Source organism: Dyella koreensis, assembly GCF_044904565.1.
Classification (GTDB): Bacteria; Pseudomonadota; Gammaproteobacteria; order Xanthomonadales; family Rhodanobacteraceae; genus Dyella_D; species Dyella_D koreensis.
The window spans coordinates 115,344-172,080 of sequence record NZ_JADIKD010000004.1 but is presented as its reverse complement, the minus strand read 5'-3'; the positions used below and the strand labels follow the sequence as shown (position 1 = coordinate 172,080).

The 56,737-nt window shown below is 63.5% G+C and carries 56 protein-coding genes (1 of these 56 running past the window's edge); 23 read left to right on the top strand and 33 right to left on the bottom strand.

What is annotated here, in order from left to right:
- Positions 1-56: 56 nt before the first annotated feature.
- The 7 genes from ISS97_RS00815 to ISS97_RS00785 all read left to right on the top strand — a co-directional run bounded on the left by ISS97_RS00815 (position 57) and on the right by ISS97_RS00785 (position 4,423).
- Positions 57-260: a hypothetical protein gene (locus tag ISS97_RS00815; protein WP_379987269.1), complete on the top strand. Its 204-nt coding sequence runs from the start codon at positions 57-59 to the stop codon at positions 258-260.
- An 11-nt stretch (positions 261-271) separates the two neighbouring features.
- Positions 272-823: a methylated-DNA--[protein]-cysteine S-methyltransferase gene (locus tag ISS97_RS00810; RefSeq protein ID WP_379987270.1), complete on the top strand. Its 552-nt coding sequence runs from the start codon at positions 272-274 to the stop codon at positions 821-823.
- A gap of 2 nt (positions 824-825) precedes the next feature.
- On the top strand, positions 826-1,473 hold the full coding sequence (locus ISS97_RS00805) for a DNA-3-methyladenine glycosylase family protein (RefSeq protein ID WP_379987271.1): 648 nt from the start codon (positions 826-828) through the stop codon (positions 1,471-1,473).
- A 90-nt stretch (positions 1,474-1,563) separates the two neighbouring features.
- Positions 1,564-2,640: a bifunctional DNA-binding transcriptional regulator/O6-methylguanine-DNA methyltransferase Ada gene (ada, locus tag ISS97_RS00800; RefSeq protein ID WP_379987272.1), complete on the top strand. Its 1,077-nt coding sequence runs from the start codon at positions 1,564-1,566 to the stop codon at positions 2,638-2,640.
- A 4-nt stretch (positions 2,641-2,644) separates the two neighbouring features.
- On the top strand, positions 2,645-3,349 hold the full coding sequence (locus ISS97_RS00795) for a 2OG-Fe(II) oxygenase (RefSeq protein ID WP_379987273.1): 705 nt from the start codon (positions 2,645-2,647) through the stop codon (positions 3,347-3,349).
- 10 nt (positions 3,350-3,359) lie between these two features.
- Positions 3,360-3,656 (top strand): Ada metal-binding domain-containing protein, encoded by a 297-nt coding sequence (locus ISS97_RS00790; protein ID WP_379987274.1) that lies wholly within the window; start codon positions 3,360-3,362, stop codon positions 3,654-3,656.
- Entirely contained in the window at positions 3,653-4,423 is a 771-nt protein-coding gene (locus tag ISS97_RS00785; protein ID WP_379987275.1) for a 2OG-Fe(II) oxygenase, read from the top strand. The genes ISS97_RS00790 and ISS97_RS00785 overlap by 4 nt, the downstream gene beginning before the upstream one ends.
- A 176-nt stretch (positions 4,424-4,599) precedes the next feature.
- Here ISS97_RS00785 and ISS97_RS00780 read toward each other — a convergent pair whose 3' ends face one another.
- From ISS97_RS00780 to ISS97_RS00770, 3 genes are all read right to left on the bottom strand, one after another.
- Complete coding sequence (locus tag ISS97_RS00780) at positions 4,600-6,552, bottom strand: tetratricopeptide repeat protein (RefSeq protein ID WP_379987276.1); 1,953 nt, start codon at positions 6,550-6,552, stop codon at positions 4,600-4,602.
- A gap of 123 nt (positions 6,553-6,675) precedes the next feature.
- Positions 6,676-8,085, bottom strand: coding sequence for a type I glutamate--ammonia ligase (gene glnA / locus ISS97_RS00775; RefSeq protein WP_379987277.1), 1,410 nt, complete (start codon positions 8,083-8,085; stop codon positions 6,676-6,678).
- 297 nt (positions 8,086-8,382) lie between these two features.
- A complete protein-coding gene (locus ISS97_RS00770; protein WP_379987278.1) occupies positions 8,383-9,558 on the bottom strand; it encodes a Vgb family protein in 1,176 nt (391 codons plus the stop codon).
- Positions 9,559-9,758: 200 nt separating this feature from the next.
- On the opposite strand from ISS97_RS00770, the gene ISS97_RS00765 reads away from it, so the two are divergent.
- The gene (locus ISS97_RS00765; RefSeq protein WP_379987417.1) at positions 9,759-10,964 is read left to right on the top strand and encodes a GGDEF domain-containing protein; all 1,206 of its coding nucleotides are present in this window, start codon (positions 9,759-9,761) and stop codon (positions 10,962-10,964) included.
- Here the strand turns inward: ISS97_RS00765 and ISS97_RS00760 are convergent.
- Entirely contained in the window at positions 10,942-11,679 is a 738-nt protein-coding gene (locus tag ISS97_RS00760) for a hypothetical protein (protein ID WP_379987279.1), read from the bottom strand. The genes ISS97_RS00765 and ISS97_RS00760 overlap by 23 nt on opposite strands.
- 380 nt (positions 11,680-12,059) lie before the next feature.
- On the opposite strand from ISS97_RS00760, the gene ISS97_RS00755 reads away from it, so the two are divergent.
- Together ISS97_RS00755 and ISS97_RS00750 are read left to right on the top strand one after the other, a co-directional pair.
- A complete protein-coding gene (locus ISS97_RS00755) occupies positions 12,060-12,857 on the top strand; it encodes an undecaprenyl-diphosphate phosphatase (protein WP_379987280.1) in 798 nt (265 codons plus the stop codon).
- Positions 12,858-12,912: 55 nt separating this feature from the next.
- Positions 12,913-14,502, top strand: a complete 1,590-nt coding sequence (locus ISS97_RS00750; protein ID WP_379987281.1) for a winged helix-turn-helix domain-containing protein — start codon at positions 12,913-12,915, stop codon at positions 14,500-14,502.
- 3 nt (positions 14,503-14,505) lie between these two features.
- Here the strand turns inward: ISS97_RS00750 and ISS97_RS00745 are convergent, their stop codons facing one another.
- From ISS97_RS00745 to ISS97_RS00710, 8 genes are all read right to left on the bottom strand, one after another.
- Positions 14,506-15,636 (bottom strand): serine hydrolase domain-containing protein, encoded by a 1,131-nt coding sequence (locus ISS97_RS00745; RefSeq protein ID WP_379987282.1) that lies wholly within the window; start codon positions 15,634-15,636, stop codon positions 14,506-14,508.
- A 153-nt stretch (positions 15,637-15,789) separates the two neighbouring features.
- The gene (locus ISS97_RS00740) at positions 15,790-17,046 is read right to left on the bottom strand and encodes a type II toxin-antitoxin system HipA family toxin (protein ID WP_379987283.1); all 1,257 of its coding nucleotides are present in this window, start codon (positions 17,044-17,046) and stop codon (positions 15,790-15,792) included.
- Positions 17,043-17,393: a helix-turn-helix transcriptional regulator gene (locus tag ISS97_RS00735; RefSeq protein ID WP_379987284.1), complete on the bottom strand. Its 351-nt coding sequence runs from the start codon at positions 17,391-17,393 to the stop codon at positions 17,043-17,045. Before ISS97_RS00735 ends, ISS97_RS00740 begins: the two co-directional genes overlap by 4 nt.
- A gap of 346 nt (positions 17,394-17,739) precedes the next feature.
- Positions 17,740-19,143: an XVIPCD domain-containing protein gene (locus ISS97_RS00730; protein WP_379987285.1), complete on the bottom strand. Its 1,404-nt coding sequence runs from the start codon at positions 19,141-19,143 to the stop codon at positions 17,740-17,742.
- A 46-nt stretch (positions 19,144-19,189) separates the two neighbouring features.
- The gene (locus ISS97_RS00725; RefSeq protein ID WP_379987286.1) at positions 19,190-19,867 is read right to left on the bottom strand and encodes a lysozyme inhibitor LprI family protein; all 678 of its coding nucleotides are present in this window, start codon (positions 19,865-19,867) and stop codon (positions 19,190-19,192) included.
- Between the two features lie 121 nt (positions 19,868-19,988).
- On the bottom strand, positions 19,989-20,765 hold the full coding sequence (locus ISS97_RS00720) for a lysozyme inhibitor LprI family protein (RefSeq protein WP_379987287.1): 777 nt from the start codon (positions 20,763-20,765) through the stop codon (positions 19,989-19,991).
- A gap of 175 nt (positions 20,766-20,940) precedes the next feature.
- Entirely contained in the window at positions 20,941-21,213 is a 273-nt protein-coding gene (locus ISS97_RS00715) for a hypothetical protein (RefSeq protein ID WP_379987288.1), read from the bottom strand.
- Positions 21,214-21,479: 266 nt separating this feature from the next.
- Entirely contained in the window at positions 21,480-22,436 is a 957-nt protein-coding gene (locus ISS97_RS00710) for a LysR family transcriptional regulator (protein ID WP_379987289.1), read from the bottom strand.
- 142 nt (positions 22,437-22,578) lie between these two features.
- On the opposite strand from ISS97_RS00710, the gene ISS97_RS00705 reads away from it, so the two are divergent.
- The 4 genes from ISS97_RS00705 to ISS97_RS00690 all read left to right on the top strand — a co-directional run bounded on the left by ISS97_RS00705 (position 22,579) and on the right by ISS97_RS00690 (position 29,463).
- Positions 22,579-23,775: an efflux RND transporter periplasmic adaptor subunit gene (locus ISS97_RS00705; protein ID WP_379987290.1), complete on the top strand. Its 1,197-nt coding sequence runs from the start codon at positions 22,579-22,581 to the stop codon at positions 23,773-23,775.
- 211 nt (positions 23,776-23,986) lie between these two features.
- Complete coding sequence (locus tag ISS97_RS00700) at positions 23,987-27,184, top strand: efflux RND transporter permease subunit (protein ID WP_379987291.1); 3,198 nt, start codon at positions 23,987-23,989, stop codon at positions 27,182-27,184.
- Positions 27,185-27,281: 97 nt separating this feature from the next.
- Positions 27,282-28,688 (top strand): efflux transporter outer membrane subunit, encoded by a 1,407-nt coding sequence (locus ISS97_RS00695; protein ID WP_379987418.1) that lies wholly within the window; start codon positions 27,282-27,284, stop codon positions 28,686-28,688.
- Between the two features lie 55 nt (positions 28,689-28,743).
- A complete protein-coding gene (locus ISS97_RS00690) occupies positions 28,744-29,463 on the top strand; it encodes an SDR family oxidoreductase (protein WP_379987292.1) in 720 nt (239 codons plus the stop codon).
- A 182-nt stretch (positions 29,464-29,645) separates the two neighbouring features.
- Here ISS97_RS00690 and ISS97_RS00685 read toward each other — a convergent pair whose 3' ends face one another.
- The 7 genes from ISS97_RS00685 to ISS97_RS00655 all read right to left on the bottom strand — a co-directional run bounded on the left by ISS97_RS00685 (position 29,646) and on the right by ISS97_RS00655 (position 34,178).
- Complete coding sequence (locus tag ISS97_RS00685) at positions 29,646-30,809, bottom strand: AI-2E family transporter (protein ID WP_379987293.1); 1,164 nt, start codon at positions 30,807-30,809, stop codon at positions 29,646-29,648.
- Positions 30,806-31,096, bottom strand: a complete 291-nt coding sequence (locus ISS97_RS00680; protein ID WP_379987294.1) for a hypothetical protein — start codon at positions 31,094-31,096, stop codon at positions 30,806-30,808. Before ISS97_RS00680 ends, ISS97_RS00685 begins: the two co-directional genes overlap by 4 nt.
- Positions 31,093-31,584, bottom strand: a complete 492-nt coding sequence (locus ISS97_RS00675; RefSeq protein ID WP_379987295.1) for an ABC transporter ATP-binding protein — start codon at positions 31,582-31,584, stop codon at positions 31,093-31,095. The genes ISS97_RS00680 and ISS97_RS00675 overlap by 4 nt, the downstream gene beginning before the upstream one ends.
- A gap of 24 nt (positions 31,585-31,608) precedes the next feature.
- Positions 31,609-31,971 carry a DUF883 family protein gene (locus ISS97_RS00670; protein ID WP_379987296.1) on the bottom strand — a complete coding sequence of 121 codons (363 nt, stop codon included), beginning with the start codon at positions 31,969-31,971 and terminating at the stop codon, positions 31,609-31,611.
- A gap of 74 nt (positions 31,972-32,045) precedes the next feature.
- Positions 32,046-32,201, bottom strand: coding sequence for a DUF1328 domain-containing protein (locus tag ISS97_RS00665; protein WP_379987297.1), 156 nt, complete (start codon positions 32,199-32,201; stop codon positions 32,046-32,048).
- A gap of 195 nt (positions 32,202-32,396) precedes the next feature.
- Complete coding sequence (locus tag ISS97_RS00660) at positions 32,397-33,026, bottom strand: YbhB/YbcL family Raf kinase inhibitor-like protein (RefSeq protein WP_379987298.1); 630 nt, start codon at positions 33,024-33,026, stop codon at positions 32,397-32,399.
- 57 nt (positions 33,027-33,083) lie between these two features.
- Positions 33,084-34,178 (bottom strand): PQQ-dependent sugar dehydrogenase, encoded by a 1,095-nt coding sequence (locus tag ISS97_RS00655; protein WP_379987299.1) that lies wholly within the window; start codon positions 34,176-34,178, stop codon positions 33,084-33,086.
- Between the two features lie 119 nt (positions 34,179-34,297).
- Here ISS97_RS00655 and ISS97_RS00650 point away from each other — a divergent pair, with 119 nt between their 5' ends.
- On the top strand, positions 34,298-35,773 hold the full coding sequence (locus tag ISS97_RS00650) for an AAA family ATPase (protein ID WP_379987300.1): 1,476 nt from the start codon (positions 34,298-34,300) through the stop codon (positions 35,771-35,773).
- A gap of 93 nt (positions 35,774-35,866) precedes the next feature.
- Here ISS97_RS00650 and ISS97_RS00645 read toward each other — a convergent pair whose 3' ends face one another.
- The 3 genes from ISS97_RS00645 to ISS97_RS00635 form a co-directional block, all read right to left on the bottom strand.
- A complete protein-coding gene (locus ISS97_RS00645; RefSeq protein ID WP_379987301.1) occupies positions 35,867-36,865 on the bottom strand; it encodes a YheT family hydrolase in 999 nt (332 codons plus the stop codon).
- Entirely contained in the window at positions 36,862-37,662 is an 801-nt protein-coding gene (locus ISS97_RS00640; RefSeq protein ID WP_379987302.1) for a lysophospholipid acyltransferase family protein, read from the bottom strand. The genes ISS97_RS00645 and ISS97_RS00640 overlap by 4 nt, the downstream gene beginning before the upstream one ends.
- A gap of 202 nt (positions 37,663-37,864) precedes the next feature.
- On the bottom strand, positions 37,865-38,464 hold the full coding sequence (locus ISS97_RS00635) for a TetR/AcrR family transcriptional regulator (RefSeq protein ID WP_379987303.1): 600 nt from the start codon (positions 38,462-38,464) through the stop codon (positions 37,865-37,867).
- Between the two features lie 69 nt (positions 38,465-38,533).
- Here ISS97_RS00635 and ISS97_RS00630 point away from each other — a divergent pair, with 69 nt between their 5' ends.
- Positions 38,534-39,826: an MFS transporter gene (locus ISS97_RS00630; protein ID WP_379987304.1), complete on the top strand. Its 1,293-nt coding sequence runs from the start codon at positions 38,534-38,536 to the stop codon at positions 39,824-39,826.
- A gap of 1 nt (position 39,827) precedes the next feature.
- Here ISS97_RS00630 and ISS97_RS00625 read toward each other — a convergent pair whose 3' ends face one another.
- The gene (locus ISS97_RS00625) at positions 39,828-40,304 is read right to left on the bottom strand and encodes an Lrp/AsnC family transcriptional regulator (protein WP_379987305.1); all 477 of its coding nucleotides are present in this window, start codon (positions 40,302-40,304) and stop codon (positions 39,828-39,830) included.
- A 150-nt stretch (positions 40,305-40,454) separates the two neighbouring features.
- On the opposite strand from ISS97_RS00625, the gene phhA reads away from it, so the two are divergent.
- Positions 40,455-41,348, top strand: coding sequence for a phenylalanine 4-monooxygenase (phhA, locus tag ISS97_RS00620; RefSeq protein WP_379987306.1), 894 nt, complete (start codon positions 40,455-40,457; stop codon positions 41,346-41,348).
- A 243-nt stretch (positions 41,349-41,591) separates the two neighbouring features.
- Positions 41,592-42,200: an OmpW/AlkL family protein gene (locus ISS97_RS00615; protein ID WP_379987307.1), complete on the top strand. Its 609-nt coding sequence runs from the start codon at positions 41,592-41,594 to the stop codon at positions 42,198-42,200.
- A gap of 147 nt (positions 42,201-42,347) precedes the next feature.
- Here ISS97_RS00615 and ISS97_RS00610 read toward each other — a convergent pair whose 3' ends face one another.
- From ISS97_RS00610 to ISS97_RS00595, 4 genes are all read right to left on the bottom strand, one after another.
- On the bottom strand, positions 42,348-43,031 hold the full coding sequence (locus ISS97_RS00610; RefSeq protein WP_379987308.1) for an RES family NAD+ phosphorylase: 684 nt from the start codon (positions 43,029-43,031) through the stop codon (positions 42,348-42,350).
- Positions 43,032-43,108: 77 nt separating this feature from the next.
- The gene (locus ISS97_RS00605) at positions 43,109-43,504 is read right to left on the bottom strand and encodes an MbcA/ParS/Xre antitoxin family protein (RefSeq protein ID WP_379987309.1); all 396 of its coding nucleotides are present in this window, start codon (positions 43,502-43,504) and stop codon (positions 43,109-43,111) included.
- Positions 43,505-43,578: 74 nt separating this feature from the next.
- Positions 43,579-45,375, bottom strand: coding sequence for a DUF885 domain-containing protein (locus tag ISS97_RS00600; RefSeq protein ID WP_379987310.1), 1,797 nt, complete (start codon positions 45,373-45,375; stop codon positions 43,579-43,581).
- Entirely contained in the window at positions 45,376-47,028 is a 1,653-nt protein-coding gene (locus ISS97_RS00595; protein ID WP_379987311.1) for a SulP family inorganic anion transporter, read from the bottom strand.
- Positions 47,029-47,264: 236 nt separating this feature from the next.
- Here ISS97_RS00595 and ISS97_RS00590 point away from each other — a divergent pair, with 236 nt between their 5' ends.
- A complete protein-coding gene (locus ISS97_RS00590) occupies positions 47,265-48,458 on the top strand; it encodes a lytic murein transglycosylase (RefSeq protein ID WP_379987312.1) in 1,194 nt (397 codons plus the stop codon).
- Between the two features lie 218 nt (positions 48,459-48,676).
- Here the strand turns inward: ISS97_RS00590 and ISS97_RS00585 are convergent, their stop codons facing one another.
- The 6 genes from ISS97_RS00585 to ISS97_RS00560 all read right to left on the bottom strand — a co-directional run bounded on the left by ISS97_RS00585 (position 48,677) and on the right by ISS97_RS00560 (position 51,968).
- Positions 48,677-49,381 (bottom strand): helix-turn-helix transcriptional regulator, encoded by a 705-nt coding sequence (locus ISS97_RS00585; protein WP_379987313.1) that lies wholly within the window; start codon positions 49,379-49,381, stop codon positions 48,677-48,679.
- Between the two features lie 68 nt (positions 49,382-49,449).
- The gene (locus tag ISS97_RS00580) at positions 49,450-50,088 is read right to left on the bottom strand and encodes a glutathione S-transferase family protein (protein WP_379987314.1); all 639 of its coding nucleotides are present in this window, start codon (positions 50,086-50,088) and stop codon (positions 49,450-49,452) included.
- A 129-nt stretch (positions 50,089-50,217) separates the two neighbouring features.
- Entirely contained in the window at positions 50,218-50,622 is a 405-nt protein-coding gene (locus ISS97_RS00575; protein WP_379987315.1) for a GFA family protein, read from the bottom strand.
- The gene (locus ISS97_RS00570) at positions 50,619-50,858 is read right to left on the bottom strand and encodes a hypothetical protein (protein WP_379987316.1); all 240 of its coding nucleotides are present in this window, start codon (positions 50,856-50,858) and stop codon (positions 50,619-50,621) included. Before ISS97_RS00570 ends, ISS97_RS00575 begins: the two co-directional genes overlap by 4 nt.
- A 10-nt stretch (positions 50,859-50,868) precedes the next feature.
- Positions 50,869-51,480: a DJ-1/PfpI family protein gene (locus ISS97_RS00565; RefSeq protein ID WP_379987317.1), complete on the bottom strand. Its 612-nt coding sequence runs from the start codon at positions 51,478-51,480 to the stop codon at positions 50,869-50,871.
- Positions 51,481-51,593: 113 nt separating this feature from the next.
- Positions 51,594-51,968 (bottom strand): VOC family protein, encoded by a 375-nt coding sequence (locus tag ISS97_RS00560; protein WP_379987318.1) that lies wholly within the window; start codon positions 51,966-51,968, stop codon positions 51,594-51,596.
- A 607-nt stretch (positions 51,969-52,575) separates the two neighbouring features.
- Here ISS97_RS00560 and ISS97_RS00555 point away from each other — a divergent pair.
- The 4 genes from ISS97_RS00555 to ISS97_RS00540 all read left to right on the top strand — a co-directional run.
- Positions 52,576-53,592, top strand: a complete 1,017-nt coding sequence (locus ISS97_RS00555) for a class 1 fructose-bisphosphatase (protein WP_379987319.1) — start codon at positions 52,576-52,578, stop codon at positions 53,590-53,592.
- Between the two features lie 18 nt (positions 53,593-53,610).
- Positions 53,611-54,207, top strand: coding sequence for a 2OG-Fe(II) oxygenase (locus ISS97_RS00550; RefSeq protein ID WP_379987320.1), 597 nt, complete (start codon positions 53,611-53,613; stop codon positions 54,205-54,207).
- A gap of 92 nt (positions 54,208-54,299) precedes the next feature.
- A complete protein-coding gene (locus ISS97_RS00545) occupies positions 54,300-55,223 on the top strand; it encodes a patatin-like phospholipase family protein (RefSeq protein WP_379987321.1) in 924 nt (307 codons plus the stop codon).
- Between the two features lie 77 nt (positions 55,224-55,300).
- Positions 55,301-56,737 carry the 5' portion of a S9 family peptidase gene (locus ISS97_RS00540; RefSeq protein ID WP_379987322.1) on the top strand. 594 nt of this gene lie beyond the right edge of the window, so only the first 1,437 of its 2,031 coding nucleotides appear in the window; its start codon is at positions 55,301-55,303; the stop codon falls past the right edge of the window.

Here is a 56,737-nt window from a genome sequence, read left to right as displayed (position 1 = left end):
CGACGGCAGCACGCACTACCTTGGCCTCATTACCCATGCCGCCGAGATCGCTCTCCGTGTCGATGACCTGGCCACCTGCTCTAGCTCGTGCCGAGGATGACAAGCAGACCGCACGTCGGGAGATCGCGGCTCACTTTCAGGCGTCCGTGGATGCCGGTTTCGCCTATTGGCGAATCGACGATTACGGCCATACCGAGCTGCATTTCCATAGCGGCGAGGTGTTTCTCCTGAACGAGACTGGCGTGACCCGATTACGCTGAGGAATGCTGCCATGAAACTTTGTTTGAGCCATCTGGATGCTCCGCTCGGCCCGATGCTGCTGGTCACCGATGAACAGCGGCGGATTCGCGCCCTGGACTTCGCCGATCATTCGGCCCATCTGCATCGTGGCCTGCGCGAGCACTACGGCAGCTACGAACTGGCTGACGCGCCGGCTCCGATCGCCATCGCCGATGCCCTGACGCGCTACTTTGCCGGCGAGTTTGAAGCGCTCGACGATTTGCCCACCGCCACCGCGGGCACCGATCTGCAACAACGGGTGTGGGCGGCTCTGCGCCGCATCCCGGCCGGCGCCACCGTCAGCTACGGCCAGCTGGCGCGAGAGCTGGGCTTTACCGATCCGCGCGCGGCGATCGATATCGGCGCGGCCAACGGTGCCAATCCGATCGCCATCGTCGTACCGTGTCACCGCGTGATCGCGAGCAACGGCGACCTCAAGGGGTACGCTTGGGGCCTGCATCGCAAACGGTGGCTGCTTGAGCACGAGAAGGCGATACAAGCACGGCCGGCCACTTCACAAACTGCTTCGCTGCCAGGGTTCTGAACTTGCCGACACCCGCGATTGCCGCCGACCTTTCACCCGAAGCCTATCGACGCGCCGCGCGGTTCCTGGCACGGCAGGATGACGACTGGGCCCGACTGATCAAGATCGTCGGCCCTTGCCGCTTCGAAGCCAAGCCCGCGCGCGAGCCTTACGAAGCATTGGTACGCGCCATCGCCTATCAGCAGCTGCACGCCAAAGCAGGCGACGCCATCCTTGGCCGTTTGCTTGCGCTGTATCCCCGCGTGACTTTCCCCACGCCAAAGCAATTGCTGGCAACCGATCCGGAACAGCAACGCGCTTGTGGCTTCTCGGCCACCAAGCTCGCCACCATCCGCGGTATCGCCCAGGCCACGATGGATGGTGTGGTGCCGGCGCGGATCGATGCTCAGCAACTGGATGACGAGGCGCTGATCGAGCGCTTGGTTTCGCTGCGCGGTGTGGGCCGCTGGACCGTCGAGATGTTCCTGATCTACACACTGGAGCGCTCCGACATCCTGCCGGTGGATGACTATGGCGTGCGCGAAGGCTATCGACGCTTCAAGAACCTGGCGCAGGCACCCACGCCGAAGCAGTTGCGCGAACTCGGACAGGCCTGGCGCCCTTACCGCACGGTGGCCGCTTGGTATCTATGGCGCGCACCGGCACATTGACGCTACGGATTCCGGCGCAAGAAACAGAGTTCTTGCGATGGAACTGCCGCCTATGCTGATCACACGATCAGAGATGCCACGATATTTGCCATGAACGCTTCGACCAAGACTCCTTCCCGTTACTCGACCGATGCGCAACGCTGGGCCGCCGTACAGGCCCGCGACGCGGCTGCCGATGGACACTTTGTCTACGCAGTACGCACCACGGGTGTGTATTGCCGGCCCAGCTCCTCTGCCCGCCTGCCCCGGCGCGAGAACGTGGTGTTCTTCGCCACCGCCGAAGCTGCTGAAGCCGCCGGCTATCGCGCCAGCCGCCGCGCTGGCGGCGACCACACCAGCATGGCAACGCAACGCGCCGCACTGGTGGCGCAGGCTTGCCGGCTGATCGAGGCCGCCGAAACACCGCCGAGCCTCGACGAGCTCGCCGCGCAGGCAGGCATGAGCACGTTCCACTTCCATCGCGTGTTCAAGGCGGAGACCGGCCTGACGCCCAAGGCGTACGCCTCCGCGTATCGTGCGCGCCGGCTGCGTGAGGAGCTGGGCGACGGCACTACCTCGGTGACCGATGCGATCTATGGCGCGGGCTTCAACTCCAACAGCCGCTTCTACGAGACCTCCGATCAGCTGCTGGGTATGCGCGCCCGCGACTATCGCGATGGCGGTATTGGCGCGTCGATCCGCTTTGCGGTGGGTCAGTGTTCGCTAGGTGCGATCCTGGTTGCGCAGAGCCAGCGCGGCATTTGCGCGATCCTGCTGGGCGACGATCCCGATACGCTGGTGCGCGATCTGCAGGACCAGTTTCCCAAGGCGCAGCTGATTGGTGGCGACGCCAGCTTCGAGCAACTGGTGGCGCAAGTGGTCGGCTTTATCGAAGCGCCTTCGCTGGGCTTGAACCTGCCATTGGATGTGCGCGGCACGGCCTTCCAGGAACGCGTATGGCAGGCCCTGCGCGAGATCCCGCCGGGCACCACCGTGAGCTACGCGCAGATCGCCGAACGTATCGGCGCCCCCAAGGCGGTGCGCGCGGTGGCGCAGGCCTGCGGCGCCAACCATATTGCCGTGGCGATTCCCTGTCATCGCGTAGTGCGCCGCGACGGCGATATCTCCGGCTACCGCTGGGGGGTTGAGCGCAAGCGCGAACTGCTGCAGCGCGAAGCCAAGGCCTGATCGCATGAGCAAGGCTTCCTTGATCGATCGGCTCGACTGGGCCGACGTCGGTACCCAGCTGGACCAGGAAGGCTATGCCATGCTTCCTGGCCTTCTTGATGCAGCCGAGGCCCGTGCGTTCGCATCATGGGCTGGTGCTGCAAAAGCCGGGCATCACGAAACCCTGGCATCGAGCGATCTTGGCAGTGGCGAACTCTTCTATCTTTCGCAACCACTGCCCGAATCATTGGCGGCATGGCGGGAAGCGCTCTATCGCCACCTTGCTCCCGTCGCCAATCGATGGAACGAGACGCTGGGGATTGGCTATCGCTACCCCGATGCGCTTGATGCGTTTCTTGCGCTCAATCACCAGATGGGTCAACGGCGGCAGCGATCCAACCTGAGCCGACTGCGCGAGCACGACTATCAGGCGCTGCATCAGCAGACGGAAGGTGAGCACATCTTTCCGCTGCAGCTCGTCGTGCTGCTGTCGACGCCTGGCGAGGATTTCAGCGGCGGCGAATTCGTGATGACCGAGCAGCGGCCGCGCATGCAATCGCGCCCGATGGTGTTGCCGTTGAAGCTCGGCGACGCCGCGATCATCACCACCGCCCAGCGCCCCTGCAAAGGCAGCAAAGGCTATTACCGCGTGAGCCTGAAGCACGCCATCAGTCGCGTGCGCAGCGGCGAACGGCTTGGCCTGGAACTCTGGTTCCACGACGCACCGTGAGCGCACACCCATGGCCGGCACGAAAACCTGGACCCTGATCGGCCGCCATGGCGAGCCCTATCGGAGCGACGTACCCGGAACGCTTGGCGGACATCGCGGCAGCAAGCTCTACGGACGCCTCGACTGCCGCGCCGCTCTGCGGGCGCTCGCGCGAGGGGGATATGTGGCACACCGCGTGTTCTTTCCCGACGAGGAAACCGCGCAAGCCGCCGGTTACCGGCCTTGTGCGGTTTGCCTGCCCGAGACCTATGCCATTTGGAAAGGCAATCAGCCGATCAAGTCACCCAGGAAGAAGCATCGAACATGACTCAGCAGGCTCAGCTTTTGCCGGAAGCGGATACGCACTCCGAGCCGGAATCACTCGCCGGCACGATCGAACAACGTATCGCTGCCATCGATTGGCAACGCACCGAAGAGACGCTGACCCGCGATGGTTACGCCGTGCTGCCTGTCCTGTTGTCCCCGGCGCAGAGCGCCGGGATCGCGGCGTACTTCCCCGAGGAGGGGCGCTTCCGCAGCCGTATCGTGATGCAGCGCTACGCGTTCGGGCGTGGCGAATACAAATACTTCCGCTATCCGTTGCCCAATCCCGTCGCTCGTCTGCGCACGGCTTTGTATCCGCATCTGGCACCCATCGCCAATCGCTGGCATGCCGCCATTCGCATCGATGAACGCTTCCCCGCAACGCATACCGAATTCATGGCCATCTGCCATCGCGATGGACAGACGCGCCCAACGCCTTTGCTACTGCGCTACCAAGAGCACGACTACTGCTGCCTACATCAGGATCTGTACGGCGACCACGTTTTCCCTTTGCAGGCGGTGTTTCTTCTCGACGAACCGGGCCGCGATTTCGAAGGTGGCGAGTTGCTGCTTACCGAAAGCGACCCCAAAAAGCCGGGTCGGGCGGAAGTCGTCCCATTGCACCAGGGTCAGGTCGTGGTCTTCGCTGTGAACAGCCGGCCGGCACGCTCAGCGCGCGGCTTCTATCGCACCCAGCTGCGCCACGGCGTCAGCCAGTTGCGCCGCGGCCAGCGTCATACGCTTGGCATCATTTTTCACGATGCCAAGTGACAGCACACTCATTAGTGCGACGACTTCGCGCAGATCAATTGCGCGCCAGCCACCATCACCTTCAGCAGGTGCGGGCGTCACCGCATATCAGTAGTACCTTCTGCAGCGCCCTCGCGTGGCCAAGGCATTGGACAAAGATGTGACGTTGTACAACGCCGCGTCTGAGCCTCGGCGAATTAGAACGACGACTGCACCCTTTCGACCCAGGCCGCGTACTTCGCGTCTTCCCCAACCCGAACGCTTGTGGCTGCGTCGCGGATAGCTCCACTGGCGGGAAAGGTCGCCGTCACCAGCGGCGCAACGCGCGCGGCATAGCTTTGCGCATCGACCAGGCTGCGTAGACGTTCCGCGGCGGGACGCTCGAACTCGTCAACGATGGGCGAGGCGTAGCGGCGCCCTTTCGCCAATGCCGTGAAGTACATGAACTGTGCAGCCTCGTTGTCTGGCATGGAGAGCGCGAGATTTTGCATCCATGTATAGATGTTGCGCTCCCCGAACAGGCGCTCCCCGAACAGGCGCTCCCGCTGCCCGGGACTTTCGAGCAGCGTCAGTACCAGCGTTTGCGCCAGCGCACTCAGATATTCAGTACAGAAGGTACGCGGCGGTGCGTAGTACGTCGTCTTGCCAGGCGATGTGCTGCCGCTGGCGCGCTGAAGCACGTGAAGCATCTCCTCGGCCATCTCCGATACCGCTGGACCAAGCTCACGAGTGGTCACACTGCGCTCCAATCGCAGAAGCACGTTCAGATCGCCCGCGGAGCGCACTCGCCATGTCACGACGAAGCCGTCCTCACGCTCGCCGATGTCGCCTTCCACCACATACTCGTAGCCTTCGACGAAATGCCGCAGTTCGTCCTCGCTCCACGGCTGACCGAACAGAACCAGGCTGTTTTCGTCTGTGGTCGGAATGAGAGCTACCGATTGCAGTTCGCTGCGGAAGATCAGCTGTTCGTGCAGATATAAAGGTAGCGCGCGCGCGAAACGCCCGCGGTCATCTTCACGTCCACTGCGCACCTGGCCGTTGGTCGACTCGCCGTGCGCCGAAAGTGCCATCAGCAGCACCTTGGTTTCACGTCCCTCCATCGAAGGCGCAGCCCATGCCATGTCATGCATGGCCGCCAGCCAGGGCGGCAGATCCAGCTGCCGCATCACGATCTTTGGCATGGCGGCCTCCTGGTGCGGAGGCTGTTTCACCAGCTGATCGAAGGCCTGCGAAAAATGTTGAAGCGTTGACTGCAAGGAAGGTTGTTTCAACGCGTAGAAGCGCTCCAGCAAGGCAAGGCCGGGAGCCGCTTCGCCCGACTGCAGATACACCTGCAGCAGATTGAAGCCAGCGCGCGGGTCGTGCCGCTGCGGATCGAATATCGGCGCAACAAGGTCGATCGCTTCCGCCAGAAATCCCTTCTGGCCCAGCGAGGCGCCGATAACCATGAGAGCGTCCTGGCCCTCCGGCTGAACCGAGAGGACATGGCGAAAATGCTCGACGGCCTGCTCATGGTCGTCACGCTGCAGCAGCGCTTGTCCCAGCAGAAGCTGCGGTCGCCAGCTTCCAGGCAGCTGCGCCAGACGTGCCAGTTCGGCTTCGACACGTGACTCACCGTCACGCTCGCGCAGGATCGCGCACCACCACTCCAGGCCATTGTCCTGGTTCGGATCGAGTAGCAGGCTGCGCTCCAGGGTCCGCAACGAGCCCGCCTCGTCGCCGAGCTGATACAGCGCCTTGGCCTGATTGGTCAGCAGGGTACCGGTTTCGCCGATGGATGCGATCGCAGCCCGCAAGGTGGCATCGGCACCGGCGGCATCCTCCAGTTTCATCAGCACGATGGCGCGTATGACGTGCGAACGCTCCACCAACGGATCGGTGGCGAGCAAGCGCTCGCTCGCCGCCGCAACGTCGGCGGCCATGTCGTCGTTCAGCGCATCGATGATCATCTGATACAGCCGGTCCGGGTCGTTCCAGTACTGCGCCAGATTCGGCTGCAGCACCTTGTCGCGCCATTCGGTACGCGTGATCTGCAGCTCGCGGCCGTAACTGTCGACCACCTTGATCATCTCAACCGCCGATGGCGACGGCTTCTCCGCGGCGCTTTCGGTGGATTTCTTTCCGCGCTTCTTGAACAGTCCGAACATGAGGTGTCATCCCTGGCGTAAAGACGGCATCTTGCATTGAACTGATGACCGTTGACCACCGCTGGCATCAAAACAAAACGGGCGCCCTAGGCGCCCGTCTTGTCCTCCCACGTCTCTAGACGATCAGAGCGCGTAGTACATCTGGAATTCCAGCGGATGCGTGCTGGCGCGGTAGCGGGTGACTTCCTGCATCTTCAGCGCGATGTACGCGTCGATGAAGTCGTCGGTGAACACGCCGCCGGCCTTGAGGAAGTCGCGGTCCTTGTCGAGCGCGACCAGCGCTTCGTCGAGGCTGGCGCAGACCTGCGGGATGTTCTTCTCTTCTTCCGGCGGCAGGTCGTACAGATCCTTGTCGGCCGGCGCACCCGGGTCGATCTTGTTAATGATGCCGTCGAGGCCGGCCATCATCAGCGCGGTGAACACCAGGTAGCCGGAGTTCATCGGATCGGGGAAGCGCACTTCGATGCGACGGCCCTTCGGGCTGGACACGTACGGAATGCGGCAGCTCGCCGAGCGGTTGCGCGCCGAATAGGCCAGCATCACCGGCGCTTCGAAGCCCGGCACCAGGCGCTTGTAGCTGTTGGTGGTGGAGTTGGCGAACGCGTTGATGGCCTTGGCGTGCTTGAAGATGCCGCCGATGTACCACAGCGCGGTCTGGCTCAGGCCGCCGTACAGGTCGCCAGCGAACAGGTTGTTGCCGTCCTTCGCCAGCGACTGATGCACGTGCATGCCGCTGCCGTTGTCGCCCACGATGGGCTTGGGCATGAAGGTCACGGTCTTGCCGTTCTGGTGGGCGACGTTCTTGATGACGTACTTCATCGTCATCAGTTCGTCGGCCTTCTGCACCAGCGTGTTGAACTTCACGCCGATCTCGCACTGGCCGGCATTGGCCACTTCATGGTGATGCACTTCCACCACCTGGCCAAGCGACTCCAGCACCTTGCACATGTCGGCGCGCAGGTCGCCCAGCGAGTCGACCGGGCTGACCGGGAAGTAGCCGCCCTTCACGCCCGGACGGTGGCCGGTGTTGTTGTCTTCGTACTTGTAGCGCGACGACCACGCGGCTTCTTCGGAACCGATTTCGTAGAACACGCGGCCCATGTCGTTCTGCCAGCGCACGGAATCGAAAATGAAGAACTCCGGCTCCGGACCGAAAAAGGCCGTGTCGGCGATGCCGGTGGACTTGAGGTACGCCTCACCGCGCTTGGCGATGGAGCGCGGGTCGCGGCCGTAGGCCTGCATGGTGCTCGGCTCCAGCACGTCGCAATGCAGCACCAGCTGGGTGTGCGCGCTGAACGGATCGAGGTAGGCGGTGTTCGGGTCAGGCAGCAGGATCATGTCCGACTCGTTGATGCCCTTCCAACCGGCGATCGACGAACCATCGAACATCTTGCCGTCCTCGAAGGTCGACTCGTCGATGGCATGCGCCGGGAACGTGACGTGATGGTGCTTGCCGAGCATGTCAGCAAAACGGAAGTCGACGAACTCGACGTCGTGTTCCTGGATCAGGTCGAGCACTTTCTGGGCGGACATGACGAACCTCGATGGGTAGAGATATGGGAAAGCACAACCCCTTTGGCAAACTTTGTGCCAAGGGTTCAATACAATGTAGTTCAATGCCTTACATCGGCCAGCCCTAAATCAGGCCATCCGATTTGCACAAATATCGGGAAAATCCTGTCGGGATATAGCACCAATTTGATGCATCTTGATAACCACGCCCCGCGTATCTCCCCGCACCCGGCATCCTAGCCGCTCAGCCGACACCCGGACATGTGACCAGGCGCTCGATGCCGGACCGGCATCGAGCGCCTGGCGTCCAGCTCAATTTCAGTACCGCGTATCCAGATACCCGATCCTGGTCGTCACGGGCGCGAAGACGCCCGCCTCCGTAAACCAGAGCAGGCCCGTCCGCTTGTCCAGCGCGATGTTGTAGTAACCGCTATTGGCCGAAGGCAACGCGTACTCGGTGAATCGGGCCGCATAGGGATCGAGGCGGCCGAGCAAGCCCACGTCTTCCTCGAACCAGACGCGTCCCTGGCGATCCACGCGCATGTCTTCCGCTTCGGCGTTGGCCGTGGGGATGGGGTATTCGATCCACCCCTGCGTCACCGACGGCTGGACCGTACGGGAGCCCGGCGCGACCTGCGTTTTGGCGCTCGACGTGCGTCCGGCCGCGATGCGCGACACCGATGCCACCTGGCTGCTTGCCTGGCGTTTGTTGGGCACGACCACGTCATCACTGTGAGGCGCGGCGAAAGGATTGAGTAACGCCAGGGCATTGGCGTAGTACTCCGACACCCACACCGTGCCATTGGCATTGGCCACCACGCCGGAAGGCGTGCCGCCCAGCGTTGGCACCAGGTAGGTGCTGATCACGTTCGTCGAGGGATTGAGGCGGCGAACCTTGTTCGTACCCGCTGCACCGGCGCCATCGAAATTGCGTTCGACGAACCAGACGTTGCCCCAGGGATCCAGACTCAACTGCTCCATGTTGTCGTCGGGATGCTCCAGCGTCAGCGCCCACTCGGTAACCACGCCACGCGGCGACAAGCGACCCACGCCCGCGGTCTCGGTAAACCATTTGCTGCCATCCGCAGCGATCTGGATGAAGAACGGCGACGCGCCGGAGGGAATCGCAAACTCCTCGATCTTCCCGGTACCCGGATCCAGATGCCCGATGGCGTGCGTCGCGCTGTCGGTAAACCAGATGCCGTCCTCAGCCGCCTTGAGGATGAAGGGCTGGCCGCCGTTCGGCACGGGGAATTCGGACGAGGTGCGATCCGGATGCAGCACAGCGATTTTCCCCGCGCTGGTTTCGGCGTACCACACGCTGCCATCACTGGCGACGTCGACGCCCTGCGGAGAACTGGAGGGGGATGGGGTGGCGAATTCACCGATCGTGGCGTTGGCGGTGATGCCTTGAACGGCGTCAGCCTGTGCCGGCGTGCCGAAGAGAGCAGCGCTCAGGATAGCCAGCGCGGCCAGATACAGCATGCGTTTCATCACATAGCTCCTTGTGATTGTTTGGATTCGACAATGATGGGGTGTGGGGATGACACCCCGTCGAATTATCACGGGGAGGTATGACGACGTAGGGTGACGAAGCGCAGGAAATGGCTCGGACGTCGCCGCGTACGCGGCGCCTTATACTGGGCAGCCGGCGATCGTTTTGCCGATGTGGCTCGGGGGCCATCGTGGAATGGATGGGAAGGCTGGCCCATGCCGGCACGCTGCTGATCGTCAACGCCCTATTGGCGGCCCTTTCTTCGGCAATCTTCCTGGCCCTGCATGTGACGCAGCGAAAAGTGCACCGCTTCCACGGCGTGCTGCTGTGGGGTATCAGCTATGCCGCGTTTGCCGCGGGTTTCGGGGTGCTCATCCTCCCCGCCTTCCATATCGATTTCGCGCGGCTGGGCCTCGTCGGCAACCTGCTGATCGATAGCGGTGCGGTGCTGGCTTTCCTCGCGGTGCACACCTACCTGGGGCGCCCGAAAAACAAGCTATGGGTGTTGTTTCCGGTAGCCGCGCTGGCGGTTGCAGAAATCACCTGCGTCCTGGTTGCAGGCGAGAACTACCGGATCATGGTGGTACTGGGCGGCTGCCTCAGAGGAATCATCACCGTGGCGACCGGCGTCGCCCTGTGGAGTGGCGTGAATGACTCGCGGCGCATGGCCGCACGCCTCGCTGCCTCGTTCCATTTTCTCTGGGCGCTGATGCTGCTCAACCGGGTGGCCTGGTGGCTGCTCCATCCCATGGCCGACATCAGCCAGGAGCCAACCTCCACATTCGGCCTGTTGTCGCGCCTGATCCTGACCTGGGTGGTGACGCCCAGCTTCCTGTGGATGCTGACCCGCCAGCTCGACGACGAGCTGATCCGCTCCGCGCACCAGGATCCCCTGACGGGTGTCGCCAATCGGCGCGTGATCTGGGAGCAAGGCGAACGCAGGGCGACGGAAACGGATCGCCATAACGCGACGATGGCTGTGTTGATGATCGACGCCGATCATTTCAAAGCGATCAACGACCGGTGGGGACACGACGTGGGCGACCAGGTGCTTGTCGCCATCGCTGGAACCCTGGGTCGTCATCTCCGCAGCGAGGATCTGCTTGCGCGGATCGGCGGTGAGGAGTTCATGGTGTTGATCAAGCATGGCGAAGCGTCGACCGTAAGCGCCCTGGCGGAACGGCTGCGCCTCGCTGTCGAAGACCAGGCCGTCGCATTGCCGTCGGGCGAAACACTGAGCTGCACGGTCAGCATCGGCTATTGCGTAGCGACGCCCGGCCAGGCCCACTGGCGCGACATGGTGATTGCCGCCGATCAGGCGCTCTACACCGCCAAGCGCCATGGGCGGAATCGCGTCGCGGGCGCCAGCGCTTTTGCGCCATTCATTCCCGGGGAAGGTCGGTAGTACCGATGAATTTGCGGCGAGGAAACAGTTTCTTCCCCGTATCGCACAGCTTCTCGATCAACGTCGGTATCGACTCGAGACTCGAAGGAACGGCCTCGCAGACGTTACGGGTGGCCACTTCCCAACGCCCATAGTTCATTTCGCCCAGCACGCTTCTGAATTGCTCCATCGTGATCGGCTTGCCCATGATGCCCGCCCTGGCCACCATCGGGTGGATCACGTCGAACAGCAGATCGTTGCGTATGTTGAGGTGCAGGAGGCAGTCGTCGTAGCGGCGCTGCTCCCGCTCCAGCTCCATCACCAAGCCGGATTCACCAAGCTCCACCAGGAAAACCAGCTCCTCAACCCGCTGACGGATATGGCTGCTCGGCGGATTGGGAAGGGCACGCAAATTGGACATCTGCTCCGACGTGCCGTTGTCTTTGAACAACTCGGTTTTCACCGTCGACAGATAGTTGATCTGGGAAACCAGCACCAGGATGGCCCGGTTAATGGCGCCCGCCCTCAGCTCTTCCCGTTTGACGGCCTCGGCCATGCCCAGGTACTTGAACGCGAGAAAGGCGCCCAGCAGTGTCCCCACGAAAGGAAACGCCCAGGCCGCCAGGTCTGGAGGCGACAGGGCTTGATTGAACAGAGCCTCGGCAAACAGCGTCGCGAGGAACAGCGACGCAAGCAGTGTGAACAGCCATGCCCCCACGCCCTGGGATGCCCTCATGCGATCACCTTGCGGTCATCGGCATGGATCCGGCTGTCCTGAGCAACATACGACGCCCCCCCCACTCGCCATAGAGCGCCCGGCTTCGACAAAGGATGGCATAGCTCACCATCATGTCTCCTCCGCTATGGATCGAGCGATTCTGCCGCAGCCAAAGTGAACGGCCCGCTTTTCGGGTGCGAAGAGCGCCCGCAGAAATTTGCGAACCTCCTGGCACCCCGGCGCACTCCGAAGATGGGGCAAGAACGGCCGGCCACGCCTCGAGCCTCATCCCACGCATCAGCAAACAGCCATCTTTTGTGCACACGCTGCCTTTAAGCTATGGCGCTTTCGCGGCGGCCGTCCGGTCGCTTCCTCCACGCACCGGAGTCAGCTACCTCGTGAGCGATCTGATCAACGTCATCCTGCTTGGCATCATCGAAGGCATTACCGAGTTCCTGCCCATCTCCAGCACGGGCCACCTGCTGATCGCCGAGAAGTTCGGACTCGGTGCGCGCTCGGATCTGTTCAACGTAGGCATCCAGGCCGGTGCGATCCTCGCGGTGACCTTTATCTACTGGAAGCGCATCTGGCAGTTGTTCACGCAATGGCGCGACCCGGCCAATCGCGACTATCTGGCGAAGCTGTTCGTGGCCTTCATGATCACGGCCGTGCTGGGTTTCATCGTGACGCACATGGGCTTCAAGCTGCCGGAAGCGGTGACGCCGATTGCATGGGCGCTGGTCATCGGCGGTATCTGGATGATCGGTGCTGAGCGACTTGCCGCGCGGCAGGTAGATCGCACGACCGTGACGTGGCGGGTGGCGATTCTGGTCGGTATCGCGCAGATCGTGGCCGGTGTGTTCCCTGGCACCTCGCGCTCGGCGGCCACCATCTTCACCGCCATGCTCGCTGGTACCAGCAACCGTGCGGCGGCCACCGAATTCGCCTTCCTGGTGGGCATTCCCACCATGTATGCGGCGACCGGCTACGAGCTGCTGAAGGTGGTCAAGAACGACGGCGTGGCGCATGAGGACTGGACCGCGCTGATCGTCGGTTTCATCGTCTCGGCCATCGTCGCCTTTATCGCGGTGAAGTGGCTGCTCGGCTATATCCGCAGCCATCGCTTCACCCCGTTCGCGATCTACCGCATCGTGCTGGGTATCGCCCTGTTGCTGTTGATGCCGGCCGGCGCCTGAGCAAAGGCCGCCAATCCGTGACATAGTCGCCGAGCTTCCGCCGGCGACTTCACGCATGGACACGCCGCAACACTATCGACTGCTCGATCTACACATCGACCTCACCCGCCAGCGGGTGAGTCGCGACGATGCCCCACTGGACGTGCAGGGGTTGAGTTTCCAGCTGCTGGCCTGCCTGCTGCGCCATGGCAGCGACGTGGTCGATTTCGACACGCTGATCACCGAGATCTGGTCGCCTGCGGTGGTGAACGAGGAAACCGTCACCCAGCGCGTGAAGCTGTTGCGCCAATCATTGGGCGACGATGGCCGGCAGCCGCGCTACATCCGCTCGGTGCGCGGGCGCGGTTATCAGTTGTGCGAGCCGCCGCAGGTTGCAGAGGCGTTGATCCCCGCTGAGCCGGTGGCGCCGGATCGACACCGGGGTGTCTGGATCGTTACGGTAGCCGCGCTCGTCCTCGTATTGATGGCTGCAGGCTGGTGGTGGTGGCATCAGCGCCGTTCCCGCGCCGTTCCCGCCGTACCGACCGCTACGCAGGAACTCCTGCAGCGCGCGAGCTACTACGCCGGCATTGGCCAGCGCGACAACAACGAACGCGCCATCGATCTGTATCAGCAGGTTCTCGCCGTGGCTCCTGCGAATGAGGCCGCCAAAGTCGGCCTGAGTCGCGCCTACAGCGCGCGCGTCTGCCTCTACAACTTTCCCTACGAGTGGACACGTTCGGCGCAGCAGCTTGCCGACACCGTGTTGAAGAGCTCCCCGCGTAGCGCGCCCGCCTGGTCCGCATTGGCCTATGCATACGATTGCCGCGGCGAGATGCAGGCTGCGCTCAAGGCCTATGAACAAGCGGTGGCGCTTGATCCCGCGGATGATGGCAGTCGCGCTTCGGCGGCGTATCTCGATCAGGAACAGGGGCGCCTAGTCGACGCGTTGCATGCCAACCTGGACATGCGTGGCGATGCATCGCGCGTGCGCTTTCGCGATGTGCAGATCGCGCGCGAACTAGATCTGCTGGGTTTTACCGATGCGGCCGAGCAGCGCTTTCGCCGTGGCTTTCAGCTCACACCCGACAATGTGTTCTCGAACCTTGCCTGGCCGCAGCATCTGTTTCTGCAAGGTCGTTTTGCCGAGGCCCAGGCCGCGCTCGATCAGGCGCTGACCCGCAATACCCCGCATGTGGCTCTCTATATCCTGGCCGGCGAACTGGCGCTGGTGCGCGGCGACCGTGCCGGCGCCCACGCCGCGTTCGCCAAGGCCGTCGCGCTGCGGCCGCAGATGAGCCTGCCATCCACACTGGCCACGCTTTATGGCGAGCAGCCGCTTTCGCGCGCATGGCTCGATGCGCGTATCGCGACCATGAAAGACCAGCTCGCTGCCGGCATGGGCTATCCCTCAGACCGGCTGGAACTGGCCATCCTGCAATTGGCACAAGGCAAGCGCGCCGATGCTCTCGCGACCGTCAGCGCCGCGGTGCAGGTCGGCTATAGCGATCGCGCTTACCTGCAAATCTCGCCACTGCTGCGTCCACTGGCCGATGACCCGACCTATGCGACGGCGATCGATACGATCAGCCATCGCATGGCCGAGCAACGCGCTCAGGTACTGGCGGCCGATTGGCGACCCGCCGATTTGCGCGGCACCCCGTAAGCCTTATTGGCCCGGCAGCGCCTTAAGAATGTAGTCGCGGAAAATTTCCTGCGTCTGCGGATGCGCGTAGCGCTGGTTGTAAGCCGTACTGGTCACAACCGCGACCAGGCGCTGTGATGGCATCACAAACACGTAGTTGCCGCCGTTACCCGACATGGCCCATGCGGGCTGGTCGACACCTTTGACGGGAAAGCGGAAGCACCACCACAAGTAACCGTAGTCCGCATCATCGCGCGCCTGCGCGTGCACCGTCAGCATGTGATGCACCCAGTCCGCGGATACGATCTGCCGCCCTTTCCAACGCCCGTCGTCCAGCGCCAGCTCACCCAGCTTGGCGAGATCGCGGCTGCGATAGCGCGTGCCGCCACCGCCCATGCCGATACCGAGCGGCGACGTGTTCCAGTGCGACTGCGTAATGCCCAAGGGCTTTTCCAATACTTCGGCGGCGAACGCCGACAGCGGCTTGTGCGTGGCGCGCTCCACCACCGCGCCCGCCGTGAACGCACCCGCTGTGCAGTAGGAGAACGCGCGGCCGTGCGGGCTATCCGCCGGCTTGGTCATCCACGGCGCAAAGCCCTTGATGGGCAGGTCGAGCGCAAACTGCAACCAGTCTTCGCTCACATACATGCGCTCCTCGTTACCGGAGGAGAACTGATTCTCGTCGTCGCACTCCCACATCGAACTCATGGTCAGCAGGTCTTCCAGCGTGATCGCCTGCTTGCGCGCATCCGGGTGCTGCACCGGCTGCTTATCGGGAAAATAGCTGTACACCTTGGCCTGCACGCTCGGAATCAGGCCGCGGTCGATGGCCGCCCCCACCAGCCAAGACGTCACGCTCTTGCTGGCCGAGCGGATGTCATTCAACTGCTCGGCGCTGCCGCCATTGAAGTAACCCTCGTAGACCAGCTTGCCGTCCTGCACCACCAGGATGCTGGTGATGCCTTTATAGGTCTTGTCGGCCAGCTTGCCTTCCAGCGCGGCGAAGCGGGCGACATCCCAATGCGTTGTCCGCGCATCGGCGACCACCCAGCCATCGTCATGGGATGGCGGCGGAAGGTAATCCGCCGCAGCCAACGGCGAGGACAAGCCAGCCAAGAGGCCGGCCACCAACAAACGCATGGACTTGGATGACACGTGAGCTTCTCCGCGGGGTCAGGTGCGGAGAAGCTCAGCAGGAGGCCGAATGAAGCGCCTGAAATGCGAATGAAGAATTCTGAAGGCGCATAAAAGAACGCGCTTTCATGTCGCTAATCGGGCAACGGCGTCACGCGCCGCCACTGTTCTGACTCAACGGGCGGAATCCATCACACCGCGCATCTTCGCTATCTCCGAAGCGCGGGCGCCGAGCTGCCGTGCCACGATCAGCCAGCCATCGACAGCCTTGCGGACCTCTTCTGCGATGATCTCGGCCTTGGACTTTTTCAGTCGGTAGTAGTCCGCCGTAGCCATGAGCAAATCGGAGTTCGGGGTGGTATCTGCCTCGTTGATACCCAGAACGTGATCGTTCTTGGCCGGATTGGGATTGATGTCGAATGCGGGGGACAGCCGCCAGCCATCCACGTCGCGAAGAAACCCATGGTTACGCAGATGGTCGTCGCGATTACCAACCAGAATGTTGAACAGCACCCGACGAAACAGTTGTTCCAGTTCCCTGGCTATATACGTTGGCGTGCCGACCTCCTCGATCAACGCAACCAGGTCTAGGTAACTGTGGAAATTGGCACTGTTTGTTGCGAGCAGGGTCATGGCCGAGGCATAAGCCCGCCGACTTCCATTCACGCGATCAAAACGCGATACCGCGAAGGTATGACCTCGGTCCGACAGCTTCATCAGTGCCGCGGGCGGCATGTTGATACCTGACTCCAGCGCCAGTTTGTAGGTGATGAACTCCCACAGACCCACATCGTGCTCATCGTCGTTGGACGGAAACTTGGCGATCCATAGGCTGCCGTCTTCCTCGCGCATGCTCGCCTTGGGGCGCGCGCCGCCTAATGATGCGCCTGGTGCGATGAGCTGTTTTACCCACGCAATGCGTTCTGGCGTGTCGGCCTCTTCGTCACGCTCGATCATGCCCGCGATGGCCTCCAGCTCTCGCATGGACGTAACCGGCGGTGCATCCAGGGCAGCGTGGCTTACGTACTCCGCTGACTGCGGGTCGCGTAGACGCATGGCCCCCATGCGTCCTTCATCGGCGACACCGGTCAGGTAGTCCCAGTCATTGAGCGTTCGCGGCAAACGCTTTTCAGCGTGAGCGTCAATGATTTCGCGCCAATCCATAAGCAGCCGCCCCCATCGATCAGGCGAGCCATCCTGGAACACACCCGCGAGCGTCTGGGTTCCCGTATGCGCGTAATGTCGCCCTGCTCCCAGCGGCAAGTCGGGGTCGAGCTGGAAGGTGGCAACAGGTTCGCTCCTGCTTAGCCATGCATCGGCATATTCAAAGCTCAGGATATGGCGCCCCCGGTTGCCAGCTCGATCCAACCGCCCGACCCGGGCGCTGCCGCCCAAGGTGGCATCATCGATCCATACATCGAGCGTATTCATGCTTTGTCGTCCGGCTTGGCGGCCGGCGCGCGCGGCGCAAGCTTTGTCCGGCGCGGCGCGCGCACACGTTTGCTGTCCTGCAACTCGCGCCCCAGTGAGTCCTGTGCCGCGATGGCATCGACATCGGCGCCCAATCCCAAGACGGTCAGCACGCGCAGCATGATGGCCAGGCTTGTGGTCGGGTCGCCGTTCTCCAGCTTGGCCACGGTTGGGGCGGACACGCCGACACGCTCTGCCAGCATTTCCTGGGTCAGGTCACGACGAAGCCGAGCCGCGCGCAAGCGCTCGCCCAAAGCGGCGATCTGGCGTCGCGCCTGCGGATGAGTAGGGGGGACTCGCTTGGCCATGACAGGCTTTAATCCTAAATAAAAGCATGCCTTATCCTAGATAAAGGCCGTTTTATTTGCAATTAGTTCGTGCTTAACAATGTCATTGCCCCCTCCCAGCGAGGATGTCCCGCTAATCAGAACCGAGGGCAAACCCTCAGACGCTGAGCCGTCGCACCGCCGCCATACCCGGCAGCCTCTTCAATACGACCCGGCTCGTGGGCGCGATCGAACAACTCGCGCACCCATGCCATGAAAGCCCGCATACGCAGGCAGGAGATCCATAGTCGGGCGCAACGAGCAGCGGCGAACAGGCACGAAGGCCTGGATAGCGCCTGAAAACGAATGAGCCAGCAGGCTCAGGCGCCTAGCGCATCTGCATGGCCGCGCTGGACTGCTGCACGGTTTGATCTTGTTGCTGCTGTTGCTGCTGTTGTGCCTGCTCGTGATGCTGCTGGAACTGCTGCATCGCCTGTGGCCATTGCGCCCCGCTCTGCTCCATCGGGGTGTTCAGGGCCTGCACCGTATTAACGTTGCAGAACTGGTCAAAGAAGTGATCGCGCACGCCGGGTGGACGTTGCGCGCCCCATAGCGCACTGGCGTCCTCGCTCAGCGCGATCTGATCGATCCGCTGCAAGCCATCGGTGCGCGCCTGGACCGTCAGCGCCGAAGCGAGCTGATCGCTGCGTTGATCTGGCACGCGTCCGTTCTGTTGATCCAGCTGGTGAACCAGGTCGCGCGTCCTGAGATAGAAGGCGTTGTCGGGGTGTGTCGGATCGTCCAGCCGTAACGGGCACTGCCAGGTCTGGGTGCTCGTGTTTGCCTGAGCCCGCGCCTGGATTTGTTCTTCAATCGCTTTCTGCGTTGCCGGGCCCGCGGCGCCATCCGCCGTCAGGCCGTGATCGCGCTGAAAGGCTTCTACGGCGGCCTTGGTCGTCGGACCAAAATGCTTGTCGGCGACGAGAGGGTTTCCGCGGGGATCGGTGTAGCCGAGCTCTCCGAGCCGGGTCTGCAGGTCACCCACCGCATCGCCACGAGCGCCCAGCTTCAGCGAGCCATGGCCTGCCGTGTGACTCTGCGCAACCGTTGAAGGATCGATAAGCTTCAAGTCGGCCAGAGCACCATTCAAACGCTCTTCCCGGCCAGCAACAGCTCGCTCATGGTTCTTCGCATATCCGGTGGCGTTGATGAACTCCTGTAGGTCACTTCGACTAATCGTGTCGCCCAACTGCAACGTGCCGCCTGGCATCTTTACGGATTGCCCTTCGAGATAGGCGAGCATCGAATTGGATGGAGCCTTGCCTCCGATGCCGTCGATATGGAACTGATTGTCGTAATCAGCTATTGCCAACTGCAGTTCATCACTTGAAGCAATGGCATCCGCAACTGCCGGGTTAGTGCTCCGTAAAGAACCAACCAGATCATCAACACGCGCAACAGCCTTACCAAGGTTCTTGTTCGTGAACTCGTTCAGATCTTCCTTTGGAATGGCGCGGAGCTGCGCATCCAAGGGTTCCAGCTCTGCCTGAGTTAGTCCTCCTCCTTGTGTAGAGAGGGCTTTAATCTGTTCGGATGTGAAGCCGTGAGACGTAAGGAATTGTTTTACGTAGCCATGATCTCTTGCAACGTCGAATTGCAGAATCCCAAACGAATAGGAACTGCTTTCATTGCCAGCCCAACTGAACTTAGTGAGCACATCCTCGTTGTTACTATTTTCTGTAGCGAAAAGCACAGTGCGCAGCTGATCAGCTGTAATAGTTGTGTTCGTCATAAACTCATTCCTTTAAGGTAGGCCAGCATTCCTTTGAAAACAAAAACTATCCGCCGAAGCAATGTTCGTTGGTGAAATCGATGAGATTTTGGTCGGTATCCTCGTTCTCTTTGAACGACTGCATTGCGAAGTGGCCGATCATGTCGTCGTCGCAGATCATCACTCGCGAGCGAGTGGAACCATCCAAGATCGTGCAGTAACCGCCAAAACTATCGTTGCTGTTAGCGTAGCCAACAGGAAGATCAATCAGCCTGTCACAACCAATAACTCGGGCGCTTCGCTTATTCGAAGCCAAGGATTTATTGAAGGACGCCACCCGGTAGCCGGGGTCGCGATAGTAGAGCACGCTGCGACATGAGGTCCCGTCGGGAATACTGCATTCAGAGTCGTTAACGATGTACCCCTCCGTCTTCGAGAGAAGGTCGATTCGTGCCAAGTAGGCCTTGCTAAGACAGCTGACATCCGTGCAGATGTCACGCACGTACTTGATCCAGTTTCTTTGCTCTGTGACCAACTTCTGTTTGACAGATGGCTTCACAGCATCTAGCGCAGTTTGATAGCCCTTCTGAAGCTTGTCGTCCAGGGATGACAAGCTGCCATCTGCGCAGATCATCTTCTCTGTGGCCGAAGCTGCCTTCTTGCAATCGAAGCTTGCAGCCATGGATTGATTGGCCAGAAGCGATGCCGTCAGCAGGATGGCTATGTGCAGAATTCGTTTGGTCATCTCGCTGTTGTTCCAATGTAGAGGTTGAATGAGCCGGATATCCGAGCCTGTATTTCCGTATGTACGAGATAGGTGCAACGACTCCGTGTCGACAGTGCATGTTGTCTCCAATGGAGCTTAGTTATCCACCAAAGCATTTCTTATCGGTGAACTCAATCAGGTTCTGATCGGTATCCTCGCCATCCTTGACTGGCAGCATCCCGAAATGACCAAGCATTTCGTCGTTGCATATCTTCACCCGTGAACGGATCGACCCGTCCCTAGTTGTGCAGTAGCCGCCGAAGCTATGGTTGCTGTTAGCGTAGCCGACCGGAAGGTCGATCAACCTGTCACAGCCGATAACCCGAGCGCTTCGCTTGTTCGATGCCAAGGACTCGTTGAACGATGGGATCCGATAACTCGGATCACGGTAGTGAACTACGCTGCGGCATGAACTGCCGAACGGAATGCTGCATACACCTTCGTTGTTGATGATCCCTTTGGATTTGGCGAGAAGGTCGATACGCGCCGTGTATGCCTTGCTAAGACAGTTACTGTCCGTGCAGATGTTCCGGACGTACTTGACCCAGTTTCTCTGTTCCGCAATCAGCTTCGGCTTACTGAAGGGATCAACTGCACTCAACGCCATCCGATAGCCCTTCTGAAGGTCGTCATCGAGTGATGACAAGTTACTGTCTTCGCAGATCAGCTTCTCTGTGGCTGTAGAAACCTTCTTGCAGTCGAAGCTCGCGGCCATAGCTTGATTCGTCACAAGCGATGCCATCACCAGAATGGCTAGGCAAAGAATTCGCGCGGCCGACCACCGTGTCTTGGACTCATGCGTTCCCGAAGCTCGCGCCGCGCACGACGAGAGGACCGCCCTAGCAGTCAGAATTACCTTCCTTTGAATGCTCAACACGCAACCTCTCCTTGTCGTCCTACTCGCCGAACCTAAGCGAATTAGTTGTAAAGCGCGATCAGCGAATTCCTACACGCTTCTCATCCATATCGTCATCCATTCCCGCCGCAGAGGCGGCACACCCTTCCTCACGTGATGTGCCGCGAAGGACGATCACTGCGGCGCGCGTTTCCGCCTAGGGCTCGTGGCCGAGCGATTGGGCGTACTGGTTGAGGAAGTGGATGGCGGCATGCAGGCCTTCTTTGCGCGCCGCGGATAGCGGCCAGTGGCGGTTTTCCGCGGTGAGGTGTCGGGCCTGCAGGTCGCGAGCGATGTCGCTGTAGGCGATCAGGTGGCGTAGTTCATTGATCGCGATGGCGATGCCGGCTTGTTGCTGTGTGCGCTGCCGGCGCGGTTCCTCGTCCGGATCTACGAGGTAGAACGGACGTCCAAAGGGATCGTGGGGCATCGGGGTGGACGGATGCGTGCGCGCGTGCCGTATGATCGTGGGTAGCCATGATCAACTCCTAGTAAGTTGCGTTGTGGTTAGCGGGTCGTGTGAGTCCTACCTCGCACGATCCGCGCTTCTCACAGCATTGCTGCCATGGTCGCCGGTGTGACCATTGAAGAGACGCACCGACGACAACCCGAACGTAGCAAACACATCGAGCAACGTCTGTAGGTTTTGGCTTGCACGCTTCGCGGCGGCGGTGTCATCCGCCGCGAAGTGGTGTGTTACGCGCTGAGGCGCTGCGCCGGTGCGACGGGCTTCGCCATCGGCGGCTTCTTCAAACCCGGCTCGTTCGTGCGCTCGAACAACTCGCGTACCCATTCGATGAAAGCCTGCACGCGCGCGGAGAGATGTTTCTTCTGCGGGTAGACGATCCACACCGGTTTGCCGGTGGAGATGGTGTCGGCCATCACCAGCTCGATCATGCCTTTGTCGAGCATGCACGCCACCAGCATGTGCGGCGCCTGGGTGATGCCGAGGCCAGCGGACACCGCCTGGATCACCGACTCGCCGTCGTTGATCAACAGATGGGCGTCGATATCCACGCCCACCTGCCCGCTCGGCGTGTCGAACTGCCATTGGCGCTGGCGGCCGTTGGGGTAGACGTAGTTGATACAGCGGTGCTGCTTGAGGTCGTCGATGCTTTGGGGGGCGCCGTATTTGCGCAGGTAGTCCGGCGAGGCGCAGACCACGTTGCGCAGGTAGCCGATCTTGCGTGCGATCAAGCTGGAATCCTCCAGCTCGCCCACGCGGATGGCGCAGTCGATACCTTCTTCATTGAGGTCGGCCGGGCTGTCGGTCATCGACAGCTCCAGCCGGATATCCGGGTAGCGCTGCTCGAATTCGTCCAGGCGCGGGATGATCGCGGCCCGGCCCACCGCCAGCGAAATACCCACGCGCAGCTTGCCGGTGGGTTTGCGGGTGGCGTAATTGAGCGCCTCGGTCGCCTCGGTGAGATCGGCGAGGATTTCCTTGCATCGTGCATGGAACGCGGCCCCATCGTCGGTCAACCGCAGCGAACGGGTCGACCGGAACAGAAGGCGGGCACCGAGCCGTTCCTCCAACCGCGACACGGCGCGGCTGACCCCGGAGGGGGTCATGCCGAGCTGGGTGGCGGCGGCGGCGAAACTCTTGGCTTCCACCACGCGGACAAAGGCTGATATTGCTGCAAAGTCTTCCATAGAGACGATTCTCTGCTGATTCGTGACTGCCAGTCACTACTGCATTGCACCATGAGGGTATTTTCTATACCACAAAGTACACCTATTCTCTCGCGCCTCGAACGATTTGAACGAAACCGTTCACTAATTCTCGGAGCGCACGATGAAGAAACGATGGATCTTCGCCACCCTCGCCGTCGTTGCCGTGGCCGGCAGCTGGGCCGTTATCGGTAACCACGGCGCCAGCCACGCCCAGACCGCTCCCACCGGCGGCCCGCCTGAAGTCACCGTTGCCCAGGTACTGGTGCGGGCCGTCAACGACTCCGACGAGTTCACCGGCCGCCTGCAAGCCGTAGACACCATTGATCTGCGGCCACGCGTGGGCGGCTATGTGGATTCGATCCACTTCAAGGAAGGCGCGGCGGTCAAGAAGGGCGACCTGCTCTTCCGCATCGACCCGCGTCCCTTCCAGGCTGAAGTGGATCGCCTCACCGCCAATCTCAACCAGGCCAAGGCCGAACAGGCGCTGGCCGAGGCCAATGCGGCCCGCGGCCAGAAGCTGCTGGAACAGCACGCCATCTCCCGCGAGGAAGGCGACCGACTGAATACCGCCTCGCAGAGTGCGAAGGCGCAGGTGGCTTCCACCACCGCCGCCTTGCAGTCGGCCCGGCTCAACCTGGGCTTCACCGAAGTGCGCGCGCCGATCGATGGTCGCGTCAGCAATGCGCTGGTCACCCCGGGCAACCTGGTCACCAGCAATGACGTGCTCACCAGCGTGGTCAGTGTGGATCCGGTCTACGCGTACTTCGATGTGGACGAGCACAGCTACCTGAAGCTGGACCAGCTGCGCCGCGAACACGGCAGCGCACCGAAGGTGGCGATGGCCTTGGCGAATGAATCGGGCTTCCCGCATGTGGGCCGCATCGATTTCGTCGACAACCAGCTGCGCGTCAGCTCAGGCACGATCCGCCTGCGTGCGGTGTTCGACAACGCTGACGCTCGCTACACGCCGGGCCTGTATGTACGCATCCAGCTGCGCAGCGACAGCCGCCTCCCGCGTGCGTTGATTGATGACCGCGCGGTCGCTACCGACCTCGGCAACAAGTACGTCTACGTGCTCACCAAGGACCGCAAGGTGGAATACCGCAAGGTCACCACCGGCCCGCTGCTGGATGGTCTGCGCGTGGTCAACGACGGCTTGAATGCCAACGACGTGGTCGTCGTCAACGGCCTGCAGCGCGTGCGCCCCGGTGCGGAAGTGAACCCCACCAAGGTTGCCATGGATACCCGCAGCCTGGATGCGAGCAAGCAGCTGGCGCAGGCGGGTGGCGGGACGAACAAAGTGGCTTCGCAGGACTGACGAATGACTCCCCCCTGCGTGTCCCACGGGGACTTCCTTCGGGCGCAGCAGGGGAGGGTTGGGGAGGGGTCGAGCCCCTCAAGTTTGCAGCGGCATCGCAAGGGCTTACCCCCTCCCAACCTCCCCCTGCGAGCAGGGGGAGGGGCAGAAGCACGGCAACGCCACTCCTTTCCACTGACGGGAAGGAGTCAGAGCTACCAGGACCGATTCGATGAAAATCGCCCAATTTTTCGTGGACAGGCCGATTCTGGCCGGCGTCCTTTCCGTACTGATCCTTATCGCCGGCGGCATTTCGCTGTTCCGGCTGCCGATCAGCGAATACCCGGAAGTGGTGCCGCCCACCGTGGTGGTGCGCGCCAGCTACCCGGGTGCCAACCCGAAGGTGATCGCCGAGACCGTCGCCACGCCGCTGGAGGAACAGATCAACGGCGTGGAAGGCATGCTCTACACCTCCTCGCAGTCCACCAGCGATGGCGCGATGACGCTGACCGTCACCTTCGCGCTGGGTAGCGACCTGGATAACGCGCAGGTGCAGGTGCAGAACCGCGTGTCGCAGGCGCTCACCAAGTTGCCGCAGGAAGTGCAGCGTCTCGGCGTGACCACGCAGAAGAGCTCGCCCGACCTGACCATGGTCGTGCATCTCACCTCGCCCGATAACCGTTACGACATGCTCTACCTGTCGAACTACGCGCGCCTGCACATCAAGGATCAGCTCGCGCGCCTCAACGGCGTGGGCGACGTGCAGCTGTTCGGTGCGGGCGAGTACAGCATGCGTGTATGGCTGGATCCGCAGCGGTTGGCGCAGCGTCTGCTGACCACTGGCGATGTGATTCATGCGATCCAGGAGCAGAACGTGGCGGTCGCCGCCGGTGCGCTCAATGCGCCGCCCGGCCCGGGCAATGCCGCATTCCAGCTCAACATCAACACGCAAGGCCGCCTGATCAACGAGGAAGACTTCCTCAACATCATCGTGCGCACCGAGGCCAATGGCGCGGTGACGCATCTGCGCGATGTCGCGCGTGTGGAGCTGGGTTCGAACAACTACGCGCTGCGCAGCCTGCTGGACAACCAGCCGGCGGTGGCGATTCCGATCTTCGCCCGCCCGGGTTCCAACGCGATCCAGATCTCCGACGAAGTGCGCGCCACCATGGCGGGGCTAAAGAAGGATTTCCCGCAGGGTGTGGACTACCACATCGTCTACGACCCGACCGTGTTCGTGCGCGGCTCGATCGAGGCGGTGGTGCATACGTTGTTTGAAGCCATCGCGCTGGTCGTGCTGGTGGTGATCCTGTTCCTGCAGACCTGGCGTGCATCGATCATCCCGCTGGTAGCGGTGCCGGTGTCGCTGATCGGTACGTTCGCGGTGATGTATGTCGCCGGCTTCTCGCTCAACGCGCTGTCGCTGTTCGGCCTGGTGCTGGCCATCGGCATCGTGGTGGACGACGCCATCGTGGTGGTGGAGAACGTCGAGCGTCATATCGAACATGGCATGCGGCCGAAGGAAGCCACGCGCCAGGCGATGAAGGAAGTGACTGGCCCCATCGTGGCGACGGCGCTGGTGCTGTGCGCGGTGTTCGTGCCGGCCGCCTTCATCAGCGGCCTGACCGGCCAGTTCTATCGCCAGTTCGCACTGACCATCGCCATCTCCACGGTGATCTCGGCCTTCAACTCGCTGACCCTGAGCCCGGCGCTAGCCGCCATCCTGCTGCGCGACCATGACGCGCCGAAGGACAAGCTCACGGTGTGGATGGATCGCGGCCTGGGCTGGCTGTTCCGCCCGTTCAACCGCTTGTTCACGAGTGGTGCGAACCGCTATGTGGGTGGTGTGCAGCGTGTGCTGCGCTCCGGTTCCATCGCGCTGATGATTTACGGTGGCCTGGTGCTGCTGGGCTTCTTCGGCTTCGCCCATGTACCGACCGGCTTTGTGCCGCAGCAGGACAAGCAGTACCTGGTGTCGTTCGCGCAGCTGCCGGATGCCGCGTCGCTCGATCGCACGGAGGACGTGATCCGCCGCATGAGCGACATCGCGCTGAAGCAGCCGGGTGTGCAGAGTGCGGTGGCGTTCCCGGGTCTGTCGATCAACGGTTTCACCAACAGCACCAACTCCGGCATCGTGTTCGCCACGCTCAAGCCATTCGAAGAGCGCCGTGATCCGTCGCTGTCGGCAGGTGCGATTGCCGGTGCGCTGAACCAGAAGTTCGCTTCCATCCAGGACGCCTACATCGCGGTGTTCCCGCCGCCGCCGGTGATGGGCCTGGGTACGATCGGTGGTTTCCGCCTCCAGATCGAAGACCGTTCGGACGTGGGCTTTGAAGAGTTGTTCAAGCAGACGCAGGGTCTGATCGCTGCGAGCCAGAAGACGCCGGCATTGGCGGGCCTGTTCTCCAGCTATCAGGTGAGCGTGCCGCAGATCGATGCGGACGTGGACCGCGAGAAGGCCAAGGCGCAGGGTGTGGATCTGAGCGATGTGTATCAGACCATGCAGGCTTACATGGGCTCGCTCTACGTCAACGACTTCAACCGTTTCGGTCGTACGTATCAGGTGAACGTTTCCGCTGACCAGCATTTCCGCCGTGAGCCGGAAGACCTGTTGCAGCTGAAGACACGCAATGCGAAGGGCGAAGCGATTCCGCTCGGTTCGTTCCTGAGCGTGCATCAAGGCGTGGGCCCGGATCGCGTGCAGCACTACAACGGTTATCCCACCGCCGAGATCAACGGCGGCCCGGCTCCGGGCTTCAGCTCGGGCCAGGCGCAGGATGCGATGGAGAAGCTGGCGCGCGACAACCTGCCCAACGGCATGTCGTTCGAATGGACCGAGCTGACGTATCAGCAGATCCTCGCCGGCAATACCGCGGTGCTGGTGTTCCCCTTGTGCGTGCTGCTGGTGTTCCTGGTGCTGGCGTCGCTGTACGAGAGCCTGACCTTGCCGCTGGCGGTGATCTTGATCGTGCCGATGGTGCTGCTGTCCGCCATCTCCGGCGTGTGGCTGTCGGGTGGCGACAACAACATCTTCACCCAGATCGGTTTGATCGTGCTGGTGGGCCTGGCGTGCAAGAACGCGATTCTGATCGTGGAGTTCGCCCGCGAAGCGCAGATCCTGGAAGGGCTTGATCGCAAGCAGGCTGTGTTGGAAGCCGCCCGTCTGCGACTGCGCCCGATCCTGATGACCTCGATCGCTTTCATCATGGGCGTGGTGCCGCTGGTGACCTCGCACGGTGCGGGTGCCGAGATGCGTCATGCGATGGGTGTAGCGGTGTTCGCCGGCATGCTGGGCGTCACCTTCTTCGGCCTGATCTTTACCCCGCTGTTCTATGTGCTGATCCGCGGCTGGAGCGAAAGCGCCGCCGAGCGCCGTGCGGCTCGCCGCGCCGCGCGTGGTCTGCCGGCACCGGCGATGGAGGAACATTGAGATGTTGAACCTATTCAAGAACGCAAACCGGAGTGAGCGTCCGCTCACTCCGGCCTCGGCCGCCCGCACCGGCGCATCCGCGCTGCGCTGGACGGCGATGGTGGCCGCACTGGCACTGGCTGGTTGTGTGAGCGTGGGGCCGGATTATCACCGCCCCGACGAGAAGCCGCTGACCTTGCAAGAGGTCGACCAGAAGCAGGAAAGCGCGCAGGACTTCCAGGCCAACTGGTGGAAGCAGTTCAATGACCCGACACTGGATGCGCTCATCCAGCACGCGGCGAAGAACGCGCCGGATCTGAAGATCGCCATCGCGCATTTGCAGGAATCGCGTGCGCTGCTCGGCGTCAGTCGCGCCGATCAGTGGCCGACGGTGAATGCGGACGCCAGCTACACGCGTGCTCGCGGCCAGCAGCCGGGCTTCTCCACTAAGCGCACCACGGTTGAGACCTATCAGGCTGGCTTTGATGCCAGCTGGGAGCTGGATCTGTTCGGCGGGGTGCGTCGCTCAGTGGAAGCGGCCGGTGCGCAGGCCGATGCCAGCGCCGCATCGCTGCAGGATGCGCAGGTGACGTTGTTCGCCGACGTCGCGCGCTACTACTTCGATCTGCGCGGTACGCAGTTGCGTATCGATGTGGCCAAGCGCGATATCGACAACCAGCGCGAATCGCTGCGCCTGATCCAGGCACGCCTGGATATCGGCACGGGCTCCGAGCAGGACGTGGCCAGCGCGAATGCACGGCTCAGCTCGGTAGAAGCGCAGTTGCCGGTGCTGGAAACGCAGGCGCATGCCGATGCGGCGCATCTGGCCGTGTTGCTGGGCGAACGTCCCGGTGAGCTGGACATCGACCTGGCGCCGCAGCGCTTCAAGGCGATCGATGTCTCCCTGCCGATCGGCAACGCCGGCGATGTCCTGGCGCGCCGCCCTGACGTGCGCGTGGCGGAGCGCGAGCTGGCCGCCGCCAATGCACGCATCGGCGTCGCCAAGGCGGATTGGTTTCCGCATATCACGCTGGGTGGCTTTGTCGGCTTCCTCGCCGGGCAGAGCAACAACTTTGGCAGTCCCGCCACGCGTGCTTGGTCGATCGCGCCGAGCATCAGCTGGCCGGGCCTCAACGTGCAGCGCGTGCGTTCCAACGTAAAGGCGAGCGAAGCGCGTGCCGATGCGGCGATGGCGAACTATCAGCGTACGGTGTTGACTGCCGTGGAAGACGTCAACAACTCGCTGGTGAGTTTCAACCTGCAACGCGAGCGCGTGCAGAAGTTGATCGATCAGGTGGCGCAGAGTCGCCGGGCAGCGGACTTGGCGCGCATCCGCTACAACGAAGGTGCCGCGGACTTCCTGCAACTTTTGGATGCCGAGCGCACTCAGCTCACTGCCGAGGATTCGCTGGCCGAAGCGGAGGCCGCGATCAACCTGCGCGCCGTCGCTGTGTACAAGGCGCTGGGTGGCGGCTGGCAAGCGTGCGGTGACGAACACTGCACCCAAGTCGCACAGGTGCCGTGAGTGCCAGGCGATGAACCCGCTCCCGTTTCCACGTCGCTCTCCGCGTGAGCGTTCGTTGGCTACCGAACCGCCACTGACCCAGCGTATCGCGCTGGTCAGTGGCGCCAATCGCGGACTCGGACTCGAAGTCGCCCGCCAGCTCGGCACCAGCGGCATGACGGTATTGCTCGGCGCCCGCAATCTCGCCGCGGGCGAAAAAGCCGCGAAGCAATTGCGACGTGCCGGTAGCGACGTGGTGGCCGTGCAACTGGATGTGACGGCGCAGGCTGATGTGGATGCGCTGGCGGCACGCATCGAGCAGGACTACGGCCGGCTCGACATTCTGGTCAATAACGCTGGCGCGTTCTTCGATATCGGCGACCGTGCTTCATCGGTCGACGTCTCCCACGTACAAAGCGCACTCGACACTAACTTGCTCGGCGCGTGGCGCCTCAGCGAAGCCGCCGTGCCGCTGATGAAGCGCCACGCCTACGGTCGCATCGTCAACGTCTCCAGCGGCTGCGGTGCCATCGACAGCGAAGGCGAAGACTGCCCCGCCTACCGCGTCTCCAAAGCCGCCCTCAACAGCTACACCCGCATGCTCGCCAGCGAACTGCGCGGCAGCGGCATCCTGGTCAACGCCGTTTGCCCCGGCTGGGTCGCCACCGACATGGGTGGTCCTGGTGGAAGGCCTGTCGCTGATGGCGCCGCCGGCATCGTGTGGGCGGCTTGCCTGCCGCCGCAAGGATCGATCACAGGCGGTTTTTTTCGGGATCGCGCGCCGATCGCCTGGTGACATTCGCGATGCGACACCGCGATGCCGCCCTCCCATCATGTTGCGGCAACGCGATTTTGTAGGAGCGCACCCTGTGCGCGAAAGCCCTGCGTTAGCAGGGCCGCCTAGATACCGTGCGTTATTCAAGAGCGCGGCCCTTCGGGCCGTTTCGCGCACAGGGTGCGCTCCTACGGTGGCTTCATTTAACGCTGCACCAACTGTGCAAACCAGCGCCACCCTCGCACACGCTCAGCCACCAATTTGGCGCTAGTCAACATAGGCACGGCAAGCAGCGCACCGGGGATGCCCCATAGCCATCCCCATACCAACAGCCACAGCAAGATGGCGACGGGACTCAGCCGCATACGCCGCCCCTGGATAAACGGCGTAATCAAATTGCCTTCCACCGCCGTGATACCAGCAAACGTCAACGCCGGCAGCAAAGCATGGCCCGGGTCGTTGAAATTCATCAGGCCGACCAGTGCCAGCACGGTCGTCGTCGTGACTGCGCCAACATAAGGAATAAAGTTGGCCAACATCGCCACCGCACCCCACAACAACGGGTCAGGCACCCGATAAGCCCACAACATGCCGGCGGTAAGCAGGCCCAGTACCAGGTTGATCAGCAGGGTGGTGAGAATGTAGCGCGACACCTCGGTCTGAATGCTACGCACGATTGCGACGACGTGACGCTTGTAACCCAGGTTGGGAGCGATCTCGACCATCCGTCGCAACAATGCATCACCGTAGATCAGGAAAAAGAACACCAGCAGCACCACGGTGAGCACGGCGGCGACTACTTTAGGCGTGGTCGCCAATATGTCCCAGGCATTGACTGCCACGTCGGCCGACCGAGCCGGCGCGCGCACGGTTTGGCCGCTCACCAGCGTTTGCGTGGCGCGACTGGCTGCTTCCAATGGCTGCGTGACCGCGCGCAGCTTGGGCACGAAATTCTTGATCGCCGTTGGGGCGTCGTGGAACCAGCCCACCGCGGGTTGCGCCAACAACCCGATACCTGTGCCAATGCCGGCGATCAGGACGATCATCAACACGCTCGCGCTTAACCAGCGCGGCACACCCCGCCGCGCAGTCGCGGCAACGATGGGATTAAGCGCGAGGCCGATGAAGCCGGCGAGCACCAGCGGAATCAGCAGCGCCTTGATCAGGGTAATGGTGTACAGCAACGCCAGGATCAGCAGCACATTGAGCACCACACGAATACCGCGCAGATGGTTTTGCGTGGCGCGCGCGATGTAGTGGCGATGATGACGGCGTTTTACCTGCCCCTGCGCGAGCGGGTTTGCGCTCGCGCTTTCGGCGCCGACGGCGGGAGCCGGCGGCGGCACAGGGAGCAGGGGATCGCTCATGATGCGTCGAAGCCGCCTTCGCTGAATTCACGGACCAGACGCGCGGCCTGCATCACCACTTCGGCAGCGCTGCCGCTCAACAAGGCGCCCAGGCCCGGCACGCGCAACGGATGGACGTTCAACTGGCCCAGGACGAAACCGAGACCCGCGGCCACGCTGACCGTACCCAGGGGATGCCGCCGTCCGCGATCCAGCAGTGCGCCGGCGGGTTCAGCCACACGCTGCCGCGCCTCGATGACATCAGCGCGTGCGGCACGCACGGCATGGAGATGTTTGAACACGCTCATGTCCCGTCCTCCCGGCTGGCGGGCCGATCCGCGTCGGCGCCCGCCGTTTCGCTGCGTTCGGCCTTGCGCATTGCCTGGCGCATGGTCTCACGCCATTCGCCGCGCGTGGCGGGCAGGCTCAGCCAATGCATGCAGCGCCGGAACAGCAGGATCATGGCGTACAGGAATACGCCCTGCAGCAGCGCCAATACCACCAACGCCCACGCCCAGGAATCCAGCCATTTCGCCAGCAGCACGCCGATCAGCGCCATCAGGCTCAGGCCGAGACCGACCCCCGCCACGGTGGCGGCCAGCCCGGCCAGCAGCATCCAGGAAATGGCGCTGCGCGCGAGGCCGAGTTCGGCGATCAGCAGGTTTAGCTGCGCGCCGAACAGCTGCTTGAAGGCGCGTCCGGCCCGACCGACGTCATCCAGTACACCCGGCGCCTCGGGCTGCCCAGGCGTTTCGCCGGCCGCGTCGGCGGCTTCCTCACGCCCGGGATCGTGCATCCCCTGCCCTCGCTGTCACGTTTTTCAGCGGCGCAGGATGCGGCCGAGCAGCCAGCCCGCGCCCAGCGCGATGGCGACCGACTGCACCGGCTTTTCGCGCACGTAATCGCGCGCCTTGCCCAGCCATTCGTCGGCGCGATCCATGGCGTCGTCGTAGACCTCACGGCTGCGTTCGCTGTATTCGCCGGCCTTGCTGCTGGCGCGCGTGGCGGCGCCCGCAGCCTTGTCGGTGGCCCGATGCAGGCTTTCTTCCACGTGGTCGGCGGCGCGCTCGACCGCTTCCTTGGCGCCGGTGACGGCGCTGGTCGTGGCCTGCTTGATGCGTTCGGCGCCTTCCTCGATACGGTTGCCCGCGTTGGCTTCCTGCGCCTGGACTTGCTTGTTCATGGCGTTCTCCGGTGGACAGAGGGATGACTCTAGCGAATTTGCCGGTGCCGTGGCGCACGGCGCGGCGCTTTCGTTCAGTTGGTACGCCGGAAGAAGGCGATGGCGGCGAGGATCAGGAACACGATGAACAGGATTTTGGCGATACCAGCAGCAGTGCCTGCAATCCCTGTGAACCCGAACAACGCCGCGATAATGGCGATGATCAGAAAGACCAGGGCATAGTGAAGCATGGCGCGATCCTCGATGAACGGGCGGGACGGTCGCCCCACCACCATTCATCCACAGCGCATGCCTTGCCAGCGTGAAGGCTATGCGCGGCGGCCTGCACGCCTTCACCACAATAGTGCGGAAGTGAGTGACGAGGAGTGAGAAACGAGGGACAGCGCCTGCGTTCTTGCCGGCTCTGTTTTCTCACTTCGCTCGACTCATTTCCCGTTCGTGGCCGCTGGATTGATCGCGTAGCTGCCGACGATTTCCGCTTCGTCGAGAACGTGCCCTTCCATGGCGTTGCGCAACTCGGCCAGGGTAAAACCGTCGGCCAGTTTCAACGAACTCACGTCGAGCGCGTGGATGCGGAAGTGGTAGTGGTGAACCAGCGCATCGTTCCACGGCGGGCACGGACCGTCGTAGCCGAGGTATTCGCCACCCATGTCGGCGTCGCCCTTGAACCAGCCGGTGAAATCGTTCATGCCCTGCACGCTGCCAGGCGGTCCGTAAGGCGCGCGCTTGCCGCGGGCCACCACGCTTTCGCTGCAGGCGCCGGCCGCCAACTCGCCGCATTCCACCGGGATATTTGCCATCAGCCAGTGCACGAATTCCACGCGTGGCAGATCCGCCGGTACGGTGCGTCCCGGTTGGTTCACGTCGTCTCCACGGCTGGGCACATCAGTGTCGATGCAAGTAAGCACATAGGAACGTGTCGCCAGCGGCGCGTCCTTCCACGCCAGGTGCGGACTCCAGTTGTCCGACAGAGTCACCGGATCACCGGGCTTGCCGAAGGCGTAGCGCGCGGGAATCGGCTGGCCGTCCTGAAAACTGTCGCTGCGAAGTTGCACTGCGTTCTCCTGTGATCGATCGAATGCGAAGCCCGCCGGACAGGCGGGCCCGATAACTTACTTGGCGGCCTGATAGGTAACGCGGTACAGCGCGCCCGCTTCATCGTCGCTTACCAGCAGGCTGCCGTCTGGCAGCGGCTGCACATCCGCCGGCCGGCCCCATGCTTTTTCGTCCTGCTGGAAGCCCTCGATCAGCGGTTCGTACGAAGCCACTTTGTCGCCATTGAGACGCACCGTCATCACGCGATAGCCGGATTTCTTGGTGCGATTCCACGAACCGTGCTCGGCGATGATCAGCGCGCCCTTGTAGCTGGCTGGGAATTGCTTGCCTTCATAGAAACGCAGGCCCAGCGAGGCGACATGCGGACCGAGCTTCAGCACGGGCGGCGTGTAGTCCTTGCAGTTCTTGCCCTTGCCGAACTCGGGATCGAGCGTGTCGCCCTGGTGGCAATAGGGGTAACCGAAGTGCTCGCCGACGCGGGTGAGGCGGTTCAGTTCGTCACTGGGCATGTCGTCGCCCATCATGTCGCGGCCGTTGTCGGTGAACCACAACTGGTTCGAGCCCGGCCGCCAGGTGAAGCCGACCGTGTTGCGGATGCCGTAGGCCACATCTTCCAGGCCCGTGCCGTCTGCATTGAGGCGGGTGAGCTTGGCGTAGTCCTTACCTTTGTCGCAGATATTGCACGGCGCGCCGATCGGCACGTACAGCTTGCCGTCCGGACCGAAGGCGATGAACTTCCAGCCGTGGTGCGTTTCGGTGGGGAATTTGTCATAGACCACCTCGGGCTTGGGCGGCGCATCCAAATGGTTCTCGATATCGCGCAAGACCACGATCTTGCTGACGGCGGACACGTACAGATCGCCATTCTTGAACGCGACACCCACCGGCAGTTGCAGGCCGGTGGCGAGCACACGCACCTTGTCGGCCTTGCCGCTGCCGGTACTGTCGGTGAGCGCATAGACCTTGCCGGCATCGTTGGAACCGACGAACACCGTGCCTTTGGCGCCCAGTGCGATCTCGCGCGCATTCGGCACTTGATCGGAGTAGACGGCGATATGGAACCCCTTGGGCAGGGTGAGCTTGTCGAGCTGGGGGGCGGCCATCGCCGGAACCGCTAGCAGGCCGAGTGCGAGAGACAGCAGCAAACGCATGGGGAAAGACTCCGTGGGAGACCGGAGCGAGAGCGTATACCGACCCGCGTGAAGTTGCCTCTGCCACAAGCCGGTGAGCCGGCTCTGCTATTGTGCCGGCCCACGGAGGGGCGAGTTACATGAGCGAATTGCAGGACCTGACCACCTTGGTGCGCGCGGCTACGCCGCTGCTGGTCATCGAGACGGTCGACGAACAACGTGTCATCGAATGTTTCCGCCATGTGATCTCGCAGGCACTGCGCCCGCTATGGCGCTGGACGCTGACCGACGGCCTCACGCGGCTCGATTTCGTGCAGCCTGAAGCAGAGGTGGCGCCGGACGCCGGGGCCACCCTGGATGCCATTCGCACGGCCAGCGAGCGCGGCATCTATCTGCTGTTCGATTTCCATCCCTTCCTGCGTTACGCCATGACGTTGCGCCAGCTGCGCGAAATCGTGCAGCGGCAGAGTTCTTCCGCCCATACCGTAGTGCTGATCGGCGCGCGCATCGAGCTGCCGGAGGAACTGGAAGCGTTGTCCATGCGCGTGCCGCTGTCGCTGCCCGACATCAAGGAACTCGCCGCGATCCTGCGCGCCGAAGCACTGGCGTGGCAGCGCGAACAGGGCCGTCGCGTGGAAGTGGATGGCGAAGCAGCGCGCACCATCGTGCGCAACCTGCTCGGTCTGGCGGCACCGGATGCGCGGCGCATCGTGCGCAAGCTGATCTACAACGATGGCGCGCTCACCGCCAACGATCTACCGGATCTGATGCAGGCGAAGTTCGATCTGCTCAATCGCTCCGGTCTGCTGCACTACGAATACGCCACCGCCAGCTTCGCCGATATTGCTGGCGTCAGCCGCGTGCGCGAATGGGTGCAGCGGCGGCGCGGGGTGTTTCTCGCGGCCACGCCGGATCCCATGCTCGATCCGCCTAAGGGCGTGTTGCTGCTCGGCGTGCAGGGGTGCGGCAAGAGCCTGGCGGCCAAGGCCATCGCCGGCGGCTTTGGCGTGCCGCTGGTGCGACTGGACTTCGGCGCGCTGTACAACAAATACCAGGGCGAGACCGAAAAGAATCTGCGCGAAGCGTTGCAGAGCACCGAGCTGCTCGCACCCTGCGTATTGTGGATCGACGAAATCGAGAAGGGCCTCGCCAGCGGCGGCGAGGATGGCGGCGTTTCGCGCCGCGTACTCGGCTATCTGCTGACCTGGATGGCCGAACGCAAGGCCAAGGTGTTCGCGGTCGCCACGGCGAATGCGGTGCAGGAGTTGCCGGCCGAGCTGCTGCGCAAGGGGCGTTTCGACGAGATCTTCTTTGTCGATTTGCCGCAGACCTCGGTGCGTGCGGAGATCTTCGCCATGCATCTGCGGCGGCGCAAACTGCCGGTGGAGCAGTTCGATCTGCCCGCCCTGGCTGCCGCCAGCGAAGGCTTCTCCGGCGCGGAGATCGAGCAGGCCATCGTCAGTGCGCTGTATGACGCCAGCAGTGGCAACACGCCACTGGAGCAGGCTACCTTGCTAGCCGCGCTGGAACAGACGCGCCCGCTGTCGGTACTGATGCACGAACAAGTGGAAGCTTTGCGGATCTGGGCGCGTGGGCGCTGCGTACCGGCGGATTGAATCTCCACCTCGATAACACTGTAGGAGCCCACCCTGTGGGCGACCGCTCTTCGACTGGGCGTTTCGAGCACCCGTCGCGCACAGGGTGCGCTCCTACAGGAGCGCGTTGAAGCGTGCGGCGATGTAGTCGTCGGTAAAGCTGGTCATGTCGTAGCCGCGGATGAAACCGCAATGCCCGCCGTGGGTTGCGATGTCCAGCTCCACGTTCGGCGGCAGTTCCAGCTTTTCGAACGCGTCGACCGGAATCACCGGATCGTCGCGCGCGGTAAGAATGGTGGCGGGAATATTCAAGGCCTTGAGCGCATCGCCGGCCACGGAATAGCCGTCCAGATACGCCTGCAGCGAACCGAAGTCGGTATGGCGCAACACCAGCGATTCGGTGAGGCCGCGCAGACTCTGCTTCAGCTCGTCCAGCTCGAAGTACTGCCGGTGCGGAAACGCCGCCTGCTTGGCCTGCAGCGAACGGCGCCACTTGCGCAGGAAGTAGGCGCGATAGAACCAGGGCGCGGTCTCTTCAAGCGAAAACAGGCCCTCGCCCGGATCGATGATCGGGCACACGGCCAGCGCATAACTCAAGGGAATGCCGGCTTCCGGCGCGCGCAACGCGGCGCGCAACGCGAAATTACCGCCCAGCGAAAAGCCCGCCAGCGCTACCCGCTGTGCCGGCCAGCGCCGCGTGATATCGGCCAGCGCGTGCACCACTTCGTCGATGCGGCAGGAATGGAACAGCGCTTCGTTGAGCGGGTGGCTGTCGCCGTGGTCGCGGAAGTTCAGGCGGAACACATCCCAGCCGTCCGCGAGCAGGCGGCTGCCGGTCTGCAGCACATACGTGGAGTCGACGCTGCCTTCCCAACCGTGGAACAGCACGGCCAGGCCACGCGCCTGCGGCCGGTGTTTCTGCGCTGTGTAGGCGCCGGTGAGGCGCACACCATCGCCACCGTCGACCATCACCGGTTCCGCGCCGTCCTGCACCGTCTGCGCCGCGCGCGGCAGCAGCTGGCGGCGCACACCGCTGGACGACAGCATGGTTTGGATATGGCCGCTGCTCAGCGGCCACGGCGGACGGAAGTCGATGCCCTTGGGCAAACTCATGCCGAGCGATCTTCCAGCGCGGCGGCGATGCGTTCGCGCGACAGCTCAGCCATGCGGCGGCGCGCTTCCGGCATGGCCGGCACTGGCTCCAGGAAATGCACCTCGGCATCCAGCGGCGCTTCGCCGAGCAGGCGCAGGAAGTTCTGCATGAAGTTCTCGCCTTCGCGGAAACCGGCGTCGACCACCCGACGGCCGTCGCGCGCGAAACGCAGCGCTACCGGTTGCACGGCCACTTCCGCATCGAGCGCGGCCTGGAAGATGCGGGCATGGAACACACGCAGCACGCCGTTGTGGCCAGTGCCGCCTTCCGGGAATACCGCCACCGAGCGCTGGCCACGCAGGCGATCGACCATCACCTGCATCACCGTCGCCAGCGAATGGTTGCTGCCGCGCCGATGGAAAATGGTGCCGCCGCTCGCGGCCAGCCAGCCGACCAGCGGCCAGCTGGCGATCTCGGCCTTCGCCACGAAACACGCCGCGCGCTGGCTGTGCAGCAGTTCGATGTCGACCCACGAGGTGTGGTTGGCGACGAACAGCACCGGATCGGCCAGCGGCTGGCCGACACGCACCGAACGCAGCCCGAAGATGCGCAGCAGCACGGTGGACCACCAGCGGATGGTGCGATGCGCGAACGGCTCCTGGCCGTTTTTCATCACAGCGTGCCGGTTCCAGCTGAGGATCAGCGAACACAACAGAATGCCGAGCACGATATGCAGCAACAGCAGCGGCACGCGCCACAGGTAGCGCAGGGGTCGCAAGAGGTCTCGGTCCGGGGCGGAAACGGTTTCGGTGCTCATCGGTCCGGTTAGTTTAGCGTTAGTCGGGCCGCGAGTCGGCAGTACGCGAGCGCATCGATAGCGGACAGCGTTTCAAACTGGCGAGCGCGTCTGCTGTAGGAGCGCACCCTGTGCGCGAAAGCCCCGCAAAGCGGGGCCGCTGGTACTCGTGTCATGGGAAAAGCGCGGCCCTCTCGGGCCATTTCGCGCACAGGGTGCGCTCCTACAGTGAGGCGTCGATCAGGCGACGGGCGGCGGCGCCGAGCGCGCGTGCGGGGCCGCCTTCGCCGAAGGTCTGGCCGGAGACGTAACTACCTTCGATCAACAGCAGCAGGCCGTCGGCCAGTTCGTCGGGATCGCGCGCGCGCATCTCGCGGCACATCTCGCGCAGGCGTTCGCGCAGGGCGCGTTTGCTGTCCACCGCAACTTGATGCGCCGGGTGTTCGCTATCGGGGTATTCGATGACGGCGTTGGTGAGACCGCAGCCGCGATAGCCGTCACTGCTAGCGCGCACGGCGAGCGTATCCACATAGGCGAGCAACTGGCCCTTCGGATCGCCAGGATGATCGGCGGCCGGCGCCTCGAAGTTGCGGAAGAAGCGCTGGTCGTAATCGCGGAGGTAGGCCGCGGCCAGTTCGTCCTTGGATTCGTAGGCACGATACAGGCTGGGCTTGGTCACGCCGGCCCGGGTGACGATTTCCTCCACGCCGATGGCGCGGATGCCCTCGCGATAGAACAGATCGAAGGCGGTGTCGCGAATGCGGTCCGCGGCACGGCGTGGCGCTTCGGCGGGGGCGGGAGGGGACTTGGGGCGATGGGACATACACGGGCCTGTTGACAATGTTACCGATCGGTACGTACTCTGCGCTTCCGTCCCGTACCGATCGGTAACATGACTATACAACGCCACCGGCCTTTCGGCCAAAACTATGCCTTTGTGGTGGTTGCCGTGGTGTTCATGGCCCTGCTGGCCTCGGCCGGCATGCGCGCCACACCGGGCGTGCTGATGCTGCCGCTGGGGCGTGCCTTTGGCTGGAGCCGGGACGATATTTCGGCCGCCGCAGCGGTGGGCATCCTGCTCTATGGCCTGATGGGGCCGTTCGCTGCCGCGCTGATGCAGCGCTTTGGCATCCGCCGGGTACTGGCCATTGCACTCACGGTGATGGCGCTGGCCGCCGCGTCGAGCGCGGCGATGAGCCAACCGTGGCATCTGCTGCTGACCTGGGGCGTGCTTTCAGGCGCGGGCACCGGCTGCGTGGCGGTCGTGCTGGGCGCCACCGTGGTCGGCCGCTGGTTCAGTACCCACCGCGGGCTCATGATGGGCCTGCTCACCGCCAGTACCGCCACCGGCACGCTGATCTTCCTGCCAGGCCTCGCCGCGATCGCCGAGTACGCCAGCTGGCGCGCGGTGGTGCTGACCATTGCCGCGGTCAGCGCCGTGCTCGTGCCACTGGTGCTGTGGCTGTTGCCGGAGCGTCCCGCCGATATCGGCCTGACCCGTTATGGCGCCACCGCAGACGAACCTGTCGATGCCGGCGCGCCGTCGGGCAATCTGTTTGCGCTGACCTTGGGCGTGCTTCAGCGAGCCAGCAAGCGCGGCGTGTTCTGGCTGTTGTTCGCTACGTTCTTTGTGTGCGGCTTCACCACCAACGGGCTGATCGGCACGCACTTCATCGCGCTGTGCGGCGACCATGGTATTCCCGAAGTGCGCGCGGCTGGCTTGCTGGCGATGATGGGTATCTTCGATCTGTTCGGCACCACGGTCTCGGGCTGGCTCACTGACCGCGTCGATCCGCGCAAGCTGCTGTTCGCCTATTACGGGCTGCGCGGGTTGTCGCTGATGTATCTGCCCTATTCCGATTTCTCGCTGTACAGCCTGTCGCTGTTCGGCGTGTTCTATGGCCTGGACTGGATCGCCACGGTGCCACCCACGCTGCGCCTGACCACCGAGGCTTTCGGCGAACGCGATGCGCCGGTGGTATTTGGCTGGGTAGTGGCGGGACACCAGGTTGGTGCGGCGGTCGCCGCGTTCATGGCTGGCGTGCTGCGCGTGCAGCTGGGCAGTTATCTGACTCCGTTCGTGATCGCCGGAGCCACCGGCGTGGTGGCCGCGTTCCTGGCTTTGCGCATTCAACGGCGCCGCGACGACGACCCGTCGATGGCGCTGGCGAACGAAGCCGCGTGAACTAGCGCTCCAACTGCGTCAAAGGCAAAGCCGCCGAGCGCTTTACCGTACGCAGCACGAAACTGGAATTCACATCGGCCACACCCGAGGCGTTGAGCAGGCGATCCAGCAAAAAGCGCGAGAAGTGCTGCAGGTCGGCCACATAGATGTGCATCAGGTAATCCATGTCGCCGGTGAGCGCATAGCAGGCGACGACCTCGTCCCACGCATTCACATGCTCCACGAAGCGCTCGATCGCCTCGCTCTCATGCTTGGTCAGCTGCACACGCACGAACGCTTGCAGGCCCAGGCCCACCGCCTCCGGATCCACCTGGGCGGTATAGCCAGTGAGGATGCCCTCACCTTCCAGCCGTTGCAGGCGGCGCAGGCAGGCGGAAGGCGACAGGCTGACCCGTTCGGCCAGCTCAGCATTGGTAATGCGCCCATCCCCTTGCAGTACAGCGAGGATGCGCAGATCGGTGCGGTCCAGGTTGCCCATGCACGATACCTCGGCGTAGAAGGTCTTTGACGCACGAATATTGCACCAAGAGTGCTTTATAGAACAACAAAACAACCTTCATGCGGGCCATCGGCCGTATGCTGTTGCTCGCCCTTCCCGGGCCTGTCTTGCAGCGAGCCGGAGCTACCGATGGACCAGAACGCGCCACGCAAAGTCGAACACCAGCAAACCGATCGCGGTTATGTGCCGGTGTACGCCACCGGCGTGGTCGAGCAGCCATGGGCCAGCTATAGCCGCACCGACCACGACGTGTGGAACACCCTGTTCCAGCGCCAGCGCGAGCTGCTGCCGGGCCGGGCCTGCAAGGAATTCATGGAAGGCGTGGAACGCTTCGGCCTGGGCGAAGGCGGCATCCCGAAGTTCGCTGACCTCAACAAGGTGCTGGGCAAGACCACTGGCTGGGAGTTGGTTGCTGTCGAAGGCCTGCTTCCGGACGAAGTGTTTTTCGATCACCTGGCCAATCGCCGCTTCCCGGTGAGCTGGTGGATCCGCAAGCCCGAGCAGCTCGATTACCTGAGCGAGCCCGATCTGTTCCACGATCTGTTCGGCCACGTGCCGTTGCTGCTCAACCCGGTGTTCGCCGATTACATGCAGGCGTACGGACGCGGCGGCATGAAGGCATTCGGCATCGGCCCCGAAGCGCTGATGAACCTCACGCGCCTCTACTGGTACACGGTGGAGTTCGGCCTGATCAATACGGATGAAGGCATGCGCATCTACGGCGCAGGCATCGTCAGCTCCAAGGGCGAATCCATCTACTGCCTCGACGCGCCTGCACCCAACCGTATCGGCTTCGGCCTGGAGCGCGTGATGAATACGCGCTACCGCATCGATACCTACCAGCAGACGTATTTCGTCATCGACAGCTTCGAGCAACTGTTCGAAGCAACGCGTCCGGACTTCACGCCGATCTATGCGCGGCTCAAGGATGGCACCGCGCACGCGGCGGCCGATGTGCTGGGTAGCGATCGCGTGTTCAATCGCGGCACGCGCGAAGGCTTTGCCACCGACGCCGATACCTGAGCCCGCGCAAGGTACGCGCCAGACAAAAGCCCGCCACCCGGCGGGCTTTTTATTTGATGTCCGACACACCTCAGCACGCCCGCGACAGCCTTGATGAGTGAAGTGTGATGCACCTCACGGGTGTGGCAGATCGTCGCGAAACGTTTTCACGCGTCCTTGCGATTGACTCAGATCAGATGCGCGCCCACGGCGCTGGGCCAGCATGGAAGCGCTACCTCGATATGGACACTACAAGGACACGCTATGAAATCCCTTTTGCCTCTGCTCGCCGTGGTCAGCCTCGGCGTCGCGGCCCTGCCCGCGCATGCCAATGACGATGCCTGGGTGGTGCGCTTCGGCGCGCACGCGGTCGATCCAAAATCGAACAACGGCACCCTCGCCGGCATGAAAGCCAAGGTCAGCGGCGACCTCAAACCGACCGCGAGCCTCGAGTACCTGATCACGCCGAACTGGGGCGCGGAACTGCTGGTGGCCGCACCATTCCGCCACAACGTGCGCCTCAATGGCACCCAGGTCGCCGTTGCCCATCAGCTGCCGCCGGTGCTCGGTGTGAACTACCACTTCATGACCGACCGCACGGTGTCGCCCTTCGTCGGCCTCGGCGTGAACTACACACGCTTCTTCAACATCGACGGCAAGGGACCGCTGCAAGGTACGCGCGTGAGCATCGACAGCAGCTGGGGCGTAGCCGCGCATGCCGGTGTCGACGTGAAGATCAGTCCGCGCTGGATGATTACGGCGGATGTGCGCTGGATGGATATCGGCAGCGACGTACACGTCAACGGCACCAGGGTCGGTCACACCACCATCAACCCGCTGGCCTACGGCGTGAGCTTCGGCTATCGCTTCTGAGTTTCAGCCTTCCATGCAGGGAAGGCTTTGGCAGGTTTCGCGCCCCGGGGCCTGCTGTTTTCTCTCTGTAGGAGCCCACCCTGTGGGCGATCGCCGCATCCCTGTGCTTCGTAGATTTATCGCGCACAGAGTCCGCTCCTACAGCGATCAGTGGCGCTTGAGTTCGCTCACTTCGAGCACCTGTGCGATGCGCTTGCCGTCCCAGCGATACAACAAGTGCTGCGCCTGCACGCACGGTGCGACGCGATCGGGATAGAACACAGCCACGCATTCGCCGCCATGATGGCGCGCGCTCTCATACACGATGCCGTCCGAACCTTCGGCGCGCAGCTTGCGCGCCAGCGCCACGCTGGCGCCGTAACTGTCCGGGTCGTGTTCCGCCGGCCAGCCGCCGCGCAGGTCGTGCAGCTTCGCCTGGATGCTGGTGCGGTAGCAGCGCATTTCCGTATCGCAGGGCGGCTCGGCGGTGGCCGCGAGAAAGCGCTCGCGGTGATACACGGTCTCTTCCACCGCCGTGGCCACGCTGTGCGCGGCATAGAACACGCCCCAGCTGCCGTCGGAGAAACGGCTGCCTTCCGGATTGAGGTGCGTAAACGCCGCCATGATCGGCGTAGTGCCTGGACCACTGACGCGCCGGTCCTTCGGCACCAGCGGCAGCACGCCGAGCTCATCGCGGATGCGCGGATTGGTCAGCGCTTCGATCGCATACAGCGCATCCAGATCGCCCGGATCGGCGATGCGGTCAAATACGCCCACCGGCGGAAAACGGCTGGGCACGATGCGATACGCCTGACTCCAGCGGATGCGTTTGAGCGGGGGAATGTCGGCCATGACGGGGCGATCTCGGGCTACCTGCCGGGGTCAATGCAGTATGCGGTGCCGACGTATCGCCGACTGCGACGCGCTTCTTACCAACCGCGCTGCGCGTCCAAGTACTGACGTACCACGTACAGATCGGCCACGTTGCCCGACAACATGCGCTGCATCGCCGACTGCCCGCCGAACAGCGGCGCCTTGTTCGCCTTGTGCACCCAGTTGTCGGCCTGCTGCGGATCGTTGAACAGAATTTGCAGATCCTTGTAGATGCCCAGCAGATAGCTGATGCGCTCCAGCACGTCGCGACTCAGGCTGCCAGCCTGCTGGCGCTTCCACTTATAGAACGTGGACTCCGGCGGATCGCCGAGCAGCTTGCGCTGATCACCGATGCGCAGGCCCCAGCGCTCCGCCAGATTGAAGAAAGCGCGCAGCGCCGGGCCGCCGAGATCGGCAGTAGGAACGGTTTCAGGAAGGAGATGAGCCGCCATGTGGAAACTCTCCCTATGAAGTTGAGGTGGAGTTTACTCCATTTATAGACTTCGCGCCATATTCCGCCGCGCGCCTACAAGGGAGCCTTTACCGCAGCCGGCTTGGCGCAATCGCACCCGAAATCCGGCTCCGGCCCACCCTCCGCGATGAAGCGGTCGATACGCTGCTCCAGCACCGGCAGCGGCACGGAGCCGATCTGCAGCAGGGTGTCGTGGAAGTGGCGGATGTCGAACTTCGGGCCCAGCGCCTGTTCGGCCTTGCGGCGCAGTTCCAGGATCTTCAGATAGCCCAGCTCGTACGACAGTGCCTGGCCGGGCCAGCTGATATAGCGGTCGACCTCGTTGGCGATCTCGCGAGTGGACAGCGCGGTGTTGTCGGTGAGGTAGTCGATGGCCTGCTGGCGCGTCCAGCCGAGGTGGTGGATGCCGGTGTCGACCACCAGGCGGCAGGCGCGCCACATCTGGTAGGTGAGATAACCGAAGCGCTCGTAGGGCGTCTTGTAGATGCCCATCTCGTTGCCGAGGTATTCGGAGTACAGGCCCCAGCCCTCGCCGTAGGCGGAGATGTAACCTTCGCGGCGGAACGCCGGCTGGCCCTTCTGCTCGGCGGCCAGCGCGAGTTGCAGCGAATGACCCGGTGCCGACTCGTGCAATGTCAGCGCCGCCACGTTGTAGAGCGGACGCGACGGCAGGTCGTAAGTGTTCACCAGATAGGCGTTCGCACCGCCACGGCCCGAGGTGTAGTACGGCGCGATATCCGGCGCCACCGGCACAATGGCGAAGCGCTGGCGCGGCAGCCGGCCGAAGAGCTTGGCGAGCTGACCATCCACCTGCTTCGCCACCCAGGCGCTACGCATCAGCAGCTCGTCGGGTGTCTTGGCGTGGAACTGCGGATCGGTGCGCAGGAAGTGCAAGAACTCCGGGAAGCTGCCCTTGAAGCCGCTCTCCAGCATGGTCTTGACCATCTCGGCGTGGATCTTTGCCACTTGCTCCAGACCAACCTGATGGACCGCGCCCGGATCGAGATCGAGCGTGGTGTATTCGACGATCTGCTGGCGGTACCACGCCTTGCCGTCCGGCATGGCTTCGGCGGCGAGCGTGGTGCGTGCCTTGGGCACGTAATCGTTGCGGAAGAACGTCAGCAGCTTGGCGTAGGCCGGTATCACTTTTCCGGCGATCACCTTGCGCGCTTCGTCCTGCATCGCCGTCGCCTGGTCGGCGGGTACGCTCACTGGTATGTGCTGGAACGGTTTGTAGAAGCTGGTCTGCGTGGGGTCCTTGAGCTCAGCCACTGCGGCGATGGAAACGTCGCGGCCATCGAGTACCGCGCGCGGTACGGTGAAGCCGCGCGCCAGCCCATCGCGCATGTTGTCGATCTGCTGATCGAAATACGCCGGCACCTGGCCAAGGCGGTCGAGATAACGGCGGAAGTCCTGCGGCGTGCGCAGGTCATCGGCATTGAGCACGTAGCCCAGATCGCTCCAGAACGCCGAGTCGCTGTTGAATGGCATCTGCCACTGCTTGAACTGCTGCACGGCGAGCAGGTTCTGTACTTGTGCGCGGTAGACGGCGTAGTTGACCTGATCCTCGGCGGACAACTGCTTCACGTCGATCGTGCTCAGGTCGGCCAGCACCTTCTGCCAATAGTCGAGCCGGCGCTGCTGGTTGGCCGCGTCCACCGTATCCAGCCGCGCATTGTTGGGCTGGGCTTCGCCGGAGTTGCTGATGCCGGCCTGTCCGTTGCGCCAGGCCCATTCCGTTTCATAGATCTGCTTGAAGCGCGCGTCAGCGCTCTGCTGCTGTGCCCATGCCGGTGTCGCCAGCGTCAGGGCGGCCAGTGTCAGCCAGCCCAAGCGTGTTGCGTTCTTCACTTAAGGGGTTTCCTTCGCCTTGGATGAGGGTGGAGCAGCCATCACGGCATCCTCCACGCTCCAGTAATCCAGCGCCTGTGGCGGAAGCTGGGGCAGCGCCATGCGCAGCAGCGCATCGCGCGCGACGTCTTTCAATCGTGCCACGCGCAGCTCGATGCCACGAGCGTCGAGCCATGTCACCAAGTCGGCGAGCGCTTCGAGCGTGGTCCCATCGAGATCGGGCGACTCTTCCAGACTCAGGACCAACCGCTGCAAACCGGTACGCTCCTGCACCCGCCGCCTTACCTGCACCAGCACGGCTTCCGCATTGGCGAAGAACAGCGGTTCTTCTGGCCGCACGATCAACAAGCCCGGCAACTCGCTGGTGCCGTGCTGCGCGATATCGACAAAATCATGTCCGCCCGCGAGCTGCCCCAGCACGCTCAGCCGCGCCGCGGCGAGCTGGCGCAGCAGCATGATCAGGCTGAAGGCGATCGCCACCAGCAGGCCGTTGAGGATGCCCAGCGACAACACCGCAATCACGGCGGCGAGTGCAACCAGCCGATCGCGATGCCAGCGCAGATAGGGCGTGAATACCGACAGCCGCAGCGATTTGCTCACCGCGTGGATCACGATAGCGGCAAGTACCGGCTCGGGAATGCGCTCGATCCAGCGCAGGAGCAGGCACACCATCAGCAACACGCACGCCGCCGCGACCAGCCCGGAAAGACGCGAACGCGCACCAGCTGCCTCGTTGGCCGAAGTGGCCGAATAGCCCGCGCCCACCGGCATGCCGTGCAGCAGACCTGACACCGCATTGGCGACGCCGAGCACGGCAAGGTCGCGGTTGGGATTCACGCTATCGCCATGCTTGAGCGCAAAGCCTCGGATCGCGCTATACGACTCGGCGTACAGGATCAACAGCAAGGCGGCGGCCAGCTCCACGCTGGGCAGCCACTGACCGCTCTGCGGCCAGATGGGCCAGGCCCATTGCGGGGCGAGGCGGATCTCGCCGGTCAGCGTCACCCCATGCGATTCGAGCCAGCCCGACGCCGCCACGCCAAGCACGATCACCAACAGGCTCCCAGGCAACCTGTGCAGGCGTTCGGCGAGGAAGAGCAGCGCCAGCGCCAGCACACCGCAAGCCAGCGTCGCCGGCTGCATCTGCCCCAGGTCGCCCAACAGATCCGCCAACAGCAAAGGCACGAAATCGCCATGCATCGCCGGCACGCCGAACAGATGCGGCAACTGCTTCAGCGCGATCACGCAGGCAAGCCCGAAGGTGTAACCGCGCAACACCGGGCGGGCGATCAGATGCGAGAGGCCGCCGAGCCGCAACATACTCGCAACCAGAAAACAGCCGCCCGTAAGCAACACCAGCGTGGCTGCCATCGCCGCGCGCGAGACTTGATCATTGCCGGCCAGCGCCAGTGTGCCCGCGGCCAACACTGCCGCCGATGACGATGTCGCTGACACGATGGCGTAACGGCTGCGCCCGAGCAGGCCGTAGCAAACCAGGCCTGCAAACAGCGCGATGACGCCGGCCTGCGGCGGCAGGCCAGCGATGCCGGAATACGCCACGGCTTCGGGCAACAACAGTCCCGCGATGGACAGACCCGCCAGGACATCGATGCCTACGGTGTTTCCTGGCGCGGCGCCTGACGCCGTGCTCATTCGATGGTGCCGGTCCGGCCCGGCAGATAGCCCGCCTGATGGCTGGGCGCGAACAGCCCGGGATAAGGCACGTGCGGTGTAAACATCGACATTCCCTCGACGAGCGGTGGCGCCGAGGTTAGCCCAATCGCGACAGGGCGGGGATGAGCAACTATTTGCGTTGACCATGGCTTCGTACAGCCAATGCTTTTGTACCCTGCGCTAACCTGCCCGCTTCCCCCCGTCGGCGATTCCCCATGCCCACACCTCGCTCTGCACTGCTTGCCCTCGCCTTGCTCGCCGGTCCCGCTATGGCGCAGGATCAGAACAGCTTTCAGCAATGCCTGGCCGGCCTCGCGCCGACTGCCGCACAACGCGGCGTGAGCGCCGATACCTACCGCAAGTACACGCGCGACCTGTTGGCTGACACCACGGTCATCGACGCCCTCAACCACCAGCCTGAGTTCACCACGCCAGTGTGGGATTACCTCTCCGCCCTGGTCGACCAGGAGCGCATCGGTGACGGCAAGGCGCGCCTGAAGCAATGGGCGTCCGTACTCGACCGCGCGCAACAGAAGTACGGCGTGGATCCCGCCACGGTGGTGGCGGTATGGGGCGTGGAGAGCAACTACGGGCAGCAGTTCGGGCAGCGCCCCTTGCTGAAGTCGCTCGCCACGCTGTCGTGCATGGGCCGGCGTCAGGATTATTTCCGTGGCGAGTTCTATGCCGCGCTGCGCATCGTGCAGAGCGGCGATATCACCGCCGATGAGTTCAAGGGCTCGTGGGCCGGTGCATTCGGGCATACGCAGTTCATGCCGTCGACATTCGAGCGCGTGGCGGTGGATTTCGATGGCGACGGCCGCCGCGACCTGATCGCCAGCGTGCCCGATGCGCTCGGCTCGACGGCGCATTATCTGCAGATGTCGCACTGGCAGAGCGGCCAGCCGTGGGGTTACGAAGTGAAGCTACCCTCACCGTTCGACAGCAAAGTGAGCGGGCGCGACGCCAAGCGCCCGATGAGCTACTGGCGCGCGCAGGGCGTGCGATTGGTCAACGGTTCGCCGCTGCCCGATGCCGATACGCCGGCTGCCCTGGTGTTGCCGGCGGGCGCGCAAGGTCCCGCCTTTCTTACGCTGCGCAATTTCGATGCGATCTACGCGTACAACGCATCGATCAACTACACGCTCGCCATCGCCCTGCTCTCCGATCAGCTGCGCGGCAAGCCCGGCATGGTGGCGGCATGGCCGACCGACGATCCCGGCACGTCGCGCGCCGAGCGTCGCGAGCTGCAGCGCCTGTTGATCGCACATGGCTACGACATCGGCGAAGTGGACGGCATGATCGGCGACAAGTCGCGCGAGGCGATCCAGCAGGAGCAGCGCAAGCGCGGATTGCCCGACGACGGCCGTCCGGGCCAGCGCATCCTGAAAGCGCTGCGGCAATCGCCTTAAGGGTGCTCTGAACCCGTCTACGTAGCCGTCACCAGCTCTGTCTGCCCACAGATGCGCGGTGCGTTGGCGACGGCAGACTGGCCGTCTTCCTAGCCGGCGCACTGCGCATCTGTGGGCAGACAGAGCCGGCCCTCACCTTTAAATTGGATTGACAGGGTGATGTGCGGGGTACCCGCACATCATGGCGGCTACGTAGACGGGTTCAGAGCACCCTTCAGTTATTCCATGCCTTCGTAGTAACCGCTCATGGCTTCCATATAGGCGTCCAGATCGCGCCCCTTTGCCACGCTGAACCGCTCGCCGGTGATGGTGCAATCGGCAATGCGATCCGGGCGGAAATTGCGGAAGCCTTCGCGCAGCCGACACCAGCTGCCCAAGGTCCAGGCACCGCCCCAGAACGCCAGGCATAGCGGCTCGACCTCGCGCGAACTGGGGCGGCCGGCTTCATCGGCGTAGTCGATGCGCAATACCTGGTTCTCGCTGATGGCCGCATTGAGGCGATCGATCAGTACCGCGAACGCGGTCTTGGTGGGATCGCGCCAGATCGGCGCATAGATGCGCGTGCGCGCGGCACGATCGCGCAGCTCCGGCGGCAGCACGGCCTCGATCTTCAACAATGCGGCGCGCGCGCTGCCGGCCAGTTTTTCGCCCGCGAACGCACGCACGAAGCGCGTGCCCACCACCAGCGATTCGAGCTCGTCGGCGGTGAACATCAGCGGAGGGATATCCGAGCCCTTGCGCAGCACGTAGCCCACGCCGGCCTCACCTTCGATCGGCACGCCAGACAGCTGCAGGTCCGCCACATCGCGATAGACCGTGCGCAGCGAAACGCCCAGGGTGTCGGCGAGACTCCGCGCCGGCAGCGCCGTGCGGCGCCCACGCAGGGCGTGGATGATGAGGAACAGGCGATCGGCGCGGCGCATCCGCACATGATCGCCGAGCCGCACCGCGACGGCCAGCGTCGGACGTCACGATGCGCGACTCTCATGGCTCAGGCCACCTGCGACGCCTGGGCTGCCGCCAGCGCGGCATCCTTTTCGTGCGCCCGCTTGATCGCCGGGCGCGAGATGACGCGGTCGATATAGGCGCGGATCACCGGAGTCTCCGGCACCAGCTTGAACATGGTGGTCCAGTTCAATGCGTTGGCCCATAGCACGTCGACGGCGCTGAAACGTTCGCCCAGCAGATAGGGACCGCGCTCGAGCTGGTCGGTGAGCGTCTTGAACATGGTGTCGAAATCGCCGTAAGGGCAGGTCGACGGCGGCGCGGGCTCGCGCTTCATCGAGCGATCCACCAGCGCGGGTTCGAAACAAGATCCGTAGAACACCATCCAGCGCAGATAAGGTCCGCGCAGCGGATCACCAATCGGCGGCGCCAGCTGCTTCTTGGTAAATAGATCCGCCAGATACAGATACACCGCCGGCTGTTCCGTGATCAGCGCCCCTTCGTGCAGGATCGCTGGCACCTTGCCCATCGGATTCACTGACAGATAGTCCGGCTGCCGCTGTTGCTTGGCGCCGAGGCTGAGCAGGTGCATGTCGTAGTCGGCTTCCAGCTCTTCGAGCAGGGCCAGGGTGCCGCCGGAGCGACTGTTCGGTGCGTGGAAGAATGTGACGCGCGGTTCGCTCATGACAACGCCCTCCTCGTTTGGATTACCTGTAGGAGCCCACCCTGTGGGCGAAAGCCCTGCAACGCAGGGCCGCTTCGGTTCCACCAAGAGCGCGGCCTGGTCGGCCGCGTTCGCGCACAGAGTGCGCTCCTACAAATGCCGCGTTTCGGCCGGCACCGACATCCAGTTGTTGTTGCGGCCGTCGAAGTAACGCAGCGGCGCGTCGATCAGTTCTTCCGCTTCCGCGTCGTCCAGGCAGGCCAGGTTGACCGAGTAATAGGCGCCGCCGATTTCCTCGACATAACCGTGGTTGTACGCATGTACGCCGCAGTGCCTGCAGAACACGTGATGGCAACTGTTGGAGTTGAACTGGTAGTCGGTCAGCTCGCTTTCGCCCGACAGCAGACGGAAGGATGCCGGCTTCACCGTGACGCCCCAGTAACGGAGCTTGCCGCAGATGGAACAGTTGCAACGGCCGGTGCCGGCCGACAGATCGAGATCCGCTTCGTAACGCACGCGGCCGCAATGACAACTGCCGTGGTAAGTCTTGATCACAATGTCTCTCCGTTGGGGCGGCCGGCGGCGGCAATCGTCGCGCCGGCACACAAACCTGTCATGGCGACCGTAGCAATGGTCTGTAATCGCGGCGGCCGCGTAGCGGGAACCGGCTTGCCGCGCGGCCTGGTTTCAACTGGGGGCGACACCGGCAGGCGGTATTGGCCGTCCATCAGCAGGCCGCGCAGGTATAGCGGTCGATAGCCTTGCAGAACACGTTGCAGGAAATCGCTCATGTTCATGTCCTCAGGCGGCGACCGCTCGCTCGCCGGCAAACCACGGTGGCGGCGCCGCGTGCTTGAACAGGCGATACCAGTGTTCGCGATCGCTGGCGCTGTACAGATCCAGCGTGCGGATCACCTCGCGGGCGAACTCCACACTGCCCAGGCTGCTCGCCGTGATCACACCGCCATCGCTGACCGCCAGCACATCCGGGTCGTACTGTTCGGACCCCGCATAGGCCGGCACATGGCTGCCGATAAAACCAGTCAGGTTCCCGGTATGGCGACAGCGCTCCAGCAGGCCTGCACGGGCTACCGCCAGCACGGCGCTGCTGATGGCGGCTACCGGTGCACCAGCCGCGTGCACGCGCAGGGCGGCATCGACCGCTTCGTCGCCTTCGCCACGCTCCCATAGATGTCCGCCCGGCATGATCAATAGTGCCGCGCGGGCCAGATCGATCCGGTCCAGCGTCTGCTCCGGCAGCACGCGCAGGCCGCCCTGGGAGACCACCGGCTGCATCGAGAACCCCACCGTCACCACTCGCCAGTCGCCCGGCCGGCGGATCTCGCACAACGCCAACGCAGCCTCCCAGTCGGCAAACCCGTCGAACACCAGGAAATACACGGTGTCACGCATGATGCTTCCCTCCTCTATCGATACGTGTGATCAGGCATGTGCCCGTCATAACGACGAACGACAGGGGCGCGACCAGACATCGCCCCCTCGCTCGCCCCAACCGGGTGGAGGGGTCACTGCCGGGACCACAGCCCCACCCGGTTGCCTTCACTGTCCTTGAACTGCGCGAACGCCCCGCGTCCTTCCGGCAACACCGTGCGCGGCACGATCACCGCTCCACCAGCCTGCTCAACACGCGCCAGCGTCTCGCCCACATCCGCCACGCTCAGATACACCGTGCTGCCGTGAATCGACGGCTCGCAATGCTCGAACTTCATCAGCGCGCCAGTGACGTGGTGGTTGCTGTCATACGGAAACACCGCCAGCTCCATCCCGCCAAACGGCTCACGCTTCAGCGCCGTACCCAGCGCGGCGTCATAGAAACGAATGGCGCGATCCATCTCATGGACCGGAATCTCAAACCAGTTGGTGACGATCGGGTTCAGCATGTCCGTATTCCTCCAGGTGCCCAGCGCACCAACACAGTCTGGGCGCCCCCTGCTGCCAACGTGATGTCAGCAGGGGAGGAGAAAGGTGGTGCGAAGCGAGCCGTAACCGGGCCCCCTGTGGGGGGTGAGGGTTGGACGATCAGGCCCCGAAGGGGGCATCGACAGGACGTCGATGCCTTTTCGACACGACATGGATGTCCTGTCGAAAAGCCCGGCCAACCCTCACGGACCCGCTCCACGGGACTAGCTTCGCGTCGCAGGCGAAGCCGGAGGGCACGTAAGAGGGGTGCCCTCTCTTTTGGTTACTTTTCTCTGGGCAAGCAGAGAAAAGTAACTCGGCCTCCGGCAGGAGGACGAAACCCCGCCGCAGGCGGACCAGAACACGCAGACGCTAAAACCCAGCGACAACGCCACTGGATGACCAGCTTCGCTGTTGTGAAGCGCCTCCTGCCTACGCAGGGATGACGAAGTAGAAGCGATGAACCGAGCCCTCACCTCTCACCCCAACCCTCTTCCCTAAAGGGAGAGGGAGAAAAGGGCGCGCCACGGCTGGCGCCATTCAGCCGCACCCCGGACAATGCGCGTTCCCATTCGCCACGGACCCGCCATGAAGCCCGTCTCGCTGATCCAGTTCCTGATCGAGGAACGCCGCGCCGGCCGCATCAACGCCGAACTCTCCCTGCTGATCGAAGTGGTCGCGCGCGCCTGCAAGCGCATCGCCGTCGCCACCAACAAGGGCGCGCTGGGCGGCGTACTGGGTGAAGCCGGCACCGGCAATATCCAGGGTGAGGCGCAGAAAAAGCTGGACGTGATCTCCAACGAGATCCTGCTCGAAGCCAACGCCTGGGGCGGCCATCTCGCCGCCTGCGCGTCGGAGGAAATGGAAGACCCGCAGCCGATCCCGGACATGTATCCGAAAGGCAATCACCTGCTGATGTTCGATCCGCTAGACGGCAGCTCGAACATCGACGTGAACATCTCCGTCGGCACCATCTTCTCGGTGCTGCGCTGCCCGGATGGCGTCGTCGAACCCAAGGCCGAGCACTTCCTGCAGCCGGGCACCACCCAGCTGGCCGCCGGTTACGTGGTGTACGGCCCGGCCACCGTGCTGGTGCTGACCTTCGGCCACGGCACGCACGAGTTCACGCTGGACCGCGAAGTGGGCAGCTTTATCCTCAGCCGCCGTGATATCCGCATTCCGGAAGAGACGGGCGAGTTCGCCATCAACATGTCCAACCAGCGCCACTGGGAAGCGCCGATGCAGCGCTATATCGGCGAACTGCTGGCCGGCAAGGAAGGCCCGCGCGGCAAGGACTTCAACATGCGCTGGGTGGCCTCGATGGTGGCCGACGTGCATCGCATCGTGACCCGCGGCGGCGTGTTCTATTACCCACTGGATGCCAAGATCAAGGACAAGGGCGGCAAGCTGCGCATCATGTACGAAGCCAACCCGATGGCTTTCATCATTGAGCAGGCCGGTGGCGCGGCCACCACCGGTCGCGAGCGCATTCTTGAGCTGCAGCCGACTGGCCTGCACCAGCGCGTGCCGGTGTTCCTTGGTTCGAAAAAAGAGATCGAGGTGGCGACGCACTATCACCTGGAAGCGGACGGAGCGCAGGGCTGAAGCCCTGCTCGCTGCGGCATGGCTGCCAACGATTTCATCGAGGTCTACGAACAGGCGCTGTCGCCAGAGCAATGCGCTGCCCTGATCGATCGCTTCGAGCACAGTAGTCACATCGCCCCCGGCCAGGTCGGGGGCGGCGTGTATCCCGAGCTGAAGCACAGCAGCGACATCACCATCAGCGGCCGGCCCGAATGGCGCGATGCCGAGACCGCGCTGAACCTGGCGATGCTCAACGGCCTGGTCGCCTATCTGCGCCGCTACCCGTACACCCTGATTGCGCCGCTGATGCTGCAGGTACCCGATCTCGCCACCGGCGAGCCGCGACGGCTGGCCGAGCAGGACATCGCCAGCATGGATGATGCGGCGCTGGGCAAACTGGCGCGTCAGGTGTTCGTGCCCGGCTCGATCAACCTGCAGCGCTATCGCGGCGGCGCCGGCGGTTATCCCTACTGGCACTGCGAGCTGTTCCCGCGCGATGCCAGCGCGCAGACGCTGCACCGGCATCTGCTGTGGACGATCTACCTCAACGACGGCTTCGCCGAGGGCGAAACCGAGTTCCTCTATCAGGGCCGCAAGGTGACGCCGCGCGCCGAGCAGCTTTACGGCGCCAGCTGACCATTGCCCCAGCGAACGCCGCAGGTGCCCCGCGCGGCGCCCGGATTCGGCCTTACACTCGCCCGCCATCCCAACCATTGTTGCTTGCCGCCATGCGCGCCACCCGCCTACTGCTGCCCCTGCTTGCCACCCTCGCGCTCAGCGCCTGCTTCGGCAGCAAGCCCACGCCGCCACCGGCGGTACCGATGGTGGTGGCACCCAAGCCGCGCATCGGGCTGGCACTGGGCGGCGGCGCCGCCAAGGGCTTCGCGCATATCGGCGTGATCAAGATGCTGGAAGCCAACGGCATCCATCCCGACGTGGTGGCCGGGACCAGCGCCGGCAGCGTGGTCGGCGCGCTGTACGCCAGCGGCATGGACCCGTTCCAGATGCAGGAGCAGGCTTTCGCGCTGGACGAGAGCAAGATCCGCGATGTCAGTTTGTTCTCCGGCTCCGGCGGTCTGGTGCAGGGACAGAAACTGCAGGACTACGTGAACCAGCTGGTCGGCAACCGCTCGATGGAGAAGCTCAAGCTGCCGTTCGCCGCGGTCTCCACGCAGCTGGAAGATGGCCATCGCACGGTGTTCGTGCGCGGCAATACCGGCCAGGCCGTGCGCGCCTCCAGCAGCATCCCCGGCGTGTTCCAGCCGGTGGAGATCAGCGGCAGACATTACGTCGACGGCGGCGTGGTGAGCCCGGTGCCGGTGGATGCGGCGCGTCAGCTCGGTGCCGACTTCGTGATCGCCGTGGATATCTCCAGCAAGGCCAGCGGCAGCAATCCCAACGGGATGCTCGGTGTGGTCGGCCAATCGATCAGCATCATGGGTCAGAAGCTGGGCGAGCAGGAACTGGCGCGCGCGGACACGGTGATCCGGCCGAAGGTCAACCAGATTGGCGCCACCGATTTCGAACAGAAGAACCAGGCCATTCTGGAAGGCGAGCGCGCTGCGATGGCCGCGATGCCGGCGATCAAGGCCAAGCTGGCGGCACTGGAAGCCGCCCGCAAAGCCCCGCCCGCGGCGGTCGCCACGCACTGAAATCGGCCATCCGCCTATGGATGGGGGCCAACCGGGCTGGTAGCGTTGATGGGTTAACCGAAGTATCGGAACCCTCCATGTTGAAAACCACCCGACTGCTGCTCCCTGTCCTGGCGATGGCCTTTGTGCCGATGGCCTTCGCCGACAAGGCGCCCGCAGATCCCCGCATTAGCGCGTTGCTGGCCGACCTGGCCAAGGTCCGCTCGATCAGCGCAACGCAGCTCTCGCCGGACGGCCAGCAGCTGGCCTGGGTGATCAGCACCGGGAACAAACTGGGCATCGAGGTGGCAAAGATCGATGGTAGCAATCCCCATCGCATCGGCAGCGCCGCACCAGGCACGTGCAGCTCCAGCGACATCGCCTGGTCGCCGGATTCGCAGCACCTCGCCTTTCTTTCCGATTGCGGCAACGCGAGTCGGCGCAAGGACATTTTCATTGCCGATACCCGCAGCAATGAAGCGCCGAAGAAGTTGGTGCCATTGCAGGGGTTGGCGCAGGACCTGACCTGGTCGCCCGATGGCCACACACTCGGCTTTCTGTACGTGGAGAACGCCACGCGCCGATCCAGCGCACTCGCGGCCGCGAAACCGGCAGCCGGCGAAATCGGCGTGGATGGAGTGGAAGTGCAGCGCGTCGCCGCCGTCGATGCCGCGGGCGGCGCGGTGCGTCTGCTCACACCGACCAGCCGTCATGTCTATGAATTCGCCTGGTCGCCGGATGCGCGGCGCATCGCTTATGTCGCCGCACCGCCGCCGGGCGACAACAATTGGTGGATCGCCAAACTGCTGATCCAGGATGCGCAGAGCGGCGCCAACGCCACGGTGACGGTCGATCCGGCGATCACCAAGGGCAGCCTGCACGGCCTGCAGATCGCGCTACCGCGCTGGTCGCCCGATGGCAGCCGCATCGCTTTCATCGGCGGCCTGATGAGCGACCAGGGCGCGACCGGCGGCGATATCTACAGCGTCGCTACCAGCGGCGGCGAGCCGGTCAACCTCACGCCGGGGACCCATGTCACGCCGGTGTGGCTGAGCTGGACCGGTGCGCAGCAACTACTGGTCAGCCAGATCCGCCATGGTCAGAGCGAAGTGGCGGAGTACGCCATCAGCGGCAACGCGGCCAAGCTGGGCCGCACCTTGTTCACCGTGCCGGCGAGCATCGGCGCGGGCGAGGAAGCGATGGCGCTTTCGGTGTCCGATGACCATTCGCGCGTCGCCTTCGTGCAGAGTTCGTTCGATGCCGCGCCTGAAGTGCACGCCGGTCCGCTGGGCAGCACGCCGCCACCGGCCGTCACGCATTTCAATGCCGCGCTCAAGCCTTCCTGGGGTCGTACCGAATCGGTGGAATGGGAAAACCAAGGCCTGCATGTGCAAGGCTGGCTGATCTATCCCGCCAACTACGATCCGGCCAAGACCTATCCGATGGTGGTGAATGTCCACGGCGGTCCGGCGAGCGCGGTGATTCCGCGTTGGCCCGGCGTGGGCTACGGCGGTGCGCCGTTCGCCGCGCTCGGC

Coding starts and splice junctions, on each gene's coding strand:
- phhA (WP_379987306.1), top strand. CDS start 40,455: ATGGACCAGAACGCGCCACGCAAAGTCGAACACCAGCAAACCGATCGC.
- ISS97_RS00615 (WP_379987307.1), top strand. CDS start 41,592: ATGAAATCCCTTTTGCCTCTGCTCGCCGTGGTCAGCCTCGGCGTCGCG.
- ISS97_RS00645 (WP_379987301.1), bottom strand. CDS start 36,865: ATGAGTTTGCCCAAGGGCATCGACTTCCGTCCGCCGTGGCCGCTGAGC.
- ISS97_RS00560 (WP_379987318.1), bottom strand. CDS start 51,968: ATGCTGAACCCGATCGTCACCAACTGGTTTGAGATTCCGGTCCATGAG.
- ISS97_RS00780 (WP_379987276.1), bottom strand. CDS start 6,552: ATGTTCGGACTGTTCAAGAAGCGCGGAAAGAAATCCACCGAAAGCGCC.
- ISS97_RS00635 (WP_379987303.1), bottom strand. CDS start 38,464: ATGTCCCATCGCCCCAAGTCCCCTCCCGCCCCCGCCGAAGCGCCACGC.
- ISS97_RS00765 (WP_379987417.1), top strand. CDS start 9,759: ATGGGAAGGCTGGCCCATGCCGGCACGCTGCTGATCGTCAACGCCCTA.
- ISS97_RS00730 (WP_379987285.1), bottom strand. CDS start 19,143: ATGACGAACACAACTATTACAGCTGATCAGCTGCGCACTGTGCTTTTC.
- ISS97_RS00790 (WP_379987274.1), top strand. CDS start 3,360: ATGGCCGGCACGAAAACCTGGACCCTGATCGGCCGCCATGGCGAGCCC.
- ISS97_RS00685 (WP_379987293.1), bottom strand. CDS start 30,809: ATGAGCGATCCCCTGCTCCCTGTGCCGCCGCCGGCTCCCGCCGTCGGC.
- ISS97_RS00570 (WP_379987316.1), bottom strand. CDS start 50,858: ATGAGCGATTTCCTGCAACGTGTTCTGCAAGGCTATCGACCGCTATAC.
- ISS97_RS00610 (WP_379987308.1), bottom strand. CDS start 43,031: ATGGCCGACATTCCCCCGCTCAAACGCATCCGCTGGAGTCAGGCGTAT.
- ISS97_RS00760 (WP_379987279.1), bottom strand. CDS start 11,679: ATGAGGGCATCCCAGGGCGTGGGGGCATGGCTGTTCACACTGCTTGCG.
- ISS97_RS00545 (WP_379987321.1), top strand. CDS start 54,300: ATGCGCGCCACCCGCCTACTGCTGCCCCTGCTTGCCACCCTCGCGCTC.
- ISS97_RS00565 (WP_379987317.1), bottom strand. CDS start 51,480: ATGCGTGACACCGTGTATTTCCTGGTGTTCGACGGGTTTGCCGACTGG.
- ISS97_RS00710 (WP_379987289.1), bottom strand. CDS start 22,436: ATGGAAGACTTTGCAGCAATATCAGCCTTTGTCCGCGTGGTGGAAGCC.
- ISS97_RS00770 (WP_379987278.1), bottom strand. CDS start 9,558: ATGAAACGCATGCTGTATCTGGCCGCGCTGGCTATCCTGAGCGCTGCT.
- ISS97_RS00675 (WP_379987295.1), bottom strand. CDS start 31,584: ATGCACGATCCCGGGCGTGAGGAAGCCGCCGACGCGGCCGGCGAAACG.
- ISS97_RS00810 (WP_379987270.1), top strand. CDS start 272: ATGAAACTTTGTTTGAGCCATCTGGATGCTCCGCTCGGCCCGATGCTG.
- ISS97_RS00590 (WP_379987312.1), top strand. CDS start 47,265: ATGCCCACACCTCGCTCTGCACTGCTTGCCCTCGCCTTGCTCGCCGGT.
- ISS97_RS00655 (WP_379987299.1), bottom strand. CDS start 34,178: ATGCGTTTGCTGCTGTCTCTCGCACTCGGCCTGCTAGCGGTTCCGGCG.
- ISS97_RS00740 (WP_379987283.1), bottom strand. CDS start 17,046: ATGAATACGCTCGATGTATGGATCGATGATGCCACCTTGGGCGGCAGC.
- ISS97_RS00795 (WP_379987273.1), top strand. CDS start 2,645: ATGAGCAAGGCTTCCTTGATCGATCGGCTCGACTGGGCCGACGTCGGT.
- ISS97_RS00705 (WP_379987290.1), top strand. CDS start 22,579: ATGAAGAAACGATGGATCTTCGCCACCCTCGCCGTCGTTGCCGTGGCC.
- ISS97_RS00605 (WP_379987309.1), bottom strand. CDS start 43,504: ATGGCGGCTCATCTCCTTCCTGAAACCGTTCCTACTGCCGATCTCGGC.
- ISS97_RS00630 (WP_379987304.1), top strand. CDS start 38,534: ATGACTATACAACGCCACCGGCCTTTCGGCCAAAACTATGCCTTTGTG.
- ISS97_RS00665 (WP_379987297.1), bottom strand. CDS start 32,201: ATGCTTCACTATGCCCTGGTCTTTCTGATCATCGCCATTATCGCGGCG.
- ISS97_RS00750 (WP_379987281.1), top strand. CDS start 12,913: ATGGACACGCCGCAACACTATCGACTGCTCGATCTACACATCGACCTC.
- ada (WP_379987272.1), top strand. CDS start 1,564: ATGAACGCTTCGACCAAGACTCCTTCCCGTTACTCGACCGATGCGCAA.
- ISS97_RS00580 (WP_379987314.1), bottom strand. CDS start 50,088: ATGAGCGAACCGCGCGTCACATTCTTCCACGCACCGAACAGTCGCTCC.
- ISS97_RS00670 (WP_379987296.1), bottom strand. CDS start 31,971: ATGAACAAGCAAGTCCAGGCGCAGGAAGCCAACGCGGGCAACCGTATC.
- ISS97_RS00585 (WP_379987313.1), bottom strand. CDS start 49,381: ATGCGCCGCGCCGATCGCCTGTTCCTCATCATCCACGCCCTGCGTGGG.
- ISS97_RS00700 (WP_379987291.1), top strand. CDS start 23,987: ATGAAAATCGCCCAATTTTTCGTGGACAGGCCGATTCTGGCCGGCGTC.
- ISS97_RS00680 (WP_379987294.1), bottom strand. CDS start 31,096: ATGAGCGTGTTCAAACATCTCCATGCCGTGCGTGCCGCACGCGCTGAT.
- ISS97_RS00595 (WP_379987311.1), bottom strand. CDS start 47,028: ATGAGCACGGCGTCAGGCGCCGCGCCAGGAAACACCGTAGGCATCGAT.
- ISS97_RS00735 (WP_379987284.1), bottom strand. CDS start 17,393: ATGGCCAAGCGAGTCCCCCCTACTCATCCGCAGGCGCGACGCCAGATC.
- ISS97_RS00555 (WP_379987319.1), top strand. CDS start 52,576: ATGAAGCCCGTCTCGCTGATCCAGTTCCTGATCGAGGAACGCCGCGCC.
- ISS97_RS00695 (WP_379987418.1), top strand. CDS start 27,282: ATGGTGGCCGCACTGGCACTGGCTGGTTGTGTGAGCGTGGGGCCGGAT.
- ISS97_RS00640 (WP_379987302.1), bottom strand. CDS start 37,662: ATGAGCACCGAAACCGTTTCCGCCCCGGACCGAGACCTCTTGCGACCC.
- glnA (WP_379987277.1), bottom strand. CDS start 8,085: ATGTCCGCCCAGAAAGTGCTCGACCTGATCCAGGAACACGACGTCGAG.
- ISS97_RS00725 (WP_379987286.1), bottom strand. CDS start 19,867: ATGACCAAACGAATTCTGCACATAGCCATCCTGCTGACGGCATCGCTT.
- ISS97_RS00715 (WP_379987288.1), bottom strand. CDS start 21,213: ATGCCCCACGATCCCTTTGGACGTCCGTTCTACCTCGTAGATCCGGAC.
- ISS97_RS00785 (WP_379987275.1), top strand. CDS start 3,653: ATGACTCAGCAGGCTCAGCTTTTGCCGGAAGCGGATACGCACTCCGAG.
- ISS97_RS00550 (WP_379987320.1), top strand. CDS start 53,611: ATGGCTGCCAACGATTTCATCGAGGTCTACGAACAGGCGCTGTCGCCA.
- ISS97_RS00650 (WP_379987300.1), top strand. CDS start 34,298: ATGAGCGAATTGCAGGACCTGACCACCTTGGTGCGCGCGGCTACGCCG.
- ISS97_RS00625 (WP_379987305.1), bottom strand. CDS start 40,304: ATGGGCAACCTGGACCGCACCGATCTGCGCATCCTCGCTGTACTGCAA.